Source organism: Enterobacter sp. EC_50 (assembly GCF_019584525.1).
In the GTDB taxonomy this organism is placed as follows: domain Bacteria; phylum Pseudomonadota; class Gammaproteobacteria; order Enterobacterales; family Enterobacteriaceae; genus Enterobacter; species Enterobacter roggenkampii.
On record NZ_VDAF01000011.1, the window covers coordinates 115343 to 163602 of the forward strand.

Below are 48260 nucleotides of genomic sequence, written 5' to 3' on the forward strand. Positions count from 1 at the left end.
GGTTTCTCCTGCGCAGGTGCGTTTTTTTCCATAACCATACCGAGCGCGGAAGCGTTACCAGCAGCGGCATCCCGAACTCTTCCAGTTGTTCTGACGAGGTAATGCCCCGCTTGAAGGCGGAACGCACTAAAACCGTTCCGGCAGAGAGGAGCAGCCCTATCATCATACCAAACAGAATGATGAGGGCTTTGCGCGGTTTGACAGGGGCCGGCTGCGTCACCGCCGGGTCTATGATCCGCACATTCCCGATAGCGCTGGAGCGCGAGATGCTCAGCTCTTGCTGACGCGTCAGCAACTGCATGTATACGGCGCGCCCGGATTCAACATCACGACTCAGGCGTAATATTTCCTGCTGCGTGGATGGCATGGAGGAGACGCGGCTATACAGGCGCGCGCGTTCCCGCTCAAGCGTTTGTTTTTTCTCCAGTAAAGCACGGTAGGTGGGATGGCCCTTTTTGAACAGCTGAGAGACCTCTGCCTCGCGAAACGTCAGCGCGTTAAGCTGATTTTCCACGTTAACCACCTGATCAAGAACCGACTTTGCCTCAAGAGATAAATCGACCGAATCGCTTTGCTCTCGATAGGCATTCAGTCGCGCCTCGGCTTCATCCAGTTCGCGACTGATTTTAGGTAACTGATCCTGTAAGAACGTGAGGCTACGGGAATCTTTAGCTTCCTGGCGCGCAATGTTCTGGCTGAGAAAATTTTCGGCAATCGTATTAAGTACCGTAGCGGTCTTGCCGGGATCGTCACCCGTTAACGTTAAGGCGATCATACCACTCTGTTTCGACGACTCCACAACCGTCAGTCTGCTCTGAATGGCGTTGATGGCCTCAAGCCTGGTAACGATGTTGAGGGTAAACTGGGTTCCCGGTGCCGCATTGAGGGAGGTCACCAGAAGAGAGACGCCCTCTTTAAGCAGCGCTTTTCCAACAACGCCTTCTGCCTCAAGCGTTTGTCCCTCAAGACGATATCGCCCTTGCTCGAGAACAGTGAGTAAAAGCGTTTGTGGATCCCCCTCCACAGACGGAATATTCAGCGAGCCAATCGTGATTTCAGCGGGGTTGTGCCCCTGCACGTGCTCCCAGAAAGCCCCTATGACGGGGAACAAGCGCCTATTAACCTCGTAGGTCAGCCCTAACCGATCAACGGTCTGTCCGAGGACCATCCGTGATTTAAGGAGTAAAAGTTCTGGAGCGACATCGGGTGAGAGATCGGATCTGAGCGAGGTCAGGTTCTTGAGCAGCGCGTTGCCCTGCTTCGCTTCGACCTGCACCAGGGCATCAGCCTGATAAACCGGCGTGACGCTGAAGGCGTAGATCCCCGCACATACCGTGAACAGAAGCGTAACACACGCGATCATTACCCGGTGATCGAACATCTCAGCAAGCAACTGAATGAGATCCATTTCGTTATTCTGCGGTGTCGCAGCACTATATTTGTCTGATTTAGAAGACGACATTACGGCTTCATTCCTTGTTAACTCAAACGACGAGCCCATTCCTGACTGGCTTTCCCCAATTGCCCGAAAACATATTCAAAGGCTTCACGGCTTTTGCGATACGGGTCGGGAATGTCCTGGGTTTCCAGCCATTGTCCAAATAGCAGCGATTTTCCCCGATTCTCCGGGGCCATTGTGGCAATAAAACGAAGGTGTTCCGGCTCCATCACCAGAATCAAGTCGGACTGTTGCAACAGACTGCACGTCACCCTGCGGGCAACGTGCCCCTCCAGCGAAAGGCCGTGACGCAAGGCCACAGCCTGCGCACTCGCATCCGCCGGGCGTCCTTCTAGTCCGAAAATACCTGCAGAGGTGACCTGCCTGCCGGGTAATTGCTGACGCAATAGCCGCTCACCAATGGGTGAGCGGCAAATATTGCCGGTGCAGACCACTAAGATCGAATGGAACATGACTACGGCCACGATCGGATGTTACGAACGGTTTCGGTCAGGTCATGTACGCCGCTGATGGTGGGCACCAGTTGGGAGATCACGCGATTCCAGCGCGATAGCGGTGCCGTGGTGACGTAGACAATGTCATACGGCTCAAGCTGGAATTCCGTACCCAGCACCATGGCTGAAGCATCTTCCGCATTCAGCTGATAGATATTGGCGATTTTGTCGGTGTCACCTTTTTTCGATACCTGGCGAATAACAAAAATGCCGGTTGCATCGGCCATATTTTGGTTAAGCCCCCCGGCATTTCCCAGGGCCTCGGCCAACGTCATGCCGCTACGATCCATCTTAAGGGTGCTCTGTTTCACCACCTCGCCCATTACGAACACTTTCAGCGCGTCGTTCCGGGGAACAAACAGGATATCGCCAGGATAAAGCAGCTTATTTTGGGTCAAATCGCCATGCTGCATCAGGGCATAGAGTGAGAGGTGGGCGTCCTGTCCATTGTGTGTGAGCACGACGTTACGCCAGTCGGCATCCGCCGAGAGCCCACCCGCGGCGTTAATCGCATCCATCACCGTCAGCGGAATATTGGTTATCGGCTGTTGACCCGATTTTTCCACCTCTCCGGTGACGTAGGCTTTTTGTGAACGGAAGGAGGCTACGCTGACGTCCACCTGCGGACTCTCAATGACGCTATCCAGTCGAGCCGTAATCTCTTCACGTACCTGTGAAACCGTTTTTCCTGCCACCCGCAGTTTACCGACATAGGGATAAAAGAGCGTACCGTCAGCGTTGACCCAGTTGCCTGTATCGCTCGCGCTACGATATTGTCCTGCGGGCGTTGTTAATTCAGGGTGATCCCAGACGGTGACCGTCAGGATGTCGCCTGCACCAATACGGTATTCCCAGTTTTTGATCTGCTTGTCCAGATTAGGATTTGCCTGAGATTTCGACACGGGCGGGCGCAGTTTTTCAATCCACTCCGGGGTCAGCGGAAAAATTTCCACGCGCTTATCAAGCTGATAATTTGCCTCTTCCGCCGAAATAACTTTCTTACCTGACACACTTAAGTTCTGACCAGGTGAAAAAACACACCCTGTTAACTGACTAATACTGAGAAATAACAGCGAAAATGCAGTTGTACTTTTCATTAATATAAATATTTCTTTTTAACGTTGCGTTTATCGTTAAGCCTGTAAAAAGACCCAATCCAACCCCATGAAATGTAATCAATTATGCTTATGAGAGATGAACTTCCTGTCCTTATAAAACACACCTCACCCGCGTTTTAAAAAACAGATCCTATACTCGATCTGGTTAAAAAAACGGATGTCAGCACGCTTCATCCGGAGGCAATATTAAATGCTCTTCAGAGAGAAAGCATTCGCCTCGCTTTCTAACTTTGATATGGAAAGTTATTTTCAGAATTAATTAATGAAATGATAAATATTAAAAATATAATGCATCGACAATATTCCCGACACTGATAAACATCACGCAATTGGGCTACACAAAATCGTCCACTTTTGTTACATTTTTTTTCAAACATACCCTGCGTGGATACTTAAAATGGACTGTCTGCTTCGCTTTCGACGTCCCGCAGACGAAAAGTATCTGTAACGATATCACTGGAGAAAAAATGGCTAAGCGTAAACTGCTGCTTCTGGGTGTATTACTGTCTCTGGCGGGATCCGCATTCTCTGCCCCGCAAACGGCCGCTGCACCCTCCGGCATCAAGGCCTATGAAGAACAAGAGTTCATCGCTGACTTCACGAAATTCAAGATTGGCGACACGGCGCCGGCGCAGTATCAAACGCCGGAGTACACCATCAAACAGTACCAGCTGCGTAACCTGCCGGCTCCGGATGCCGGGACCCACTGGACCTACATGGGCGAGAACTACGTGCTGATCGGCGATGCGGACGGCAAAATCTACAAAGCCTATAACGGAGATATTTTCTATCACCGCTAAGACCATTCTGATCCGCCCCTGGCAGGAAAGCGATCGTCCTTTCCTGCGCACGCTCTTTCTCCACGCCCGGCGTGAGGCATGGCCATGGCTGGACAGCTCAGACTGGCAGCTTGAAGACTTTGACGCGGCCACCCGTGACGAAGTGATTTGGGTTGCCACGCAGAACGGCCATCGCCTGGGCTTTGCCTCCGTCTGGGCGAACGATAATTTTCTGCACAACCTCTTTGTTGACCCGCAGTATCAAAGCCACGGCGTCGGGAAAATGCTTCTGGAACAGGTGCAGAAGACGTTTACCAGTACGGGTTCGCTTAAGTGTCTGGTGAAGAATGCGCGGGCTGTCGCGTTTTACCAGCGGCACGGCTGGCACATTGAGGCGACGGGGGATTCTCCGGAGGGAGAGTATTATTTGATGCACTATCGGCTTGGGTAAAGTCAGGTGGCGCTTCGCTTACCTGACCTTCAAAACCGTATTTCGTAGGCCGGGTAAGGCGAAGCCGCCACCCGGCACTAAGCGAAGAAGAGGTATTACACCGCGCGGAACGCGATTTCGCCCGGGATGACTTCGCCCTGCCAGTAAAGCTGCGCCGCAACGCGTCCCGCCAGCTGACGATACATCTCTGCAAATTCGCTGTCCGGACGGCTGACCACCGTCGGCTTGCCGCTGTCCAGATCTTCACGCAGGGTAATGTGCAGCGGCATCTGTCCCAGCAGTTGGGTGTGATACTTCGCAGCCAGTTTTTCTGCCCCGCCCGTACCGAAGATAGGTTCATGGTGACCGCAGTTGCTGCAGATGTGCATGCTCATGTTCTCAACGATACCGAGCACCGGCACTTCCACCTTCTCGAACATCACGATGCCTTTTTTGGCGTCGATCAGCGCGATATCCTGCGGCGTGGTCACCACAACGGCACCCGTCACCGGAATGTTCTGCGCCAGCGTGAGCTGAATATCACCGGTGCCCGGCGGCATGTCCAGCACCAGATAATCCAGATCCGGCCACATCGTCTCCTGCAGCATCTGCAGCAGCGCTTTGCTGGCCATCGGGCCGCGCCAGACCATGGCGTTATCGTCAGTCACCAGGTAACCGATGGAGTTGGTCGCCAGACCGTGCGCCATGATCGGCGCCATGTGGGTCCCATCGGGCGAGGTTGGACGCTGGTTTTCCGCGCCCAGCATGTTTGGAATAGACGGGCCGTAGATGTCGGCATCAAGAATACCGACCTTTGCCCCTTCCGCTGCCAGCGCCAGCGCCAGGTTTACGGCAGTAGAGGATTTCCCCACCCCGCCCTTGCCCGAGCTGACGGCAATGATGTTTTTCACGCCGTTGACGCCAGGCTGGTTTTTCACGCGCTTCAGCGTGGCGATGCTGTGGCTCAGCTTCCAGTCGATCGCCTTCGCGCCGGTAATGCGCAGCAGCTCGGCGCTGGTCTGCTCTTTCAGCGCGTCAAAGGCGCTGGTCCAGACGAACGGCATCTGCAGCTCAACGTGCAGCGTGTCGTCCAGCCAGGCAACGTGGTGTAACGCTTTCAGCGTAGTGAGATTGTGCTTCAGGGTTGGATGCTGAAAGTTAGCCAGCGTCCCGGCGACCATTGCTCGTAAGGCTTCCGGTGATTTGGCCTGGGATTGAGAACTCATCCCGACTCCTTTGTTCTTGTGAATAAGACCTTAGATGAACAAGTTTACCTGAAAGGCCGTGGTTTGTGCTTACTTAATAATGCCCCTTTTGGTAATATCAAAAACCCTTTTCACAGTTAAAAGAAGTAATGCCTACTATGACTCAAGTCGCGAAGAAAATTCTGGTAACGTGCGCACTGCCGTACGCCAACGGCTCAATCCACCTCGGCCACATGCTGGAGCATATCCAGGCTGATGTCTGGGTCCGTTACCAGCGAATGCGCGGCCACGAGGTTAACTTCATCTGTGCGGACGATGCCCACGGCACGCCGATCATGCTGAAAGCGCAGCAGCTGGGGATCTCCCCGGAGCAGATGATTGCCGAAATGAGTCAGGAGCATCAGACCGATTTTGCTGGCTTTGACATCAGCTATGACAACTATCACTCCACGCACAGCGACGAAAACCGCGAGCTGTCGGAGCTGATCTACACCCGTCTGAAAGAGAACGGTTTTATCAAAAACCGCACCATCTCTCAGCTGTACGATCCGGAAAAAGGCATGTTCCTGCCGGACCGCTTCGTCAAAGGCACCTGTCCGAAATGTAAATCCCCGGACCAGTACGGCGATAACTGCGAAGTGTGCGGCGCGACCTACAGCCCAACCGAGCTTATCGAGCCGAAATCCGTGGTTTCCGGCGCCACGCCTGTGATGCGTGACTCAGAGCACTTCTTCTTCGACCTGCCGTCCTTCAGCGAAATGCTGCAGGCATGGACCCGCAGCGGCGCGCTGCAGGAGCAGGTAGCGAACAAGATGCAGGAGTGGTTCGAATCCGGCCTGCAGCAGTGGGATATCTCCCGCGATGCGCCGTATTTCGGCTTCGAAATCCCGAATGCACCGGGCAAATACTTCTACGTCTGGCTGGACGCGCCAATCGGCTACATGGGCTCCTTCAAGAACCTGTGCGACAAGCGTGGCGACACCGTCAGCTTCGACGAATACTGGAAGAAAGACTCTACCGCCGAGCTGTACCACTTCATCGGCAAAGACATCGTTTACTTCCACAGCCTGTTCTGGCCGGCCATGCTGGAAGGCAGCAACTTCCGCAAGCCAACCAACCTGTTTGTTCACGGCTACGTGACGGTGAACGGCGCCAAGATGTCCAAGTCCCGCGGGACGTTCATCAAGGCCAGCACCTGGCTGAACCACTTCGACGCGGACAGCCTGCGCTACTACTACACCGCGAAGCTCTCTTCCCGCATCGACGATATCGACCTGAACCTGGAAGATTTCGTGCAGCGCGTGAACGCGGACATCGTGAACAAGGTGGTGAACCTGGCGTCCCGTAACGCGGGCTTTATTGCCAAGCGCTTTGACGGCGTGCTTTCTGCCGAACTGGCCGATCCGGCGCTGTATAAAACCTTCACCGATGCCGCCGCTGCGGTTGGCGAAGCCTGGGAAAGCCGTGAATTCGGTAAAGCGATTCGCGAAATCATGGCGCTGGCCGACGTTGCCAACCGCTATGTGGACGAGCAGGCCCCGTGGGTGGTCGCGAAACAGGAAGGCCGTGACGCCGACCTGCAGGCGATCTGCACCATGGGTCTGAACATGTTCCGCGTGCTGATGACCTGGCTGAAGCCGGTTCTGCCGCAGCTGGCAGCCCGCGCTGAAGCGTTCCTGAACACCGAACTGACCTGGGATGCTATTCAGCAGCCGCTGCTCGGCCACAAGGTCAACACCTTCAAAGCGCTGTACAACCGCATCGAGATGAAGCAGGTTGAAGCCCTGGTGGAAGCCTCTAAAGAAGAGGTGAAGGCAGCTGCGGCACCGGTCACCGGCCCGCTGGCGGACGATCCGATTCAGGAAACCATTACCTTTGACGATTTCGCCAAAGTCGACCTGCGCGTGGCGCTGATCGAGAACGCGGAGTTCGTGGACGGCTCTGACAAGCTGCTGCGCCTGACGCTGGATCTGGGCGGCGAGAAGCGCAACGTCTTCTCCGGGATCCGCTCTGCCTATCCGGATCCGCAGGTGCTGATCGGCCGTCAGACCGTGATGGTGGCGAACCTGGCGCCGCGCAAAATGCGCTTCGGCATCTCTGAGGGGATGGTGATGGCCGCAGGCCCTGGCGGGAAAGATATCTTTCTGTTAAGCCCTGACGAAGGCGCGAAGCCGGGCCAGCAGGTGAAATAACAAAAAAGCCGGAGATTATCTCCGGCTTTTTTTTGCCCGGCGGCGCTACGCCTGCACGGGCCTACGGGTTTTGTAGGCCGGGTAAGGCGAAGCCGCCACCCGGCTAAACATCACGCCTTCGGGTGATGTACCCGGTGGGTCAGCCCGCGCAGGAAATTACGCAGGAACTGGTCGCCGCACTCGCGGTAGTTTTTATGATCCGGTGCGCGCATCATGGCGGTCACTTCCGGCACGGATACGCGGAATTTTTGCTCGGTCATGATCGCCACGATATCGTCCGTTTTCAGCGAGAACGCGATACGCAGCTTTTTCAGCACCGTGTTGTTGTTCACCCGACGCTCCAGCGCCAGCTCTGGCGCGGCCGGATCTTTGCCGCGCTTATCGTAAATCAGGCCGTTCAGGAAGCCCGACAGAATGATATCAGGGCAGCGGACAAACCCCTCTTCGTCTTCTTTGGTCATCCACGTGTCAAAACTGGCAGACGTGGATTCCATGTCGGAAAGCGCAAGAATGCGCACCATGTCGTTATTGTTCGCTTTCAGGGTGTAGCGCAGGCTACGAAGAATATCGTTACTTAGCATAGTGCCTTCGAATGTCGATGATGCAATGGCGCGCAGTGTACCAGCTTTACAGCCCAATCGCCTCTTTCAAACTCTTCAGGTAGCGGCGGCTGACCGGGACGGTTTGCCCGGCGCGCAGCACCAGCTCGGCTTGGCCGTTATCTTCCAGGCGGATCTCCTTCAGATGCGCCATATTCACCAGGTACTGGCGGTGACAGCGAATCAGCGGCGTGCGGCTCTCCAGCGTGCGCAGGGTCAGCTCGGTAAACCCTTCGTTCCCTTCCGCGCTGGTAACAAATACCCCGCTCAGGCGGCTGCTGACAAAGGCCACATCATCCATCTGCAGAAGATAGATCCGGCTGTGCCCGGTGCAGGGGATAAACTTCAGCGGCTGCTGGTTCTCCGCCAGCAGCGTGACGTCCTGCACGGTGCGCTCCTGGCGTAAACGGGTGAGCGTTTTATCCAGACGCTTCTCTTCAATCGGCTTGAGTAAATAATCAAACGCATGCTCCTCAAAGGCCTTAACGGCATATTCGTCGAACGCCGTCAGAAACACGATGTAGGGACGATGGTCCGGGTCAAGCATGCCGACCATCTCCAGCCCGCTGATGCGGGGCATCTGAATATCAAGGAACAGCACGTCCGGGCGCAGCTTGTGCACCGCGCCGATAGCCTCAATGGCGTTGGCGCACTCCCCCACAATCTCAATATCCGGCTGCTCCTGCAGCAGAACGCGCAGGTTTTCCCGTGCCAGCGGCTCGTCATCCACAATCAGCACTTTTAACATGCGTTTTCCTCCAGCGGCAGTCGTAGGGTAATACGGGTAAATCGGTCGGGCTCGCAGGCGACGGTAATGCCACAGTCATCGCCAAAATGGGCGCGCAGGCGTTTATCCACCAGGCTCATCCCTAATCCGCCGGAGGCGGAAGGCTGATAAAGCCCGGCATTATCTTCAATATCCAGCACCAGGTGATGGTTGAATCGGCTGGCGGCAATGGTTATCTCCCCCCTTCCCAGCAGCTGTGATGTACCGTGCTTAATGGCGTTTTCGACAATCGGCTGCAGGGTAAAGGCCGGAAGATGCTGATACGCCAGCTCGTCCGGCACGGAGAGCGACACCTGCAGACGCGACTGGAAACGCGCCTGCTCAATCTGCAGATAGGCATTCACGTGCTCAATCTCATCGGCGAGGGTCACGATCTCCGACGGCCGTTTCAGGTTCTTGCGGAAAAAGGTCGACAGAAACTGCACCAGCTGCGCGGCCTGATCGCTGTCGCGGCGGATCACCGCTTTGAGCGTATTGAGGGCGTTGAACAGGAAATGCGGATTGACCTGCGCATGCAGCAGCTTAATCTCCGACTGCGTCAGCAGGGCTTTCTGCCGCTCATACTGCCCGGCGAGGATTTGCGCGGACAGCAGCTGGGCGATCCCCTCCCCCAGCGTGCGGTTGATGGAGCTGAACAGACGGTTTTTCGCCTCATACAGCTTGATGGTGCCCATCACCCGCTGATTCTCGCCGCGAAGCGGAATCACCAGCGTGGAGCCCAGCTTGCACTGGGGATGCAGCGAACAGCGGTAAGGCACTTCGTTACCGTCGGCATACACCACCTCGCCGGTTTCGATGGCGCGCAGCGTATAGGCTGAGGAGATCGGCTTGCCCGGCAGATGGTGATCGTCGCCCGTACCGGTAAAGGCCAGCAGCTTTTCCCGATCGGTTATCGCCACCGCGCCGATATCCAGCTCCTTGTAGAGCACCTGGGCCACCTTCATGCTGTTCTCTTCGTTGAACCCCTGGCGCAGGATCCCTTCCGTCGAGGCGGCAACCTTCAGCGCCGTGGCGGAAAAGGCCGAGGTGTACTTCTCAAACATGGCGCGCTTGTCGAGCAGGATGCGCATAAACAGCGCCGCGCCCACGGTATTGGTCACCATCATCGGAGCGGCAATGCTGCTGACCAGGTGCAGCGCATCCTCAAACGGACGGGCAATCAGCAGAATGATCGCCATCTGCGCCATTTCGGCCACAAAGGTAATGGCACCGGCGGTGAGCGGACTAAATACCTTGTCCGGGCGACCGCGCTTGATCATATAGCTGTGCACCAGACCGCCGAGAAGCCCTTCAACGATCGTGGAGATCATACAGCTCAGCGCCGTCATCCCGCCCATGGAATAGCGATGCAGCCCCCCGGTTAAACCGACAAGCCCCCCGACGACGGGACCGCCGAGCAGCCCGCCCATCACCGCGCCGATAGCGCGCGTATTGGCAATAGAGTCTTCGATATGAAGACCAAACCAGGTCCCCATAATGCAGAATATGGAAAATACGACGTAGCAGAGGAATTTGTGCGGCAGACGGACGGTGACCTGCATCAGCGGGATAAACAGGCGCGTTTTGCTCATCAGCCAGGCAATGACCAGAAACACGCACATCTGCTGAAGCAACAGCAGCACCAGGTTAAACTCGTACATACTCAAAACCGCACACGCTAAAAAACGCGTAACATACACGGATGCGGCTCAACTTTCTTTGAAGCATCCCAAAAAAGCGCAAAATCGTGCCCGTTATCACACCTTTTTCAGAATATCGCATACGCTTCGCATTATTTGCGTAAAAAACAATCAATTCTTCCTGGTTCGGCAAAGTGGGTCTACAGTTAAGCTGGGGACGCGTAAGCCAGGGGGCGAATATGGCGCTTTACACGATCGGTGAAGTGGCACTCCTTTGTGATATCAATCCCGTTACCCTACGGGCGTGGCAGCGACGGTATGGATTACTCAAACCGCAGAGGACCGACGGTGGGCATCGCCTTTTTAATGATGACGATATCGACCGCATTCGCGAAATCAAAAGCTGGATCGACAACGGCGTGCAGGTTGGGAAAGTGAAGTCCCTGCTGAGCCACGACGACCCGGATACGCAACATCTCTGGCGCGAACAACAGGAAACCCTGCTGCGGCTCCTGCAGGCGGGCAACCTGCAGCGCCTGCGTGGATGGATAAAAGAGCAGGGTCGCGATTATCCGGCGCAGACGCTGATATCCCATCTTTTCATTCCACTCCGGCGACGCCTGCAGTGCCAGCAGTCCACCCTGCAGGCGCTGCTCAGCATGCTCGACGGCGTGCTGATCAACTACATTGCCGTCTGCCTTGCCTCAGCGAAGAACAAAGCCGGAAAAGATGCGCTGGTGGTGGGCTGGAACGTACACGACACCACCCGCCTGTGGCTGGAAGCGTGGATAGCCACCCAAAAGGGCTGGCGCGTGGATGTTCTGGCGCACTCGCTGGCGCAGCTCAGACCTGAGTTTTTCGACGGCCAGACCCTGCTGGTCTGGTGTGGCGAAGTGCCGTCCGCCTCGCAGCAACAGCTGCTGACAGAATGGCGTGAAAATGGTTACCCGGTCTATTCCCTTGGTCCGGATGAGCCATAACGGCATTTAATGGTTCATTAACAGCTGCGCTTCACCGTATAATTGTTCCGTTAACAACAGGAGCACATGATGAAGGCAACCAAACTGGCCATTATTACCCTTTTTGTCCTGATGGCCGTAAGCGGTATCGGCGGCGTGATGCTGGCAGGGTACTCGTTTATTGTTCGCGGCGGTGTCGGCTGAGGTACAGCGCCAGCCGCTCAAAAGCGCGATCGACGACGATTGCCGCCAGCGCAACCAGCAGCGCTCCCTGCACAATATACGCCGTATTAAACCCGCTTAAGCCGATAATGATCGGCGTGCCCAGCGTATTAGCGCCGACCGTCGACGCAATGGTCGCCGTCCCGATGTTAATGATGACCGACGTGCGGATCCCGGCAATGATAACCGGTGCCGCTAGCGGCAGTTCAACCTTGCGTAGCCGCTGACCGCGACTCATCCCCATCCCTTCCGCCACGCTCAGCACGGACGCAGGTACCGCCGCGAGGCCCGCCAGCGTGCCCTGCAGCACCGGCAATACGCCGTACAGAATCAGCGCAATGATGGCAGGCTGTTGGCCAAAGCCCATCACCGGCACCGCTATCGCCAGCACCGCCACCGGGGGAAACGTCTGTCCGATGGCCGCAATCGTCTCCACCAGCGGGCGAAACTCCCGGCCTGCGGGCCGCGTGACCGCGATGCCCGCCCCCACGCCCAGCACAACCGCGATGGCGCTTGAGAGCGCCACCAGCCAGAGATGCGCCAGGGCGAGATTAATGAAGCTCTCCTGCTGATACACCGGCCGCGGCAGCCCGGGAAAGAGACTGTTAAACAGCGCCGCGCTGTGGGGCATCAGAAACAGTAAGCCGACAAAGAGCGCTACCAGCCAGAGAAGCGGATCACGCAGTGCCTTCACGCGTCACCTCCCCGGCCAGCAGATCGCGAAAGTGTAAGGTGCCGCACGGCGCGCCCCGGGCATCAGAAACGGGCAATACTTCGCACTGGCGCGCGACAAACGCGGAGAGCGCATCCCGCAGGCTCATCTGCGCCTGCAGCGGTTCGCCGCTCACCGGCGCCGCCTCCCGACGCATATAGTCGCTCACCGTTCGCAGGGAGAGCAGCCTGACGCCCAATTCGCTGCGGCCAAAAAACTCGCGCACAAAGTCATTCTTCGGCCAGGTTAACAGCTCAAGCGGCGAGCCCTGCTGCACCACTTCGCCATGATCCATCAGCACCAGATGGTCGGCCAGGCGCAGGGCTTCATCAATATCGTGCGTCACGAGTACGATCGTGCGTCCGAGAATGCGGTGAATGCGGGTCATCTCCGCCTGCAGCGCCCCGCGCGTGACCGGATCCAGCGCGCCGAAGGGTTCGTCCATCAGCAGCACCTGCGGGTTGGCCGCCAGCGCGCGCGCCACGCCCACGCGCTGCTGCTGCCCGCCGGAAAGCTGGTGCGGATAGCGGTCGCGCAGCGCGGGCTCTAGCCCCAGCAGAGACATCAGTTCATCAACACGTTCGGCGATTTTCGTCCGTGACCATTTCTCCAGCTGCAGCACGGTGGCGATGTTCTGCGCCACCGTCCAGTGCGGAAACAGGCCGATGGACTGAATGGCATAGCCCATCCGACGGCGCAGCTCCAGCACCGGCAGGCTGCGGATCTCTTCCCCGGCAAAGCGGATCAGCCCGCTGTCATGCTCCACCAGCCGGTTGATCATCTTCAGGGTGGTGGATTTGCCCGACCCGGAGGTGCCTATCAGCACGGAAAACGCCCCCTCGGCAAAGTTCAGGTTCAGGTGGCTCGCCGCCGGGCGACCGGCAAAGGTTTTACTGACATCATGAAATTCAATCATTGGCTCTTCTCCCGAGCAGCGCGAGCCATAAGGCAAACAGTGCGTCGACGACCACCGCCAGCGCAATCGTGGGCACCACGCCCAATAACACCAGATCCAGGGCACTGCTCAGCAGCCCCTGGAAGACCAGCGCGCCAAAGCCGCCCGCGCCAATCAGCGCCGCAATCACCGCCATGCCGACGGTCTGGACCGCCACCACCCGCAGGCTACGCAGCAGCAGGGGCAGCGCCAGCGGCAGCTGAATTTTCCAGAAACACTGCCGCGCGCTCATTCCCATCGCATGGGCGCTTTCCAGCACGTCAGGTGCGACCTGGCCTAAGCCTGCGACCACGCCGCGTACCAGCGGCAGCAGGGCATACAGCACCAGCGCGATAAGCGCGGGCGTTAATCCCGTTCCGGCTATTCCCAGCATTCCCAGCGCCGGAAACGACTTCACCAGCCCGGCCAGCGGCGCAATCAGCAGGCCAAACAGCGCGACGGAAGGAATAGTCTGGATAACGTTGAGCACGGTAAAAACCCCGCCCTGGCGTGAAGGATGGCGATAGCACCACATGCCAAGGGGGATCCCAACCAGAAGCGCCGGAAAGAGCGTACCGAAGAGGATCGTCAGGTGCTGCGCGAGGGCATCATCAAACACCTCCTGACGGTTGGCGTACTCTTTTAACAGCGAGAGGTTGTTCAGCTCCCCGCTGAACAGCAGGAGTAAAGGAATACACCATATCTGCGCGTTGAGCACCCATCGCCAGACGGCGCTGGGGATGAGTCGACGAATCGCATCGCTGCAGGCCAGCAGGCAGAGCGCCAGCCACAGCCACAGGCCGCTGCCGATAGTGGTTCTCGCCAGCGGACTTTCCGCCGAGGCCATATGCGTCGCCGCCAGCCCGGCGCTCCAGAACAGGAGGATAAACAGCCCTTCAGAGAGAAGCAGCGTCAGCCACTGGGCCAGGCGTCCCTGCCAGAGCGACAGGATCACCCACGCGCCCAGCGCCGCCGCCAGCCACCCCGGCGTAAACGACCAGACCTGCCAGAGCGCTTTTCCCTCCCCCGACATCAGGCGGTTTGGGGCAACGTTGACAAACGGTAACGCGACCGCCGCGATGGCCACGCAGGCCAGCAGCAGCAGGACGCGGTTATGACATTTTATTGGCACAGCCTTTTCCCGTTACTTCACAAGCCCTTGTTGTTTCAGGAAGTCGGCGGCCACTTTTTTGGCATCCAGCCCCTCGACGGCAATGCTGGCATTCAGCTGCTGCAGCGTTTTTTCATCCAGCTTTTCGAAGACCGGTTTGAGCCATTCTGCAATGTCCGGGTACGCATTCAGCACCGCCTCACGCACCACCGGGGTCGGCGCGTAAATTGGCTGTACACCTTTTGGATCGGTCAGGGTCTGCAGGCCAAGCGCCGCCACCGGGCCGTCGGTGCCGTAGGCCATGGCCGCGTTAACGCCGGAAGTTTGCTGTGCCGCCGCTTTGATGGTCACCGCGGTATCCCCGCCCGCCAGCGAGAGCAGCTGCGCCTGGTCGAGCTTGAAGTCGTAGGCTTTTTCAAACGCGGGCAGCGCGTCAGGACGCTCGATGAACTCCGCCGACGCCGCAAGCTTAAAGTCGCCCTTCTCTTTCAGGTAGCGGCTGAGATCCGCCAGGGTAGTCAGCTTCCCTTTCTCCGCCACGTCCTTGCGCACGGCGATAGTCCAGGTATTGTTGGCCGGTGCCGGGGTCAGCCAGACCAGTTTGTTCTGTTCCGCGTCCAGCTTTTTGACTTTCTCATACCCGGCTTTGGCGTTTTTCCATGCCGGATCGTTTTCATCTTTGAAGAAGAATGCGCCGTTGCCGGTGTATTCCGGGTAGATATCCAGCTCGCCGGAGGTAATCGCGCCGCGCACGACGGGCGTGGTGCCGAGCTGAACTTTATTGACCGTTTTCACGCCGTGGCTTTCCAGCACCTGCAAAATAATATTGCCGAGCAGCGCGCCTTCGGTATCGATCTTCGAACCCACTTTTACCGGCTCCGCCGCCTGTAACGGCAGGCTCAGCGCCGCCAGTAACACCGCAGATCCCAACATCCCCTTTGCAATCGTCATTCCGCTATCCTCATTTTTTTGCTGCCTTTTTCAGAGGCTTGAGAGAAAAGCGTAGCTTAAAACGGCGGAATTAACCGTCAAAATGCCTTTTTAGCATAAGGTAAGACGCCTCCCCCGCAGGACGGGGGGAGGCAAAGGAGGGAAAGGTTACAGCAGCTCGAACTCGCCTTTATTCACGCGGGCGGAGTCCACGCCGATAAAGACGTTAAATTTGCCCGGTTCCGCATCGTATTTCATCTGCTGGTTCCAGAACTTCAGCGCATCCACGTCGATCGGGAAGCTGATGGTTTTGGTTTCCCCCGGCTTCAGCGTGACCTTCTCGAAGCCGCGCAGCTGTTTCACCGGACGGCTCATCGACGCGGTGACATCCTGCACGTACATCTGGATCACCGTAGCCCCTTCGCGCTTGCCGGTGTTGGTCACCTCAACGCTGGCGGTGACGTTGCCGTCACGCTTCAGGGTCGGCGCCGACATTTTCACGTCGGAGACCTTGAAGGTGGTGTAGCTCAGGCCGTAACCAAACGGATAGAGCGGGCCGTTAGCTTCGTCGAAGTAGCGAGAGGTGTACTTGTTCGGCTTGTCGGCGTTATACGGGCGACCGGTATTCAGGTGGCTGTAGTAAACCGGGATCTGCCCGACGGAGCGCGGGAAGGACATCGGCAGCTTGCCCGACGGGTTGTAATCGCCAAACAGCACGTCGGCGATGGCGTTACCGCCTTCGGTACCGGCGAACCAGGTTTCCAGAATGGCGTCAGCCTGCTGGTCCTCTTTCACCAGCGCCAGCGGACGACCGTTCATCAGCACCAGCACCAGCGGCTTGCCGGTAGCTTTCAGGGCGGCGATCAGATCGCGCTGGCTCTGTGGAATGGTGATATCGGTACGGCTGGAGGCTTCGTGCGCCATACCCTGCGCTTCACCCACGACCGCAACAACGACGTCAGACTGCTTCGCGGCGTTCACCGCTTCGTCAATCATCTCCTTCGGCGTGCGCGGATCGACCTTCACCGCTTCCTCGTACTGGTTGAGGAAGGTCACGATGTCTTTATCGTTGGTGACGTTCGCCCCTTTGGCGTAAATCACTTTGGCGTTTTCACCGACGGCACTCTTGATACCGGTCAGCACGGTCACGGACTGGTCAGCCACGCCCGCGGCAGACCAGCTGCCCATGACGTCGCGCTTGCTGTCGGCCAGCGGACCCACCACGGCAATGGTGCCGGATTTTTTCAGCGGCAGCGTGTCGAGGCGGTTCTTCAGCAGCACCAGGCTTTCGCGCGCGACGTCACGCGCCTCTTTGCGGTGCAGGCGGCTTTCAGCGTTGGTATCTGCCGGGTCGGAGTCTTTCGGACCCAGGTGGCTGTAAGGATCGTTAAACAGCCCCATGTCGTATTTCACGTTCAGCACGTGACGGGTGGCATCGTCCAGCTCCGCCATCGTCACCTTGCCGCTCTTCACCAGCCCCGGCAGGTACTTGCTGTAATACTCGTCGCTCATGCTCATGTTGATGCCGGACTTGAGCGCGACGCGCACCGCGTCTTCCGGATCGGAGGCGGTCCCGTGTTTGATCAACTCTTTAATCGCGCCGTGGTCGGAAACGGTGATGCCCTTAAAGCCCCACTGGTCGCGCAGCACGTCTTTCAGCAGCCAGGAATCAGATGTTGCAGGCGTGCCGTTCAGCGAGTTCAGCGCCACCATCACCGCGCCGCTGCCCGCATCCAGCCCTGCCTTGTACGGCGGCATGTAGTCGTTGAACAGGCGCTGCGGGCTCATGTCGACGGTGTTGTACTCTTTACCGCCCTCCACCGCGCCGTAGGCCGCAAAGTGCTTGACGCTGGTCATTACCGAGTAGCGGTCCGCCGGGCTTTTGCCCTGCATCGCTTCCACCATGGTTTTACCCATCGTGGAGGTTAAATACGTATCTTCACCAAAGCCTTCCGAGCCGCGGCCCCAGCGCGGATCGCGCGAGACGTCCACCATGGGCGCCCAGGTCATGTTCAGCCCGTCGTCCGCCGCTTCATAAGCCGACACGCGCCCGACGGTTTTCACCGCGTCGAGGTTAAAGGAAGACGCTAAGCCGAGGCTGATGGGGAAGACGGTACGCTGGCCGTGCACCACGTCATAGGCAAAGAACAGGGGAATTTTCAGGCGGCTGAGATCCATCACCTGGTCCTGCATCTTGCGGATGTCCTGGCGGGTGACGGTATTAAAGATGGCCCCTACCTGCCCGTCTTTGATCATCTCGCGGATGGCCTCTTTCGGGTTATCCGGGCCGACGCTGATCAGACGCAGCTGGCCGATTTTCTCATCGACCGTCATTTTCTTGAGCAATTCCGTGACAAACGCGTCCCGCGCTTCAGGCGTGAGCGGGTGATTGCCAAACAAATCCTCTGCCTGCGCAGGTTGCAGCGCCAGGCTGACGGCGACACCTACAGAACATAGCCATTTCATGTCGTTTTACTCTCTCATCAATAACCGCCGGACGATCTCGGCCATACCGTGCGAAAAGCGCAGTGTGCCACAAACCCTCCGATCGTTGCAGGGTTATTCTCTGATTTTTCTCGTGAATACTCGACCGCTTAACAGTTAATCGCGCTATGCTTTACAGCGAGAAATTTGCCCCACCACAAGGAGTGGAAGATGTCTTCTGTTCGAACTGACGATAACAAAACCTTTATTAACGAACTGTCGCGCCTGGTTGGCTCCTCTCACCTGCTTACCGACCCGGCTAAAACCGCCCGCTACCGCAAGGGCTTCCGCTCCGGTCAGGGCGAGGCGCTGGCGGTGGTTTTCCCCGGCACGCTGCTGGAGCTGTGGCGCGTCCTGAGCGCCTGCGTCGCCGCCGACAAGATTATTTTAATGCAGGCGGCCAACACCGGCCTGACCGAAGGCTCCACGCCGAACGGCAACGATTACGATCGTGACATCGTGATTATCAGCACCCTGCGCCTCGACAAGCTGCACCTGCTGGACAAGGGCGAGCAGGTGCTCGCGTTCCCGGGCACCACGCTCTACTCCCTCGAGAAAGCGCTTAAGCCGCTGGGCCGCGAACCGCACTCGGTGATCGGCTCCTCCTGCATTGGCGCCTCGGTGGTCGGTGGGATCTGCAATAACTCTGGCGGCTCGCTGGTGCAGCGCGGCCCCGCCTATACCGAGATGTCCCTGTTTGCCCGTATTGACGAAAACGGCAAGCTGACGCTGGTGAACCACCTGGGAATCGATCTCGGCGTCACGCCAGAACAGATCCTCAGCAAGCTCGACGACGATCGCGTGAAGGACGAAGACGTTCAGCACGACGGTCGCCATGCGCACGATCATGACTACGTGACCCGCGTGCGGGATATCAATGCCGATACGCCGGCGCGCTATAACGCCGACCCGGATCGCCTGTTTGAATCCTCCGGCTGCGCGGGCAAGCTGGCCGTTTTTGCGGTGCGTCTCGACACCTTCCCGGCCGAGAAAAAGCAGCAGGTATTCTACATCGGCACCAACCAGCCTGAGGTTCTGACGGAGATCCGTCGCCATATTCTGGGCGAATTCACCCACCTGCCGGTGGCGGGCGAATACATGCACCGGGACATTTACGACATCGCCGAGCGCTACGGCAAAGACACGTTCCTGATGATCGACAAGCTCGGCACCGACAAAATGCCGTTCTTCTTCACCATGAAGGGCCGTACCGACGCGATGCTGGAGAAAGTGTCGCTGTTCAAACCCCACTTCACCGACCGCTTTATGCAGAAGCTGGGCAACGTTTTCCCGGCGCATCTGCCGGAGAGGATGAAAACCTGGCGCGACAGGTACGAACATCACCTGCTGCTGAAAATGGCCGGAGACGGGATCGCCGAAGCGCAGGCCTGGCTGACCGAATTCTTTAAAACCGCCGAAGGGGATTTCTTTGCCTGTACGCCTGAAGAGGGCAGCAAAGCCTTCCTGCACCGCTTTGCCGCCGCAGGGGCCGCCATCCGATATCAGGCGGTACATTCCGAAGAGGTGGAAGATATTCTGGCGCTCGATATCGCCCTGCGGCGTAACGACACCGAGTGGTTTGAACACCTGCCGCCGGAAATCGACAGCAAGCTGGTGCACAAGCTCTATTACGGCCACTTTATGTGCTATGTCTTCCATCAGGATTACATCGTCAAGAAAGGGGTCGATGCACATGAACTGAAGGAGCAGATGCTCGCCCTTCTGCGTGAACGCGGCGCACAATATCCTGCGGAACACAACGTCGGACATCTTTATAAAGCCCCTGACGCACTTAAGCAGTTTTATCGCGAGAATGACCCTACAAACAGCATGAATCCCGGCATCGGTAAAACAACGCGGAAGAAATACTGGAAAGAGAGCGCAGACGCGGAGCAGCACATAACGCAAACGTCTGATTAATTCCTACAGCCAAATTTGAGAGATTGTTAAGCGCTCCTTAATCGTAATAGAGTAACGGCTTATCGCCGGAGAAACGTTTCTCCGGCCTTCGATAACGAGGAGCAGGCACATCATGTCGGCTATTGATGTTTTATCCGAGACCGAGCTGGAAGTGCGCGACGCCCGTCCCGATGATGTGCATGCCATTGCCGCGATCTATGCCTGGCATGTGCTTCACGGGCGCGCGTCATTTGAAGAAGTCCCCCCGACTATTGACGAAATGCGTCATCGCATGAAAAGCGTGGCGGAGAACGGTTTACCGTGGCTTATCGCGCTGTATCGCGGCATTGTGGTGGGCTACTGCTATGCCACCCCTTACCGACCGCGACACGCCTACCGCTATACCCTGGAAGAGTCGATTTACGTGGATGCCAGCATCACCGGGCGCGGTTTTGGCACGGCACTGATGGATGCGCTGATCGCACGCTGCGAGCAAGGGCCGTGGCGGCAGATGATTGCCGTGGTAGGAGATGGCAATAACAATGCCGGCTCGTTACGCCTGCATAAAAAACATGGCTTTGTGATTGTCGGTCAGCTGCGCAGCGTAGGCTACAAGAAAGGCGACTGGCGGGATACGGTGATTATGCAGCGCCCGCTCAACGATGGTGACTGGACGCTGCCGGAATAAACGCAAAACGGTAACCTGGGTTACCGTTTTTAGTGTTTGTAGGCCGGGTAAGGCAAAGCCGCCACCCGGCGCTGACAGACGGCTCAGTCGTTCTGCGCCGTCGCCATCTGCTCCGCTTTTTGCTTTTTATACGTCAATGCCGCGGCCGGGACAGGCTGCACTTTTCCTGTTTCAATCCAGGTACGCAGGCGGCTCGCGTCGGCGAAGTGCGTATATTTGCCGAAGGCATCCATCACTACCAGCGCCACCGGCTTACCGTTAAATACGGTGCGCATCACCAGACAGTGTCCCGCCGCGTTGGTAAAGCCGGTTTTGGTTAGCTGAATATTCCAGTTATCCCGGTATACCAGATGGTTAGTATTGCGGAACGGCAGCGTATAGGCCGGGTTCGCAAAGGTCGCCATCTCTTCACGGGTGGTACTGAGCTGACCAATCAGCGGGTACTGTTTGCTGGCAATCAGCAGTTTCGTCAGATCGCGCGCCGTGGAGACGTTGTTGATCGACAGACCCGTCGGTTCAACATAGTGCGTATTGTTCATCCCCAGCGCTTTGGCTTTCGCGTTCATCGCGCGGATAAACGCGTCGTAGCCGCCCGGATAGTGGTGCGCCAGGCTCGCCGCCGCGCGGTTTTCAGACGACATCAGCGCCAGCAGCAGCATATTTTTACGGCTGATCTCACTGTTCAGCCGCACGCGGGAGTAGATCCCTTTCATCTCCGGCGTGTGGCTAATATCCACTTTCAGTTTTTCGTCCAGCGGCAGATGGGCATCAAGCACCACCATCGCGGTCATTAATTTGGTAATTGACGCGATCGGTCGCACCAGGTCCGGATGGCTGGCGTAAATCACCTTATTGGTGTTGAGATCGACAATCATCGCGCTGCCGGACGCAATTTGCGGCTGAGCAGCAGCGGTGGTCACCGCGGGCGTTTTGGCGACGGCCGGTACGACTGCGGACGCACCCAGCAACAGCGCCAGGCTAAGTAAAGAGACTCGGAATTTCAGCATGGTGAGACTTCTGATAATTATTCACGCACGTTATGACGTACACCGCCTGGGTTGTTAGATAAACACAGGCTGGCCTCGGCATCATAGCCGTCAGCGGGCGTTGTCGCCAGAGGATAATCGTGAACGGATGCTGCATTGCTGGCATTTACGCCAGCAATGCAGTGAACTCAGAAGAGACGGTATCCATAACCCCAAAGAATCACCGTCAGTGCCAGTAACGCCTCCAGCACCAGCACCCCGATGGCGAGCGTTGAGCTCGAGAAGCTCAGCCCCTCTTCTTTATTGATATTCAGGAAGGTAGGAACCCCCAGATACAGCAGATAACCGGTGTAAAAGAGGGCAATGGTACCGATCAGCGCGCACAGCCAGACCAGTGGATAGAGCGCAACAATACCGCTTAAGAACAGCGGGGTCGCGACATACCCGGCAAAGACCATACAGTGCGCCAGCGATGGACGCTGCGGATAGTTACGCGCCATCCAGTGAATGACGCGCCCCATGACCGCCACCCCCGCCAGCATCAGGCCATAAAAGATGATGGCAAGATAGAGTCCGGTAAACCAGGAAAGCTGAACCACGGTGCCGTCACCGAAGTTCCAGCCGATTTGTGTCGTTCCGATAAAAGCGCATATTACCGGCACAGCGGCCATCAGCAGCACGTGGTGCGTGTAATGATGCGAGACCGTTTCGTTCTCACTTTTAATGACATGCATTTCACGATCGGGATGGGAGAAAAGTCCCCAGACATGGTTCATAGCGTCCCCTTGTTGTCGGCCCGTCAGCGATACCTTAAGTATAATGCAGGCTTTAGATTATTTTATGTACAGTGGGAAATTTCCGTTGATTTCCCCGCCGTTGATTCAAGGGGTATATGATTAAACGAGGCACGCAGAGGGAGAAAACCGTTACGTAATGGATATTAACGCACTCATTGAGCAATATGGCTATGCCGCGCTGGTCATCGGTAGCGTGGCAGAAGGTGAAACCATCACGCTGTTAGGGGGCGTCGCCGCGCATCAGGGGTTACTGAAGTTCCCGCTGGTCGTTGCCGCGGTCGCGCTGGGCGGGATGATAGGCGATCAGCTGCTCTACTTTCTGGGGCTGCGCTTTGGGCCCACGCTGCTCAAGCGTTTCGCAAAGCATCAGAAGAAAATCCGCCGCGCTCAGCGGCTCATTCAACGTCATCCCTATCTGTTCGTCATTGGCACGCGCTTTATGTATGGCTTTCGCATTATCGGGCCGATACTGATTGGCGCCAGCCATCTGCCGCCCAAAATTTTTCTGCCGCTCAATATTGTGGGCGCGATTGCCTGGGCGCTGATCTTTACGACGCTCGGTTATGTAGGGGGCGAAGTGATTGCGCCCTGGCTGCATAATCTCGACCAGCACCTGAAGCACTGGGCGTGGTTGATTCTGGTGGTTGTGGCGGTGATTGCGGTACGACTGTGGCTGAAGCATCGGGAAAAGACGCGGGATGACGAGTGAGTGCGGCCTGATGCCCTCACCCTAACCCTCTCCCACAGGGAGAGGGAACTAAAAATACCCTCTCTCACAGGGAGAGGGGAATCTATCCCTCCGGCTTAAACTGCGGGTTCGCCAGCATAAAGCCCCCGTCGACGATAAACGATTGCCCTGTTGTATAGCTGGCGTCGCTGTCACACAGCCACGCCACCAGGCTGGCAATCTCTTTCGTGTGGCCCGGCCTTGCCAGCGGGATTTCCGGCATGGAGCCTTCCTTCACTTCGCTGTCGTCCATGTCGTTCATCGGCGTGGCAATCGCACCCGGCGCGACGGCGTTCACCAGAATGTTGTGCTTCACCAGCTCCATCGCCATGGATTTGGTTAACCCGCCGAGCGCGTGTTTAGCCGCCGTGTAGGCACTCGCTTGCGGCAGAGGCGTGTGTTCATGCACCGAGGTGATGTTCACAATCCGTCCCCCTTCCCCCTGCTTCACCATCTGCCTTGCGGCTATCTGTGAACAGAGAAACGCCCCGTCCACGTCGACGGTGAAAATATTCCGCCAGTCGTCAAACGGCATCTCGAGGAACGGCGCTTTGGTCATCGCCCCTGCATTATTGACCAGCACGTCCAGCCGGCCAAAGCGCGCAATCAGCGTCTCTATGGCCTCAGCGCCTTCCGGCAGGGTGCTTAAATCAAGGTGGACAGCCTCCGCGCGCTGCCCCTGCGCTTCGACTTCACGGCAGGTTTCCAGCGCCCCTTTCTCATCCGAGTGCCAGGTGACGCCAATATCAAACCCGCGCTCTGCCAGCATCAGGGCCGTGGTTTTACCGATCCCGGAATCCGATGCGGTCACAATCGCTACTCTGGTCATACTCACCTCCTGAAAAACTGCAAAGAGGTAAGTATAGTTAATGACCTTTTTTAGCCATGATGATAGCCACCGCCCAGCGCGGAGGTCAGCTGCAGCGTGGCGTCCACATACTGCCCCTTCAGCAGCAGTCCTTCGAGGTGCTCTTTAAGGGCCGGTATTCTGGCTTCACTGACCCGGGAGCCCGCAACGATCCCCGCGTTGAAACGCGCCTGCGCCAGCGCTACAACCCGTGCCGCATCTTTTTCAACCTGCTGCTGCTAGCTGTTTTTCGCCATCAGCGTTTCGACTTCACTGGCCGTGTGTGCCACCTGATTGACGGCCTCTACCACCGCTTTGTTGTAGTTGGCTACTGAAAGGTTGTTCTGCGCCTGAGCGATATCCAGCCCGGCGTTAAGCCTGCCGCTGTCGAAAATCGGCAGCGTCAGCCCGGCGGTCACGCCCATCTGCTGCGCGGACGAACGGAACAGATCGCTCAGATGGAGGGCATCCTGCTGTAAGAACGCCATCAGGTTCACGTCAGGATAAAACGCCGCTCGGGCGGCCTCCACTTCGCTCATGGAGGCTTCGATATACCAGTGCGCCTCCTGCAGATCCGGACGGCGTGCCAGCAGTTCATAGCCGAGCGTCGACGGTAGCGAGGCTTCCACCGTTGGCAAAGCGTGCCGCGTCAGCTTCACGGAGGAGGCGTTCGTCAGCGCAACCAGACGCGCCTCAATGGCTTTCATTTTCCCGTTGACTTCGGCCAGCTGCTCTTCGGTTTTGCTGGCGTTGATATCCGTTTCAACGCCCTCCACGGAGGAGGTGATGCCGTGTTGATACAGCTCGCGGTCGGCGCCGATAATATTGTCCTGCTCATGTTTGATCTGCGCGAGGACCTCCCCCACGGCGGCCTGCGTTTGCCACTCCCAGTAGAGCCGCGCCACGCTGCTGGCCAGCAGCTGACGGGTCTGCTCCAGCTCCGCTTTTTGCGCATTCACTTTGCCAATCCGGGCTTCGACCTGCGCGCGATTTTTTCCCCACAGATCGAGATCCCAGCCTGCCGTCAGGCCAAAGGTGCCGTTGGTGTACCACGGCACGGTTGTCCCTGCCGCCGGGTCGGTAATGGCAAAGGGCCCCATCAGCCCCTCGGCGGACATTTTCTGACGTTCGGCATCCGCTGAAAAATCAATCTGCTGACCGTCGGCAGCCATAGCCGCTTTGGCCTGGGCTTCCGCAAGCGTAATGCGCTGACGGGCAATCTGCATATCCGGCGCATCGCTTAATGCTTTCGCAATAAGCCCGTTAAGTTCCGGATCGTTATATGCTTTCCACCACTCATTTTTCGGCCAGTCCTGATGATTCAGAACCGTATTCACCGACGCCGCCGTGGTTTGCGTTTTAATGGGGGATACCGTGGCATGTTCAGGCGCACAGGCAGCCAGAATAAAAACGAAGGGAGCACTCAGAGATAAAATAAGAGAACGTTTCATGACGCCATAAACTCAAAAAATAAAGGCGCAAATTACGCTCGATTCTCTTTATTTTTTTAGTAATGCGTGGCAATGCGTAAATTGTCATAGATTTAAATATACGGAAAAGTATTCACCAAAATTATTATTTAAATTGAATTATGCAAATGAAAAATAATCAACCCGACAGGGTGAACATCCCCTGTCAGGTTGATCGCTTTATTAAACTTTCAGCGAAGCGCCTTTTGTCGCAATAACCTCTTTATACCAGTAGAAACTTTTCTTACGGCTGCGCGCCAGCGTGCCTTTCCCGCTGTCATCGCGATCGACGTAAATAAAGCCGTAGCGCTTAGAGAGTTCAGCTTTTGATGCGCTTACCAGATCGATGGGCCCCCAGCTGGTGTAGCCCATCACCTCAACGCCGTCTTCAATGGCTTCCCGCACCTGCACCAGGTGATCGTTGAGATAGCTGATGCGGTAGTCGTCCTGCACCGTGCCGTCTGCGTCCGGTTTATCCTTCGCCCCGAGGCCATTTTCCACGATAAACAGCGGCTTCTGATAGCGATCCCAGAGCACGTTTAGCAGAGTACGCAGGCCGATGGGGTCAATCTGCCAGCCCCATTCGGAACTGGCCAGATGCGGGTTTGGCACCATGCTCAGGATATTGCCGCGCGCCTGCTGGTTGAGGGCGTCATCCGCGGTGACGCAGCCCGTCATGTAGTAGCTGAAGGAGATAAAATCGACGGTAGATTTCAGCGCCTCGCGGTCGGCGTCCGTGACCTCTAGCTGAATGCCGTTGTCGCGGAAGAAGCGCTGCATATAGCCCGGGTAGGCGCCGCGGCACTGCACGTCGCCAAAGAATTGCCACGCGCGGTTTTCCTGCAGCGTTTCCAGAACATCTTCCGGCTTGCAGGTCAGCGGATACATCAGGCCGCCCAGCAGCATGTTGCCGATTCTGGCATCCGGGATAATCTCATGGCAGGCCTTCACCGCCAGCGCGCTGGCCACCAGCTGGTGGTGGATCGCCTGGTACACCTCCCCTTTGCTGCTGGTTTCCGGCAGACCGACGCCGGTCATCGGCGCGTGCAGAGACATATTGATCTCGTTGAAGGTCAGCCACAGCTTGACCTTCTCTTTGTAGCGCGCAAACACGGTACGGGCATAGCGCTCAAAGAAGCCGATAGTCTGACGGCTGCCCCACCCGCCGTACTGCTTCACCAGCCCCCACGGCATTTCATAGTGCGACAGCGTCACCAGCGGCGTGATGTTGTGCGCGGCCAGCTCGTCAAACAACCGGTCGTAAAACGCCAGCCCCGCCTCGTTCGGCTGCTGCTCGTCACCGTTCGGAAAAATGCGGGTCCAGGCAATGGAGACGCGCAGGCAGCTAAAGCCCATCTCGGCGAACAGCTTGATGTCTTCCGGGTAGCGATGATAGAAGTCGATGGCGACATCCTTGATGCCGCTGTCCCCAGGGACGCGCTCAACTACCGGGCCGAAGACACCCTGCGGCTGAACGTCAGAGGTGGACAGCCCTTTCCCCTCCTCCAGATACGCACCCTCTACCTGATTCGCGGCAACCGCGCCACCCCATAAAAAATCGTCCGGGAAAGTTTTCATCACGTTCTCCTGTTATTGATAACTGACGCTGAGTAACGGCGCACCGGCATTGACGGACGTTGCCGCCACGGTCGCCACCTCGCGATACTCGTCGCTGTTACTGATAATAATCGGGGTCGCCAGGTCGTATCCGGCATCGATAATCGCCTGTCGGTCAAACTCCAGCAGCAGATCGCCGGGCTGCACCTTGTCACCGACCTTCACATGGGCGGTAAACGGCCTGCCGTCGAGCTTCACGGTGTCGATACCCACGTGGATCAACACTTCAATCCCGCTGTTACTGAGCAGGCCGATGGCGTGTTTGGTCTGGAACAGCGAAGCCACCACACCGGCAAACGGGGCAACCACTTTGTTATCGGAGGGAATAATCGCGGCGCCGCTGCCCAGCAGGCCGCTGGCAAACGTGGTATCCGGCACCTGGTCGAGAGCAAGAACGGTACCGGTCATCGGCGATAGCACATCGTTTTCGCCCGCGGAGACCACATTCTCTGGCGCGGTGTTTCCTGGCATACCGGCGAGCAGCGTCAGGCCGCAGCTCAGTACCAGCGCCACCACCGTGCCGATAATGCCTCCCCACAGCGTGGCGTCCACGCCGCCCGGCGGAATCATCTGGGCGATGGTAAAGATATTGGCGAAGCCGAAGGAGTAAACGTGGGTGTCACTGAAGCCGACAATCGCCCCGCCGATAGCGCCAGCCACGCAGCCAAAGATAAACGGACGGCGCAGCGGCAGGTTTACGCCATACACTGCGGGTTCGGTGATACCAAAAATACCTGCCGTCACGGATGAACCGGCCAGCATTTTCTGACGCGCATCGCGGGTACGCAGGAAAATGCCCAGCGCCGCCCCCACCTGGCCAAACACCGCAGGCAAAAGCATGGGCAGCATGGAGTCATGCCCCAGCACCGCCAGGTTGTTGATCATCAGCGGCACCAGCCCCCAGTGCAGGCCAAAAATAACGCAGACCTGCCACAGCGCGCCCATCGCCGCGCCCGCCAGCCACGGTGCCAGAACGTAAATAGTCTGATAGCCGTTCGCCAGCATCTGGCTCAGCCAGGTCGCCAGCGGCCCGATAACGAGGAAAGTCAGCGGCACGGTCACGGCAAGACAGATCAGCGGCGCGAAGAAGTTTTTCATCGAGGAAGGCAGCAGCCTGGTGCTCTGCTTTTCCAGCCAGCAGCTCACCCACGCGGCGAGAATAATCGGGATCACCGACGAGCTGTAGTTGAACCACGTGACGGGGATGCCCAAAAAGGCTTCCGATACCGCGCCCGGCTGCTGGCTGGCGTTGAACGCCGCAATCATCACCGGATGGGTGAGCGCCCCGCCGATCACCATGGTAATAAACGGGTTGCCGCCGAACTTTTTCCCGGCGGTATAGCCCAGCACCAGCGGGAAGAAGAAAAACAGCGCATCGCTGGCGGCAAACCAGATTTTATACGTGCCGCTCTCGGTCGTGAGCCAGCCGCAGACCACGGCCAGCGCCAGCAGCCCCTTCAAAATACCGGACGCGGCCAGAATGCCGATAAACGGGGTAAAGATCCCGGAGACGATATCAATCAGGCGGCCCAGCAGGTTCCCCTTTTCGCCCTTCTCTTCCACGACAGGGGCGTCGTCGGTCAGGCCTGCTTCATTGCGGACAGCCTGCCAGACGTCGTGAACGTGGTTGCCAATCACCACCTGAAACTGGCCGCCGCTTTCGACCACCATGATCACGCCCGGATTTTTCTTGAGCCCTTCCGCATCCGCCTGTTGATTCTCTTTCAGTTTGAAGCGAAGCCGGGTCGCGCAGTGCACAAGACTGACGATGTTCTCTTTTCCGCCAACGTGGCCGAGAATATCCTTCGCTAACGCCTGGTATTCCATCTCGATTTCCTTACATCCGATGCCCGCAGGCACCTGTTGACTGAGTACAAAAATAAAAAAACCCGAGAACGACCTTCTGACGAAGGCCGCGCTCAGGTTTTGCCTGCGTGATGCAGTAACAATCCTGTTTTGAGGCTTAACGCCCCTCTTTTCTCACCCGCTCGATATGAATGGCGAGGAACATAATTTCTTCGGTTGTCAGCTCACGCTGATAGCTTTTGTTCAGGTGCTGTGCGATTTTCTCGGCGCATTTCCACGCTTTCGCGTAGTTGTCTTTGACTGCCGTATGCAGCGAGACATCGTCATCTTCCACCACGGTGCGGGTGAGCATCCGCTGGGCAAAAAACTTCAGGTGGGTGACAAAACGCTGATAGCTGAGCGACTCTTCGTCATACTCAAGCTGCAGCTGATACTTCACCAGCTGCAGGATCTCCTGCATCACCCGCGTCACGTGCATCACCTCCGGCATTTCGCTGTTCAGCTGCGCGGTAACCAGATGCAGCGCGATAAAACCGGCCTCATCCTCCTCCAGTTCGACGTTAAGGCGTCTGGCGATAATGGCCCGCGCCTCCTGCCCTAACTCAAACTCCTTCGGATACAGCCGTTTAATATCCCACAGCAGCACGTTTTTGATGGCCAACCCGTTCTTCTGCCGCTCAATCGCAAAGTAGCAGTGATCGGTGAGGGTGATATACAAGCTCTCCTGCAGCTTGCCCAGCCGCTGCGCCGCCAGCCCGATGATGCGGTCGCAGGTGGTCATCACCTCCAGCGGAATTTGACTCAGCAGTTCTCCAAGCCGACGCACCAGTTCATCGCTTTGTAACGCAAACACCTTTTCAACCCGCGCGGTATCCAGCGCTTCACCGACGCGCTTCTGAAAGGCCAGCCCACGGCCCATCACCACCTGTTCGCGCCCGCGCTCATCCTGAACAACCACCACGTTATTATTGAGTATCTTGGCGATTTTCATCTGAACCCCAGAAACAAAAAAACCTGACCTCCGGCAGATGCCAGAAAATCAGGTTTTGCCTGCCTAAGCAGTAACAATCCAGTCCTGGCACTCTAACAGTTTCATTCGTAGCCTCAATGCGTCACGCGTCAGAAACGTGACGCGGATCGAACTTGCTACGGTGATATCAGAAGGTCACCACCGTTTTCAGCTCGGTGACCCAGGCATCCTGGGTGCGACTGACCCCGCCGGGATGGTGCCAGTACTGAATGCCCGGCTGCAGTTCAAGCCATGACACCGGACGAAAGCGGTAGTAAAACTCGCCGTTCAGGGAATGGCCCGGCACCGGGTGCCAGGCCGGATTGTTGTAGTCGCTCACGCCGCTCAGGCTGTTCAGGTAACGCTGGTTGCGGGCGTACTGGCTGCTCATATCAATCCAGGTTAAGCCAAAGCCAATCCAGTCTTCCGGTCGCGCATCAAACAGCCCGCGGTAGCGCAGCGAGGCGGCATAAACCTGATGCATGTAGTTAGTGCTCTGATCCGCAAGGCTCATGCTGAACGAGGTGCTCAACCCGCGATTCGGGTCATCCTGATGCTGCGTAAGCTGCTGGTTCAGCCCGGCGTACATGAACCAGGTCCGGTTGTGGGTATCGAATCCGTCCGGGTCCGTCGCGCCCGCCCCGCCGGATTTGCCGCGATAGAGATCGGTTTGCGGCGCGTTGGTAAACACCACGCCCAGGTTGTACGCGCCCGGCAGGCCGTTAATCAGCGGACGCGCTTCGATTTCAACCGGCAGTAAGACCCCTTTGCTGCCCTTCGTCGACCAGCTCCAGGCATGGCTGCGGCTGGCGGCCTGCGGATTCTGCTCCATCACGCCGCCTTTTAAGGTCAGCGTCGGCGTTAATTTATACGCAAGCGTGGTTCCCCAGGTGTGGACGTTCCAGTTGTTCCAGGTGAGCGAGTTGGCTGACTTTCCGCCGCACTGGGACAGCAGCTGAAAATCACAGGGGATAATTTGATCGAAGGTCTGCACCTTGTTCATCATCCCGATGCGCCAGGTCAGACGCCGGTCGTCAAAGCTGCGGGCAAAGGTCAGCCAGCCCAGACGGGTAATCGACTGCCCGCCCCAGCTCTCCTGGGTCAGATCGTTGAAGTTGACGCGCGGGTCCTGCACGCGTTTGGTGGTGAGATCGTCATTGTGGTTGCGGTTGACGATGTTCCCCTCGATACGCGCGTCCGGGATACCGGTCCAGCGCTCCAGGTCCTGGTTGAAGGTCAGCGCGAACTGGTCAATATAGGCCACGTGGGAGTCGTGGTTATATCCGCCACCGCCGTTCCAGCCAATTTCATTCAGGTATCCGAGGTTATAGGTAAAACCGTTATCGTTAAGGATTTTACGTATGCCGAGCATTTCGCCCAGCACAGGCTCCGGCGGAGCTTCAAACCCTAATACCGTACCGTTCCAGTCTTGCGCCATCGACAGCGGGGATATCGCCAATAAGGCGAACGCATAGAGTTTATTTTTATATGCCATGATAACAACCTGTGATTGAGTATTGAGTGCGTAACCGGCCGCAGGAAATTTTTCTATTTCCTGTCGCTATTTATTTTTTTAAAAATCATTAAAAAGCGCTAAGCCAAATATCTCTCCTGCGTAAATGACAGGCAAAAAAAAACCTAAGCGCCCCACAGCGAAAATGCTGTGGAACGCTTAGGTTTTGCCTGTTAACCAGTCACAATCCTGCGTTGAAAACAGTGGCACCTTAACACCGTCGCGCCACGTTGAAAACCTGAACTGTTTTCTGTTTTAAAAAAGTGTGAGCAATTTAACGCTTATTATTTGGCCTGAATCACCCGCGCAATATCAGCCGACGTCTGTAAAGTACGAATCTCCTGAAATAATTCCAGCGCTTCCTCGTACTCTTTGCGTAAATAACTCAGCCACTGCTTAATACGCGCGACGTGATACAAACCGGTGTCGCCCTGCTTTTCCAGACGGCTGTATTTTTGCAGCAGCGTGACGACATCTGCCCAGGGCATACGCGGTTCGTTATATTTCACCACCCGGCTGAGGTTGGGCACATTCAGCGCGCCGCGGCCGATCATTACCGCATCGCAGCCGGTGGCCTGCAGACAGGCCTGCGCGCTCTCGTAATCCCATATTTCGCCGTTGGCGATCACCGGAATGGAGAGGCGTTTGCGGATCTCACCGATCGCCTGCCAGTTTATGCGATCGGCTTTGTAGCCATCTTCTTTAGTGCGGCCATGCACCACCAGCTCGGTGGCCCCGGCCTGCTGCACCGCATCGGCGATCTCGAACTGTCGGGCATCGCTGTCCCATCCCAGCCGCACCTTTACCGTCACCGGCAAATGCGCGGGCACGGCCTCGCGCATGGCTTTCGCGCCGCGGTAAATCAGCTCAGGATCTTTCAGCAACGTCGCCCCGCCGCCGCTGCCGTTCACCAGCTTCGACGGACAGCCGCAGTTGAGATCCACCCCGTAAGAGCCCAGCTCAACCGCGCGGGCGGCGTTTTCCGCCAGCCATTCCGGATACTGGCCGAGGAGCTGAATCCGCACCAGCGTGCCGGAAGAGGTCCGGCTCTGGTTGTGCAGCTCGGGGCAAAGCCGGAAGAAGGATTTTACCGGCAACAGCATATCGACCACGCGCAAAAACTCCGTCACGCAGAGATCGTAGTCGTTCACCTCGGTCAGAAGCTCGCGCACGAGGGAGTCGAGCACGCCTTCCATTGGGGCCAGTAAAACACGCATAGCAGTACCTGTGAAAAAAGACGCGCTATAGTAGCCGCTCTCTATATCGCTGGGAAGCGCTTCTGTTCAGGCAGAAAGTCACCCGGCGTTGCCCCAACAATGGCGCGAAACGCCGCCGCAAATGCCGCCGGGCCGGAAAACCCCAGCATCCAGGCCACCTGCTTAACCGGGTATCCGTTGGCGAGGAGATCCAGCGAGGCACAAATCCTTGCGCGCTGTCGCCAGGCCCGGAAGCTAAAGCCGGTATCGTTGATAAACGCACGTGAAAATGTGCGTTCTGACATCGCGGCCCGTTCCGCCAGCCTTTCCAGAGAGAGATCCCAGAGATTGTTGGCAATGAGGTCACAGGCCACGCGATGTAAGCGCTCATCCACGGGCATCGGCAGTTCGGCCGAAATCTGCTGCGTCTCGCTGAGGATATCGAGCAGCAAAACGGCCATGCTGCGCTGGCTTGCCGGGCGGTATTCCGCGCTGAACAGCCCGGCAATCAGCTCTTTGAACAACGCTGTGGCCATAATCACGTGAACCTCGTCTTTCCGCTTAAAAGGCTCGCATTGCGATATCAGCGTCGGGCTAAACCAGACCGCGCGGAGCTCCGTTGTGGATAGCACGCTGTAGGTGTGTTCCTGAAAGGGAGGGATCCACAGCGCGCGCTGCGGCGGTATGACCCAGCGTTTGCTGCCGGTTTCGACCAGCATGACTCCTTTGATGGCAAACAAAAGTTGTCCCTGCGAATGCTGGTGAGGCGGATCGACTTCGCCGCGCGTATAGCGAATTGCCCCTCTTGACCATCCGATGGCATCGTCGTGAATTGGCGTTTTATCGATAACGGTTGGCATTTCACATTCCCCCCTTCCTCTTATGATGCTGCTTGTACACGTAACCGGAGAGAGACGCAATGCACATCCATTTTATTATTCATGAACATTTCGAGGCGCCAGGCGCCTATGAAATCTGGGGGAAAAGTCGCGGCTGCAGTCTGAGCTACACCAGAGTGTATCAGGGCGATTCATTACCTGAGGAACTGGGGCACACAGACCTGCTTATCATCATGGGAGGCCCGCAGTCCCCCGCCACCACGCGTGAGGAATGCCCCTGGTTTGATGCGCAGGCGGAAAAGGCACTCATCAGCCGCGCGATAGAGGCAGGTAAAACGGTGATAGGCGTTTGTCTGGGCTCACAGCTTATCGGCGAAGCGCTGGGCGCCGCGTTTTGCCACAGCCCGGAAAAAGAGATCGGCAAATTTCCCGTCAGGCTCACAGATGCAGGCAAGGCGAACCCGCTGTTTGAAGACTTTGGCAGCGTGCTGAACGTCGGTCACTGGCATAACGACATGCCTGGGTTGACGCCGCAGGCTAAGGTTCTGGCTTACAGCGAGGGCTGTCCCCGCCAGATCGTGCAATACAGCGAACGGGTTTACGGTTTCCAGTGCCATATGGAGCTAACGCCGGAGGTGGTAGAGTTGCTGATTGAGCATTCGCAGAATGACCTTCGCCGCGCGGGTGAATTCCGTTTTGTCGAAACGGCGGAAAAACTCCGTTCGCATGATTATCGCGAAATGAACGAGGTGCTGTTTTCTTTTCTCGATAAGCTGACCGCCTGACGCTGATGCCTTCTCTGGCGCGTTACTTCGCCAGCGCAACCCCTTTCCTCTAAACTCTAGCCTGCACCAGTAAGGTGATACCGGACGTTCCATTCCGGAATGTCTGGTATGCTCAAAATTCATGATGTGATCCGTGGCACATTTTTAGGTTTAATTGTATGATGAATGCGTTTCAGCAAGGACTATCACCATGAGCAAATCATTGAACATTATCTGGCAATATCTGCGCGCATTCGTCCTGATTTACGCCTGCCTGTATGCCGGGATTTTCATCGCGTCGCTGCTGCCCATCACCATTCCCGGCAGCATTATCGGCATGCTGATCCTCTTCGTGTTGCTGGCGCTGCAAATCCTGCCTGCAAAGTGGGTCAATCCCGGCTGCTTCGTCCTCATTCGCTATATGGCGCTGCTTTTCGTGCCTATCGGCGTCGGGGTCATGCAGTATTTTGATTTGCTCAAAGCCCAGTTCGGCCCGATTGTTGTTTCCTGCGCGGTGAGTACGCTGGTGGTTTTCCTGGTGGTGAGCTGGAGTTCACATCTGGTGCATGGCGAACGTAACGTGATTGGGGAGAAAACAAAAAAATGATGGACAATATCTGGTGGTCCCTGCCGCTCACCCTTGCAGTCTTTTTCGCCGCACGTAAGCTTGCCGCGCGTTTCAAAATGCCCTTGCTGAACCCCCTGCTGGTGGCGATGGTGGTGATAATTCCGTTCCTGCTGCTCACCGGCATTCCTTACGAACGCTACTTTGCCGGCAGCAAAATCTTAAACGACCTGCTGCAGCCCGCCGTCGTGGCGCTGGCGTTCCCTTTATATGAGCAGCTGCACCAGATCCGCGCCCGCTGGAAATCCATCATTACCATCTGTTTTGTGGGTAGCCTGGTGGCGATGATCACCGGCACGTCGGTGGCGCTGCTGATGGGCGCTTCCCCACAGATTGCGGCGTCAATCCTGCCTAAATCGGTGACCACGCCTATCGCGATGGCGGTTGGGGGCAGCCTCGGCGGCATTCCGGCCATCAGCGCGATGTGCGTCATTTTCGTCGGTATTCTCGGCGCGGTGTTTGGCCACACCCTGCTGAACGCGATGCGTATTCATACTAAGGCGGCACGGGGGCTCTCGATGGGCACCGCCTCGCACGCGCTGGGCACTGCCCGCTGCGCGGAGCTGGATTATCAGGAAGGGGCGTTTAGCTCCCTGGCGCTGGTGATCTGCGGGATTATTACCTCCCTGCTGGCCCCGTTCATTTTCCCGCTGATTCTGGCAGTGATGGGCTAAAATTTGCGATGCGTCGCGCAAATTTCATTTTGATTTCATAAGTTGCATACATAATGAGAAGTGGATCACATATAAAGCCCTGACGGCTCCGTAAACTACCGATCCATTAACCTTTATGAGGCAAACGCCATGCACCCACGTTTTCAAGCTGCTTTCGCCCAGCTTGCAGAGAATTTGCAGTCAGCCCTTGCTCCCGTTCTGGCAGATGCGCACTTCCCCGCCCTGCTGACCGCGGAGCAGGTCACGATGCTGAAACAGGCAACGGGACTGGACGAAGACGCGCTGGCTTTCGCACTGCTTCCTCTGGCTGCCGCCTGCGCGCGGGCCGATCTCTCCCACTTCAACGTCGGGGCCATTGCGCGCGGCGTCAGCGGCACCTGGTACTTCGGCGGCAACATGGAGTTCCTGGGCGCAACCATGCAGCAAACCGTTCACGCCGAGCAGAGCGCCATCAGCCACGCCTGGCTGCGCGGTGAAAAAACGCTGAGCGCCATTACCGTGAACTACACCCCCTGCGGCCACTGCCGTCAGTTTATGAACGAGTTGAACAGCGGGCTGCAGCTGCGCATCAACCTGCCGGGCCGCGCGCCGCACACGCTGGCGGATTACCTGCCTGACGCGTTTGGCCCGAAAGATCTGGAGATCAAAACCCTGCTGATGGACGAGCAGGACCACGGTTTCGCCCTGTCCGGCGATGACCTGAGCCAGGCGGCGATTACCGCCGCCAACAAGAGCCACACGCCGTACAGCACGTCCCCGAGCGGCGTGGCGCTGCAGTGTCGCGATGGCCGAATCTTCACCGGCAGCTATGCGGAAAACGCCGCGTTTAACCCAACGCTGCCGCCGCTGCAGGGCGCACTCAACCTGCTGAGCCTGAACGGCTATGATTATCCTGACATTCAGCGCGCTATTCTGGCAGAAATTGCTGATGCGCCGCTGATTCAGTGGGATGCCACTGCCGCAACGCTTAAAGCGCTGGGCTGTACGACGATTGACCGCGTACTGCTGGCGTAACCCTTCCGGCGGGCAGAAATGCCCGCCAGTTTGTTGAAAAACCCCTCAGTTGAGTCGCTGTTTCTTGCGCTAACCAGGCGGGTAAAGTAGCCTGAGTTAAATTTCACCTTCGGTACGAGCCATCTGCATGTTAAAGCGCGTTTTTTACAGCCTGTCTGTCCTGGTCGGCATACTGCTGTTGATCGTGCTCGGCCTCGACCGCTGGATGAGCTGGAAAACCGCCCCCTATATCTTTGACGACCTGCAGGACCTGCCCTATCGTCAGGTTGGCGTGGTGCTCGGCACCGCCAAGTACTACCGCACCGGCGTCATCAACCAGTATTACCGTTACCGCATTCAGGGCGCGCTGAACGCCTACAACAGCGGCAAGGTGAACTACCTGCTGCTGAGCGGCGATAACGCCCTGCAAAGCTATAACGAACCGGTGACGATGCGTAAGGACCTGATTGCCGCGGGCGTGGATCCTGCCGATATCGTGCTCGACTACGCGGGCTTCCGCACCCTGGACTCCATCGTCCGTACGCGCAAAGTCTTCGACACCAACGACTTCATCATCATCACCCAGCGCTTCCACTGCGAGCGCGCGCTGTTTATCGCCCTGCACATGGGCATTCAGGCGCAGTGCTACGCGGTGCCGTCGCCAAAAGATATGCTGAGCGTGCGCGTCCGCGAGTTCGGCGCCCGCTTTGGTGCCCTGGCCGATCTGTATATCTTTAAGCGCGAACCGCGCTTTTTAGGCCCGCTGGTGCCGATTCCGGCGATGCACGAAGTGCCGGAAGACGCGCAGGGTTATCCGGCCGTCACGCCCGAGCAGCTGCTGGATATGCAGAAAAAAGAGAAATAACAGAGCCGCCTTTATACTTTATTTACGCCGGGCCTGACGCTTTTTATCTCCCCTTTACGTCGGCTCTTTTAAGCTGAGTTCACTGCCGCTACGGCTTCATTGAAGAATGACTATGAACTCGATAATGAATGCGTTTTTCCTCAAAAGTCTCCGCCCGTACTTTAACTTTCCCGGCTTATCACTCCCTGGCGCACTTAATTCTGGCCTCTGGCTGGATGAAAAAATTGACGCCCTGCAGCACAACGTTGCCGTGGAAGTGGCCGATTATCTGGAACGTTACCCGCAGACGAAACATGTAGACGTTTACCTGAACGATATTAACGGCACGATGCGCGGCAAGCGCCTCTCGGTAGAGAGCATGCTGAGCCTGGAAAAAGGCTGTTATTTTCCGCTTTCCGTCTACTCCATGGACCAGAAGGGAAACATCGCCGCCCCGCTTTATGATGAACCCGATCGGCTGTGCGTCCCGGTCGCCGGCTCTTTGCGCCCCTGTCCGCAGGATCCAGAGCACACCGCGCAGATCCTGCTGACGATGAAGGACAGCGACGGTAACCCCTGCCCGCTTGAGCCGCGCGCGATACTGCAGAACGTCGTGGCCCGCTTCCACCAGCACGGCCTCTTCCCGGTTATTGCCCCGGAAATCGAGTTCTATCTGACGGGACAGGGCGATCGCGATCCGCAAAATCAGGGCTGTTTTCACATGGATACCTCGTCGGCGCATGCGGCGCTGTTTGACGAGCTGGAACAGCTGGCGCACCTGCAGCGCATCCCGCTGTCAGGGGTGGTAGCGGAAGCCGAGTCCGGACAGTACGAATTAAACCTGAAGCACAGCCAGCGCGTCATAGAGGTCTGTGATAACGTGCTGGCCCTGCGCCGCCTGACCCGCTATGTCGCTGAAAAGCACGGCCTTCAGGCCAACTTTATGGCTAAGCCGTTCAGCGAGCTTTCCGGCAGCGGTTTGCACATCCATTTCAGCCTGAACGATAGCCGTGGCGAAAACGTTTTTGCCTCGCCGGTGAACGCGCTGAGCAGCATGATGCGCTTGTGCATCGCGGGCCAGCTGGCGCTCATGCCCGCCTCCGTCGCCATTCTTGCGCCGGGGGTCAACGCGTTTCGTCGCCTGCGTAAAAACCTGACGGAACCCGTCTTTAACTCCTGGGGCTATAACACCCGCTCCGCCGCCTTGCGTATTCCCTGCTCGGATGAGAGCAACCGTCGTATCGAGTACCGGCTGGCCGGGGCCGATGCGAATCCGTATCTGGTCACAGCCACTATCCTGACAGGCATGCTGTACGGGCTGGAACATATCGACGAGGGGGATCTCCCTGAGCCGCAGCACGACCAACCCGAGCTGCCGCTGTTCCAGCAGGAGGCGATTGAGGCCTTTGCCCGCTGTCAGTATCTCACCGACAGCCTGGGCGACGCCTTTTCCGAACAGTGGGTCGCCTGCAAGCTTTGTGAACTCGACTGGTTTGAGCGGATTGTGACGCAGGAGGAGTCAAATCTGGCATAGGGCATAAAAAAGCCCGCTCGGTGAGCGGGCCGGGTATGGCGAGGGACGATTACTTCTTACGGGCGTACTTCAGTGAATCCAGCGCAACCGCGAAGATAATGATGGCGCCCTTGATGATGTACTGCCAGTACGGGTTCACGCCGATGTAGGTCAACCCGTAGTTGATGACGGTGAAGATGATCACACCGGTCACCACGCCGAGTACGGTACCCACGCCGCCGCTGAAGGAGACGCCGCCCACCACGCAGGCTGCAATCGCATCCAGTTCGTACATGAAGCCAAGGTTGTTCGTTGCAGAGCCGATGCGGCCCGCTTCCAGCATCCCGCCGAAGGCGTAGAACACCCCGGACAGGGCATAGATGATGAGCAGGTTCAGGGCAACGTTTACGCCGGAGACTTTCGCCGCTTCCGGGTTACCGCCGATAGCGAAGATGTTTTTGCCAAAGCGCGTTTTGTTCCACAGGATCCAGACGAAGGCGACCGCAATCAGCGCATAGAAGGTGATATACGACAGGCGGAAGCTGCCCAGCGCGATAAACCCTTGCGTAAAGGTCGAGAAGCCGCTGTCAAAGCCCGAGATGGGCGAAGCACCGACGAAGTCGTAGTACAGGGAGTTGATACCGTAAACGATGATCATCGTACCCAGGGTGGTGATGAATGGCGTCACGTTCAGGTAGGCGATGATAATACCGTTGATCAGACCAATCACCGCGCCGATGGCGCAGACAATCAGGATCACCACGAAAATCGGCATGGTGGCCATTTCCGGGAAGACCTTGTTGGCGTTTTCCATCGACTGCAGTAGGGTTGCCGCGATAACCGCCGCCAGACCCACCTGGCGACCGGCTGAAAGGTCCGTCCCCTGGGTCACGATCAGACCCGCCACGCCCAGCGCAATGATAATACGCACGGAGGACTGGGTCAGAATGTTACTCAGGTTGAGCAGGCTTAAGAACGTAGGGTCCTGGAAAATGATGATTGCCAGCAAGACTAAAAGAACAACGTAAATACCGCCTTCTTTCAGGTAAGTGAGAAAACTTTTTTTATTTAACGCACTCATGAGGAGCCCCTGATCTTAAAGGTGCAAAGACGCAAGACGCAAAATTTCGTTTTGCGTTGTCGTTTTGGTGTCAACAATACCGGCGACGAGACCATTGCTCATAACCAGAATACGGTCTGTGATCCCTAACAGTTCCGGCATTTCGGAAGAAATGATAATGATCCCTTTATTCTTTTTCGCCAGCTCGGCAATCAGCTGATAAATTTCAAACTTCGCGCCGACGTCAATACCGCGGGTCGGCTCATCCAGCATCAGGATTTCGGGCTGCGTTAATAACCAACGGCCAATAATCACTTTCTGCTGGTTACCGCCTGACAGCGAACCAATCTGGGTGCGGTGGCCTGGCGTTTTCACGCGCATGGAGTCAATCACCCACTGGGTATCGCTTTTCATGCGGGAATTATCCAGCAGCCCGACTTTGTTTTTGTAATTGCGAATGTTAGAAATTAACGAGTTAAAGTTAATATCCAGATAAGCATAAATACCGGTCGAACGACGCTCTTCCGTCACCAGCGCAAAACCATTATTAATGGCTTCGTTGGCGTTGTGGTTATTGATTTTCTTACCGTGCAGCGTAATGGTGCCTTCGGCTTTCTCACGAATGCCAAACAGGGTTTCCACGATGTCGGTACGCTTTGCCCCCACCAGCCCGGCAATTCCCAGGATTTCACCCTTATGCAGGTCGAAGGAGACATCGCGGATAGACGGCTGACGTAACGAGGTCAGATTGCGCACTTCCAGAATCACTTCACCCGGCTTGTTTTCTTTGTCCGGGAAGCGCTGGTTCAGGGAACGACCGACCATCATGGCGATGATCTTGTCCATGTCCAGCCCTTCCAGCGGCTGCGTGGCGATCCACTGGCCGTCACGCAGGATGGTGATCTCATCGCACAGCTGGAAGATCTCTTCCATTTTGTGGGAGATGTACACAATGCCGCAGCCGCGATCTTTCAGCTTACGAATAATGGTAAAAAGGTGGTTAACCTCTTTTTCCGTTAATGACGATGTCGGTTCGTCCATGATGACAATTTTCGCATCATAGGAGAACGCTTTGGCAATTTCGATCATCTGCATCTGGGAGACGGATAATGTTCCCACGCGGGCGCGCGGATCGATATCAATATCCAGCTCGTCGAAAATCGCCTTGGTGTCGCGATACATTTTGTCCTGATCGACAAAAACACCTTTGGTGGGATAACGCCCCAACCACATGTTATCCATGACTGAACGCTGCAGCACCAGGTTTAATTCCTGGTGAACCATCGAGATACCGTTTTCCAGTGCTTCTTTCGCTGAATGGAAATCGATCTCTTTCCCCTGAAAAAGAATGCTGCCAGAATCTTTTTGATAGATCCCAAAAAGACATTTTAATAATGTTGATTTACCCGCACCGTTCTCCCCCATTAAGGCATGAATAGAGTGAGGACGCACTTTTAAATTAACATTATCGAGTGCCTTAACGCCGGGAAATGACTTGTTGATACCGCTCATTTCCAACAGGTATTCACCGGATGACTGAGTTGTTGTGCTGACCATAATTATACCTTGTTGGCCTCGCATATCGCGTTATAAAAGGGCGCAACTCGTTGCGCCCAGTGAAGACAAGTTAACTCTTTTATTTACCGATAAACTCAGCCAGGTTGGACTGGTCTACGCCCACGTAAGGTACGCGAACGATTTTGTTGTCAATTTTCCAGTTGGTGCCATCTGCCGCACCTTTGCCATCGGCCAGGTTTTTCGCCAGATCGAAGGTGGCTTTCGCCTGGTTGTTGGCATCGTTCAGCACGGTACCGGCCATCGCACCGGATTTAACCAGCGCCAGCGCTTCTGGCAGCGCATCTACGCCGAATACCGGGATAGAGGATTTGTTGTGTGCTTTCAGCGCTTCTACCGCACCCATTGCCATCGCATCGTTGTTGGCGATAACCACTTCGATTTTGTTGGCGTTAGGGCCGGACAGCCACGCGTCCATCTTATCTTTCGCCTGAGCGGTATCCCACATCGCGGTATCTAACGCCAGCTGCTGGGTTTTCAGGCCCTTGTCGTTCAGCTCTTTGATAACGTAGGTGGTACGCGCTTCAGCATCCGGGTGGCCAGGTTCGCCTTTCAGCAGCACGAACTGAATCTGACCGTCTTTGTTCAGGTCCCAGTTCGGGTTCGCCGCCCAGTGTTTCGCGATCAGATCGCCCTGAATAATACCGGACTCTTTGGAGTCGGTACCGACGTAATACGCTTTGTCGTAGCTATCCAGCGCCTTACGGGAAGGTTCTTTGTTGAAGAAGACGATCGGCACGTTCTGGCCGCGCGCTTTTTCAATAACCGTGCCTGCTGCAGCCGGGTCAACCAGGTTGATGGCCAGGGCTTTCACGCCTTTCGCCAGCAGAACGTCGATCTGGTCGTTCTGTTTGGACTGGTCATTCTGGGAGTCGTTCATCAGCAGCTGAACGTCTGGCGCTGCTTTCGCATCTTTCTCAATCGCTTTACGCACAACAGACATGAAGTTGTCGTCGTATTTATAGATGGTCACACCAATACGGGTATCCGCAGCGTGCGCTGCTGCACCAAAAAGCATGCTTGCCATTACAGCAGACAGGGTCAACACCTTCTTATTCATGGTATCTCCGGTTTTTTTTATGCAGGGTAGTTCTTGTGAATAACGAGCGGCGGGCAGATGTTAATAAAACGTTACTGACAGCCGAGGTTCACTTATAAAATTTCTCTCTTCCGTGTTCGGTAACGCTCCAGAAATGCGTTTTATTCGTTGTTTGCGGCACATTGGCTATAGTGAAAGTGAATAATCACTGTTACATAGCGTTTCAGCCCCTAAAACGCTGACATCATAGTCAGCGCCTTGTTAAGATACTGTGAATTTACTCACAGATTGAAAACGGTTACATCACCACATGTAATCAGTTAGTGATCGGAACCACAATTTGCCGGGCCGCGACGGAGTGGCGACGCACTAAAGTCGGCATGAAACAGTGTGTTGCCCCCGGATCTAGCACGCCTGCGGCCCCCTGTAACGCCAGCTCAGTCGCCAGTTTCGCCATAGAGGCAATCGGGTAGCGCACGGTTGTCAGCTGCGGGTCGGTGTAACGGGCAATCGGAATATCATCGAAACCAATGAGTGACAAATGCTGTGGCACCGCAATGCCGTTATCTTTCAGCGCCGTCAGGGCGCCTGCCGCCATGCTATCGTTATAGGCAAACACCGCTGACAACTGCAGATTGCGGCCCAGCAGTTCCACCATCGCCGCTTCACCGCCCTGCATGTCCGGCGTGCCGGTTCCCACCCAGCTCTCGGATGGCGTAATGCCATGCTCTTTCAGGGCGTTTTGCCACCCCTCGCGCCGCAGTTCGTCATCTTCAATCGCGTGGCTGGAGGCCAGATAACCGATCCGCTGATGCCCGTTGTTGATGAGCATTTTCGTGGCCATCATGGCGCCGCTGACGTTATCCAGCCCGACGCAGCGGTGGGCATAGCCGGGGACGATGCGGTTGATCAGCACCATGCCCGGGATCTGCTCCATCAATCCGGTTAGCTCTTCATCGCTCAAGGCTTTTGAATGGACAATCAAGGCGTTACAGCGCTGGCGGATCAGCACTTCAATGGCATGGCGTTCTTTTTCCGCCTCATGATAGCTATTGCCGATCAGGACATATTTCTCATGCTGCTGGGCGACCATATCGACCGCTTTCACCAGTGCGCCGAAAAAGGCATCCGAGACATCCATCACCACCACGCCGATGGTGTCGCTGACCTGCGTCGCAAGCGCCTGGGCATTGGCATTTGGCCGGTACCCGAGCTGGGTCACGGCTTTCATTACGCTTTCTCGGGTTTCAGGGCTGACCAGCGCGCTATTGTTCAGCACGCGTGAGACGGTAGCCACAGAAACGCCCGCCTGACGGGCGACGTCACGAATGGTGATCATATTCACCATCCTTCAAAGGATTGCAGCAACTCACAGACACCCCCTGTGTTTAGCAAGGTGGCTATTTTGGCAGCGAGAGAAAGGGGACTACGTGAAGAAGCTCACAGTCATGAAAACGCTTACATCCGTTTTGTTAATGATTGTGATCCAGATCGTTATCTGGATGTATTTTTCAATGATATCCCTGAAGCACGTGCGGTTAACTGACGCCATACCCACTCCAGCGGTCCCTGGCGGAAATAGCGTAGCCAGAGAACAGAAAACGCCAGGTTTACTGCCCAGACCGGAATAACAAACGCCAGCAGCGTAAGGCGGTCGAATTTCATAAACAGGCCAAAGCGATAGAAAAGCGTGGTGCAGATTAGCGTTTGCAGGAGGTAATTGCTCAACGCCATGCGGCCCACGCAGGCGATAGCGCTGACCATCCACAGACGAGAAAGCGAGGGCCAGAAGCCGTAGATCAGCGCCGCGTAGCCGATGGTCTGGAACGGCGCGCTCAGTTCACGCGGCACCTGGAGCAGGAACGCGCACCAGCGGTAATCCCAGTGGATATGCCACTGCGCTATCACCGCCGGGAGGTTAATCAGCACGCCGAGCAGCACCAGACCGGCGCCTGTGCGACGATAGTGACGCAGGCTGAATTCCCCTTTCAGCCAGCCGGTGCGCATCAGTGACGCGCCCATCAGCATCATGCCCGCCAGCTGCCAGCCGTATTGCGCGCCCAGCGCGAGGAGGTTATCCCCCAGCATATCCGCGCGGTTGCTTATCGCTTCCGTACCGCCCTTCAGCTTCCAGAACTGTTCGTACTGCAGGTTAGCGGCATCCGGGATCCAGGCACGATTCGTCGTCTCCCCGGAGATCATCCCCAGCAGCAGCAGTACCCCAAGCCCCATGACATAGAGCATCACGCCGGTGTTGAACAGGCTTTTAACGCTGTGCGCATCGCGAATGAGGCGCCAGCAGATGAGCCCGACTAACCCATACGCGAGAAGAATATCGCCGTCCCAGAAGAACAGGCCATGGATAAAACCGAGGATAACCAGCAGCGTCAGGCGCGACTGGATCCAGCGCGTACCGCGTTTGAGGAGAAGCTGCAGGCCTGCGCCAAACAGCAGGGCGAAGAGCGTAAGGAATTTGACCTGCGCAAAGAGATCGAGGATTGCCCAGGTCCAGGCATCACTGCGGGTGATGTCGCCATACCACGCGGGATTGAGATAAGCCGCCTTCGGCAAACCGAAGGCGGTGATATTAAGCAGCAGGATACCGAGAATGGCGACGCCGCGAACAAAATCGAGCGTGACGTTTCGCTCCATGGTCCCTGCCCTGTCAGACTTAGTTGTGGTGACGTACGGCGCGCAGGAACTCCTGGCGGGTATTCTGGCTCGATTTAAACAGACCGCCCAGCGAGGTTGTGGTGGTCGCACTGGTGGCATCGCGCACGCCGCGCGCTTTCACGCAGTAGTGAACCGCGTCGATAGAGACGGCCACGTTATTGGTGCCCAGCAGCGTTTGCAGCGCGGTCAGGATCTGCTGGGTCAGGCGCTCCTGCACCTGCGGACGCTGAGCGAAGAACTGCACGATGCGGTTGATCTTCGACAGGCCAATCACCGTATCTTTGGGGATATACGCCACGGTCGCTTTACCGTCGATGGTCACGAAATGGTGTTCGCAGGTGCTGGTCAGCGTGATATCGCGGACCGTCACCATCTCATCCACTTTCATCTTGTTTTCAATGACGGTGATTTTCGGGAAGTTGGCGTAATCCAGGCCGGAGAAAATTTCGTCGACGTACATTTTCGCGATGCGGTGCGGCGTCTCCATCAGACTGTCGTCACTCAGATCGAGATTCAGCAGCTCCATGATGTCGGTCATGTGACCGGCAATCAGACGCTTGCGGGTTTCATTGTCCAAATCCTGTACGGGCGGACGCAGTGGCGTTTCAAGACCGCGCGCAACCAGGGCTTCGTGGACCAGGGCAGCTTCTTTACTGAGTGATGACATTTTGTTCTCCTGCAGGTGTGGCGTCTTTTGCCCTCGTTGTGGCAAAAGTATGCGTTCATTGTGCGTGAGGCGGCGCACATAATCCAGTATTCACGACGATAATTATTGCGATTGCTGTTGCCTTTCAGCGTGACGATTCCAGACAAGCGCTCCTCCAACAAACAGCGCAATGCCCGCCAGCCCCAGCGCGGGCTCCAGCCGGTGGGTAAGCCAGGTTGATAACGCCGAGGTGACCGGACCAATCAACTGCCCAATCGCATACCCGGTGGTGAGCAGGCCTGCCATATAACGCGTGTGGTTTGGCGCCAGCTCGCGGCCGTATAAAAGAGAGAGCTGCACGGCACACAAAAAGCCGCCGCCCACCAGCAGCCCGCCCGTCAGCAAACCGCCAATCCCCGGCAGCAGCCAGGCCGCCAGCACGCCTGCGCCCTGTAACCACAGTACGATAGCCAGCCTGCGGTTAGCCGTTGAGGTATGGCGTAACAGAATACTGAGCGCAATCCCCACCACGGCGGCGAGACCAAAAATCGGCCAGACAAACTGGGCAAACAGGCTGCCGGGAAAACGCACGGCCGCCATTTGCGACAGGAAGGTCGCCGGGAGGATATAGCCAAACCCGGCCAGGCTGTAGCTCCAGACCAGACGCGTTAAATCCGCCGTCAGCACCAGCGGCTCCGGCGCGGTGCCGGGTCGATGGAGCTGCCCGGATCGCGGCAGGTAGCGCGCCACCAGGGCAATCAGCACCAGCGCCAGTACGCCGTAGATTTGCCATGCCGCCCCGGCCGACAGGGACTTCGCCTGAATATAGACGGCGAGCAGCCCGCTCAGGGCAATGCCCGCCCCCGGTCCGGCAAACACCGCAGCGCTCAGGCCCGGTTTACCCAGCTGCCCCAGCCGTTCGTTGGTCCAGGCGGCAATGAGTACCATCGACCAGCCGCTCATGCAGCCAATCACGAAGCGCAGCAGGCCGTGCACGACGGCGTTATCCGCCGCCGCGGAGAGCAGCGTCAGCGCCACCGCGCCGGTGATGCCCAGCCAGAGGCGCGTTTCAACGAAGCGGTGCGCACGCATCGCATCCCACGCACCCACCAGATAGCCCAGATAATTCATCGCCGCCACCAGACCCGCGCTGGTCAGCGTAAGCTGTCCGGCAGCAATCATCAGCGGCACCTGAGGCGTAAAGGCAAAGCGCCCTATCCCCATCGCCACCACCAGAACGACAAACCCACTGAGCGCAATACGCAGCGCCATGACCGCTCCAATTGTTAAAGAAAAGTAAATTTATGATGCAGCATCTCGCCGTCTGGCGAAAGTGAAAGTTACTCACAGGTCAATGAAAAGGCTGTATTATGGGTTTTATGAATACGCATTCTCATTAAGGAGCCCTGCATGGAACTGCTCGAAGAGCACCGTTGTTTTGAAGGTCGACAGCAGCGCTGGCGGCACGACTCCACCTCTCTGAACTGTGCAATGACGTTCAGCATTTTCCTGCCGCCGACGGATAACCCGCCGGTTTTGTTCTGGCTTTCCGGCCTGACCTGTAACGACGAAAACTTCACCACCAAAGCCGGCGCGCAGCGTATTGCCGCCGAGCTGGGCATTGCGCTGGTGATGCCAGACACCAGCCCGCGTGGCGACGATGTGGCCGACGATGCCGGATACGACCTGGGCAAAGGCGCCGGGTTTTATCTCAATGCGACCGAGCAGCCCTGGGCGCGCCACTACCGCATGTATGATTACCTTCGCGATGAACTTCCTGCGCTGGTGCAGTCGCAGTTTGCGGTTGGCGAGCGCTGCGCGATCAGCGGCCACTCGATGGGCGGGCACGGGGCGCTCATCATGGCGCTGAAAAATCCGGGGAAATACGTCAGCGTGTCGGCATTTGCGCCAATTGTGAACCCAACACAGGTGCCGTGGGGGCAGAAAGCCTTCACACACTATCTGGGTGAGGATGCGGAAAAATGGCAGGCATGGGACAGCTGCGCGCTGATGCTGGCCAGCAAAGCTGAAGAAGCCATTCCTACCCTTATCGATCAGGGTGATGCGGACCAGTTCCTCGCCGGTCAGCTGCAGCCTGCGGTGCTGGCAGAAGCGGCACGCCAGAAAGACTGGCCGCTGACGCTGCGCATTCAGCCGGGATACGATCACAGCTATTATTTCATCGCGTCCTTTATTGAGGATCATCTCCGCTTCCATGCGGAGCATTTGTTCGGGTAAATGCGGCCGATTGCCGGGTGGCGGCTTCGCCTTACCCGGCCTACATTCGTGGATTTTGTAGGCCCGGTAAGCGAAGGGTATGAACCGGAAACATGGGTAACACTTTAGACCGGATACATGGGTAACAGTTATAACTGGCATAGAAGAGGAGACTCGCTATGCCCTGGACTGAGACCCGACCTATGCAAC

42 protein-coding genes and 2 pseudogenes (1 of these 44 cut by a window edge) are annotated in these 48260 nt (G+C 56.9%); 15 read left to right on the forward strand and 29 right to left on the reverse strand.

Annotated features, from left to right (window positions below; genetic code table 11):
- The 3 genes in view from FHC48_RS11220 to FHC48_RS11230 are tightly spaced (at most 17 nt apart) and all read right to left on the reverse strand, a layout consistent with a single transcriptional unit that may run on beyond the window.
- Nucleotides 1–1462: the 5' portion of a polysaccharide biosynthesis tyrosine autokinase gene (locus FHC48_RS11220; protein ID WP_059363943.1), read on the reverse strand. Its footprint begins 719 nt before the window's first position; only the first 1462 of its 2181 coding nucleotides appear in the window; its start codon is at nt 1460–1462; its stop codon lies beyond the left edge, outside the window.
- A gap of 17 nt (nt 1463–1479) precedes the next feature.
- Nucleotides 1480–1911 (reverse strand): protein-tyrosine-phosphatase, encoded by a 432-nt coding sequence (locus FHC48_RS11225; RefSeq protein WP_021241484.1) that lies wholly within the window; start codon nt 1909–1911, stop codon nt 1480–1482.
- A gap of 2 nt (nt 1912–1913) precedes the next feature.
- The gene (locus FHC48_RS11230; protein ID WP_008500886.1) at nt 1914–3050 is read right to left on the reverse strand and encodes a polysaccharide export protein; all 1137 of its coding nucleotides are present in this window, start codon (nt 3048–3050) and stop codon (nt 1914–1916) included.
- Between the two features lie 488 nt (nt 3051–3538).
- Here FHC48_RS11230 and FHC48_RS11235 point away from each other — a divergent pair, with 488 nt between their 5' ends.
- Nucleotides 3539–3871, forward strand: a complete 333-nt coding sequence (locus FHC48_RS11235) for an RcnB family protein (RefSeq protein WP_008500887.1) — start codon at nt 3539–3541, stop codon at nt 3869–3871.
- Entirely contained in the window at nt 3816–4301 is a 486-nt protein-coding gene (locus tag FHC48_RS11240) for a GNAT family N-acetyltransferase (RefSeq protein ID WP_008500888.1), read from the forward strand. The genes FHC48_RS11235 and FHC48_RS11240 overlap by 56 nt, the downstream gene beginning before the upstream one ends.
- Nucleotides 4302–4396: 95 nt before the next feature.
- Here FHC48_RS11240 and apbC read toward each other — a convergent pair whose 3' ends face one another.
- Nucleotides 4397–5506: an iron-sulfur cluster carrier protein ApbC gene (gene apbC / locus FHC48_RS11245; protein ID WP_008500889.1), complete on the reverse strand. Its 1110-nt coding sequence runs from the start codon at nt 5504–5506 to the stop codon at nt 4397–4399.
- Between the two features lie 137 nt (nt 5507–5643).
- Between apbC and metG the strand changes: the two genes are divergently transcribed.
- The gene (gene metG, locus FHC48_RS11250) at nt 5644–7677 is read left to right on the forward strand and encodes a methionine--tRNA ligase (protein ID WP_008500890.1); all 2034 of its coding nucleotides are present in this window, start codon (nt 5644–5646) and stop codon (nt 7675–7677) included.
- A 110-nt stretch (nt 7678–7787) separates the two neighbouring features.
- Here metG and FHC48_RS11255 read toward each other — a convergent pair whose 3' ends face one another.
- Genes FHC48_RS11255 through FHC48_RS11265 form a run of 3 tightly spaced genes read right to left on the reverse strand, consistent with a single transcriptional unit; the run spans nt 7788 to nt 10703 of the window.
- Complete coding sequence (locus FHC48_RS11255) at nt 7788–8258, reverse strand: DUF1456 family protein (RefSeq protein WP_008500891.1); 471 nt, start codon at nt 8256–8258, stop codon at nt 7788–7790.
- 46 nt (nt 8259–8304) lie between these two features.
- Complete coding sequence (gene btsR / locus FHC48_RS11260; protein ID WP_008500892.1) at nt 8305–9024, reverse strand: two-component system response regulator BtsR; 720 nt, start codon at nt 9022–9024, stop codon at nt 8305–8307.
- Nucleotides 9018–10703: a sensor histidine kinase gene (locus FHC48_RS11265; protein WP_032622865.1), complete on the reverse strand. Its 1686-nt coding sequence runs from the start codon at nt 10701–10703 to the stop codon at nt 9018–9020. The genes btsR and FHC48_RS11265 overlap by 7 nt, the downstream gene beginning before the upstream one ends.
- A 218-nt stretch (nt 10704–10921) precedes the next feature.
- Here FHC48_RS11265 and mlrA point away from each other — a divergent pair, with 218 nt between their 5' ends.
- Both mlrA and FHC48_RS11275 read left to right on the forward strand, forming a co-directional pair.
- A complete protein-coding gene (mlrA, locus tag FHC48_RS11270; RefSeq protein ID WP_008500894.1) occupies nt 10922–11662 on the forward strand; it encodes an HTH-type transcriptional regulator MlrA in 741 nt (246 codons plus the stop codon).
- A gap of 69 nt (nt 11663–11731) precedes the next feature.
- Nucleotides 11732–11845 (forward strand): protein YohO, encoded by a 114-nt coding sequence (locus FHC48_RS11275; protein WP_008500895.1) that lies wholly within the window; start codon nt 11732–11734, stop codon nt 11843–11845.
- Here the strand turns inward: FHC48_RS11275 and FHC48_RS11280 are convergent.
- The 5 genes from FHC48_RS11280 to bglX form a co-directional block, all read right to left on the reverse strand.
- Nucleotides 11820–12557 carry an ABC transporter permease gene (locus FHC48_RS11280; RefSeq protein ID WP_008500896.1) on the reverse strand — a complete coding sequence of 246 codons (738 nt, stop codon included), beginning with the start codon at nt 12555–12557 and terminating at the stop codon, nt 11820–11822. The two genes, FHC48_RS11275 and FHC48_RS11280, sit on opposite strands and share 26 nt — an antisense overlap.
- On the reverse strand, nt 12541–13491 hold the full coding sequence (locus FHC48_RS11285) for an ABC transporter ATP-binding protein (RefSeq protein ID WP_021241488.1): 951 nt from the start codon (nt 13489–13491) through the stop codon (nt 12541–12543). Before FHC48_RS11285 ends, FHC48_RS11280 begins: the two co-directional genes overlap by 17 nt.
- Complete coding sequence (locus tag FHC48_RS11290) at nt 13484–14641, reverse strand: ABC transporter permease (RefSeq protein ID WP_023293823.1); 1158 nt, start codon at nt 14639–14641, stop codon at nt 13484–13486. Before FHC48_RS11290 ends, FHC48_RS11285 begins: the two co-directional genes overlap by 8 nt.
- Nucleotides 14642–14653: 12 nt before the next feature.
- The gene (locus tag FHC48_RS11295; protein WP_059363944.1) at nt 14654–15571 is read right to left on the reverse strand and encodes an ABC transporter substrate-binding protein; all 918 of its coding nucleotides are present in this window, start codon (nt 15569–15571) and stop codon (nt 14654–14656) included.
- Nucleotides 15572–15718: 147 nt separating this feature from the next.
- On the reverse strand, nt 15719–18016 hold the full coding sequence (gene bglX, locus FHC48_RS11300) for a beta-glucosidase BglX (protein WP_059363945.1): 2298 nt from the start codon (nt 18014–18016) through the stop codon (nt 15719–15721).
- Nucleotides 18017–18205: 189 nt separating this feature from the next.
- On the opposite strand from bglX, the gene dld reads away from it, so the two are divergent.
- Nucleotides 18206–19954 carry a D-lactate dehydrogenase gene (gene dld, locus FHC48_RS11305; RefSeq protein WP_039025043.1) on the forward strand — a complete coding sequence of 583 codons (1749 nt, stop codon included), beginning with the start codon at nt 18206–18208 and terminating at the stop codon, nt 19952–19954.
- Between the two features lie 112 nt (nt 19955–20066).
- Nucleotides 20067–20621, forward strand: coding sequence for a GNAT family N-acetyltransferase (locus FHC48_RS11310; RefSeq protein WP_008500902.1), 555 nt, complete (start codon nt 20067–20069; stop codon nt 20619–20621).
- A gap of 83 nt (nt 20622–20704) precedes the next feature.
- Here FHC48_RS11310 and pbpG read toward each other — a convergent pair whose 3' ends face one another.
- Nucleotides 20705–21628 (reverse strand): D-alanyl-D-alanine endopeptidase, encoded by a 924-nt coding sequence (gene pbpG, locus FHC48_RS11315; RefSeq protein WP_023293820.1) that lies wholly within the window; start codon nt 21626–21628, stop codon nt 20705–20707.
- Between the two features lie 167 nt (nt 21629–21795).
- Nucleotides 21796–22383 (reverse strand): Yip1 family protein, encoded by a 588-nt coding sequence (locus tag FHC48_RS11320; protein ID WP_008500904.1) that lies wholly within the window; start codon nt 22381–22383, stop codon nt 21796–21798.
- Between the two features lie 157 nt (nt 22384–22540).
- Here FHC48_RS11320 and FHC48_RS11325 point away from each other — a divergent pair, with 157 nt between their 5' ends.
- Entirely contained in the window at nt 22541–23113 is a 573-nt protein-coding gene (locus tag FHC48_RS11325; protein ID WP_059363947.1) for a DedA family protein, read from the forward strand.
- Nucleotides 23114–23195: 82 nt separating this feature from the next.
- Here FHC48_RS11325 and FHC48_RS11330 read toward each other — a convergent pair whose 3' ends face one another.
- The 8 genes and pseudogenes from FHC48_RS11330 to FHC48_RS11365 all read right to left on the reverse strand — a co-directional run bounded on the left by FHC48_RS11330 (nt 23196) and on the right by FHC48_RS11365 (nt 33448).
- On the reverse strand, nt 23196–23960 hold the full coding sequence (locus FHC48_RS11330; RefSeq protein WP_008500906.1) for an SDR family oxidoreductase: 765 nt from the start codon (nt 23958–23960) through the stop codon (nt 23196–23198).
- Between the two features lie 50 nt (nt 23961–24010).
- A pseudogene (gene mdtQ / locus FHC48_RS11335) lies at nt 24011–25429 on the reverse strand (multidrug resistance outer membrane protein MdtQ).
- Between the two features lie 201 nt (nt 25430–25630).
- Complete coding sequence (locus FHC48_RS11340) at nt 25631–27025, reverse strand: glycoside hydrolase family 1 protein (protein WP_059363949.1); 1395 nt, start codon at nt 27023–27025, stop codon at nt 25631–25633.
- 12 nt (nt 27026–27037) lie between these two features.
- Nucleotides 27038–29003: pseudogene (gene bglF / locus FHC48_RS11345) on the reverse strand (PTS beta-glucoside transporter subunit IIABC).
- 24 nt (nt 29004–29027) lie between these two features.
- Nucleotides 29028–29861: a BglG family transcription antiterminator LicT gene (licT, locus tag FHC48_RS11350; RefSeq protein WP_023293816.1), complete on the reverse strand. Its 834-nt coding sequence runs from the start codon at nt 29859–29861 to the stop codon at nt 29028–29030.
- A gap of 166 nt (nt 29862–30027) precedes the next feature.
- A complete protein-coding gene (locus tag FHC48_RS11355; protein WP_229020423.1) occupies nt 30028–31317 on the reverse strand; it encodes a carbohydrate porin in 1290 nt (429 codons plus the stop codon).
- A gap of 359 nt (nt 31318–31676) precedes the next feature.
- Nucleotides 31677–32609, reverse strand: a complete 933-nt coding sequence (gene dusC, locus FHC48_RS11360; RefSeq protein ID WP_021241499.1) for a tRNA dihydrouridine(16) synthase DusC — start codon at nt 32607–32609, stop codon at nt 31677–31679.
- A 41-nt stretch (nt 32610–32650) separates the two neighbouring features.
- Complete coding sequence (locus FHC48_RS11365) at nt 32651–33448, reverse strand: helix-turn-helix domain-containing protein (protein WP_059362182.1); 798 nt, start codon at nt 33446–33448, stop codon at nt 32651–32653.
- Between the two features lie 59 nt (nt 33449–33507).
- Here FHC48_RS11365 and FHC48_RS11370 point away from each other — a divergent pair, with 59 nt between their 5' ends.
- The 6 genes from FHC48_RS11370 to FHC48_RS11395 all read left to right on the forward strand — a co-directional run bounded on the left by FHC48_RS11370 (nt 33508) and on the right by FHC48_RS11395 (nt 38861).
- Nucleotides 33508–34212 carry a type 1 glutamine amidotransferase gene (locus tag FHC48_RS11370; RefSeq protein ID WP_039266754.1) on the forward strand — a complete coding sequence of 235 codons (705 nt, stop codon included), beginning with the start codon at nt 33508–33510 and terminating at the stop codon, nt 34210–34212.
- Nucleotides 34213–34402: 190 nt separating this feature from the next.
- On the forward strand, nt 34403–34798 hold the full coding sequence (locus FHC48_RS11375; protein WP_014884558.1) for a CidA/LrgA family protein: 396 nt from the start codon (nt 34403–34405) through the stop codon (nt 34796–34798).
- Nucleotides 34795–35490 (forward strand): CidB/LrgB family autolysis modulator, encoded by a 696-nt coding sequence (locus FHC48_RS11380; protein WP_008500916.1) that lies wholly within the window; start codon nt 34795–34797, stop codon nt 35488–35490. The genes FHC48_RS11375 and FHC48_RS11380 overlap by 4 nt, the downstream gene beginning before the upstream one ends.
- Nucleotides 35491–35619: 129 nt before the next feature.
- Nucleotides 35620–36504 (forward strand): cytidine deaminase, encoded by an 885-nt coding sequence (cdd, locus tag FHC48_RS11385; RefSeq protein WP_059362184.1) that lies wholly within the window; start codon nt 35620–35622, stop codon nt 36502–36504.
- A 127-nt stretch (nt 36505–36631) separates the two neighbouring features.
- The gene (gene sanA / locus FHC48_RS11390) at nt 36632–37348 is read left to right on the forward strand and encodes an outer membrane permeability protein SanA (protein ID WP_008500918.1); all 717 of its coding nucleotides are present in this window, start codon (nt 36632–36634) and stop codon (nt 37346–37348) included.
- A gap of 124 nt (nt 37349–37472) precedes the next feature.
- On the forward strand, nt 37473–38861 hold the full coding sequence (locus tag FHC48_RS11395) for a glutamine synthetase family protein (RefSeq protein WP_059362187.1): 1389 nt from the start codon (nt 37473–37475) through the stop codon (nt 38859–38861).
- Between the two features lie 49 nt (nt 38862–38910).
- Here the strand turns inward: FHC48_RS11395 and mglC are convergent, their stop codons facing one another.
- The 7 genes from mglC to FHC48_RS11430 all read right to left on the reverse strand — a co-directional run bounded on the left by mglC (nt 38911) and on the right by FHC48_RS11430 (nt 47105).
- On the reverse strand, nt 38911–39921 hold the full coding sequence (gene mglC, locus FHC48_RS11400) for a galactose/methyl galactoside ABC transporter permease MglC (RefSeq protein ID WP_008500921.1): 1011 nt from the start codon (nt 39919–39921) through the stop codon (nt 38911–38913).
- Nucleotides 39922–39936: 15 nt separating this feature from the next.
- Nucleotides 39937–41457, reverse strand: coding sequence for a galactose/methyl galactoside ABC transporter ATP-binding protein MglA (gene mglA / locus FHC48_RS11405; RefSeq protein WP_008500922.1), 1521 nt, complete (start codon nt 41455–41457; stop codon nt 39937–39939).
- Between the two features lie 79 nt (nt 41458–41536).
- Nucleotides 41537–42535 (reverse strand): galactose/glucose ABC transporter substrate-binding protein MglB, encoded by a 999-nt coding sequence (mglB, locus tag FHC48_RS11410; RefSeq protein ID WP_008500923.1) that lies wholly within the window; start codon nt 42533–42535, stop codon nt 41537–41539.
- A gap of 295 nt (nt 42536–42830) precedes the next feature.
- Nucleotides 42831–43853 (reverse strand): HTH-type transcriptional regulator GalS, encoded by a 1023-nt coding sequence (galS, locus tag FHC48_RS11415; protein ID WP_059362190.1) that lies wholly within the window; start codon nt 43851–43853, stop codon nt 42831–42833.
- Between the two features lie 155 nt (nt 43854–44008).
- The gene (gene yeiB / locus FHC48_RS11420) at nt 44009–45166 is read right to left on the reverse strand and encodes a DUF418 domain-containing protein YeiB (RefSeq protein WP_023344548.1); all 1158 of its coding nucleotides are present in this window, start codon (nt 45164–45166) and stop codon (nt 44009–44011) included.
- 19 nt (nt 45167–45185) lie between these two features.
- Entirely contained in the window at nt 45186–45854 is a 669-nt protein-coding gene (gene folE / locus FHC48_RS11425) for a GTP cyclohydrolase I FolE (RefSeq protein WP_008500927.1), read from the reverse strand.
- Nucleotides 45855–45956: 102 nt separating this feature from the next.
- A complete protein-coding gene (locus tag FHC48_RS11430; protein ID WP_055321900.1) occupies nt 45957–47105 on the reverse strand; it encodes a YbfB/YjiJ family MFS transporter in 1149 nt (382 codons plus the stop codon).
- Between the two features lie 138 nt (nt 47106–47243).
- Between FHC48_RS11430 and fghA the strand changes: the two genes are divergently transcribed.
- On the forward strand, nt 47244–48071 hold the full coding sequence (gene fghA, locus FHC48_RS11435) for an S-formylglutathione hydrolase (RefSeq protein WP_059362193.1): 828 nt from the start codon (nt 47244–47246) through the stop codon (nt 48069–48071).
- Nucleotides 48072–48260: the final 189 nt, after the last annotated feature.

Bases quoted from the DNA above. Each gene is read 5' to 3' on its own strand.
- FHC48_RS11235 (WP_008500887.1), top strand. From the start codon at position 3,539: ATGGCTAAGCGTAAACTGCTGCTTCTGGGTGTATTACTGTCTCTGGCG.
- FHC48_RS11330 (WP_008500906.1), bottom strand. From the start codon at position 23,960: ATGACCAGAGTAGCGATTGTGACCGCATCGGATTCCGGGATCGGTAAA.
- sanA (WP_008500918.1), top strand. From the start codon at position 36,632: ATGTTAAAGCGCGTTTTTTACAGCCTGTCTGTCCTGGTCGGCATACTG.
- pbpG (WP_023293820.1), bottom strand. From the start codon at position 21,628: ATGCTGAAATTCCGAGTCTCTTTACTTAGCCTGGCGCTGTTGCTGGGT.
- FHC48_RS11285 (WP_021241488.1), bottom strand. From the start codon at position 13,491: ATGATTGAATTTCATGATGTCAGTAAAACCTTTGCCGGTCGCCCGGCG.
- FHC48_RS11375 (WP_014884558.1), top strand. From the start codon at position 34,403: ATGAGCAAATCATTGAACATTATCTGGCAATATCTGCGCGCATTCGTC.
- yeiB (WP_023344548.1), bottom strand. From the start codon at position 45,166: ATGGAGCGAAACGTCACGCTCGATTTTGTTCGCGGCGTCGCCATTCTC.
- folE (WP_008500927.1), bottom strand. From the start codon at position 45,854: ATGTCATCACTCAGTAAAGAAGCTGCCCTGGTCCACGAAGCCCTGGTT.
- bglX (WP_059363945.1), bottom strand. From the start codon at position 18,016: ATGAAATGGCTATGTTCTGTAGGTGTCGCCGTCAGCCTGGCGCTGCAA.
- FHC48_RS11355 (WP_229020423.1), bottom strand. From the start codon at position 31,317: ATGGCGCAAGACTGGAACGGTACGGTATTAGGGTTTGAAGCTCCGCCG.
- licT (WP_023293816.1), bottom strand. From the start codon at position 29,861: ATGAAAATCGCCAAGATACTCAATAATAACGTGGTGGTTGTTCAGGAT.
- FHC48_RS11295 (WP_059363944.1), bottom strand. From the start codon at position 15,571: ATGACGATTGCAAAGGGGATGTTGGGATCTGCGGTGTTACTGGCGGCG.
- FHC48_RS11325 (WP_059363947.1), top strand. From the start codon at position 22,541: ATGGATATTAACGCACTCATTGAGCAATATGGCTATGCCGCGCTGGTC.
- FHC48_RS11310 (WP_008500902.1), top strand. From the start codon at position 20,067: ATGTCGGCTATTGATGTTTTATCCGAGACCGAGCTGGAAGTGCGCGAC.
- mglC (WP_008500921.1), bottom strand. From the start codon at position 39,921: ATGAGTGCGTTAAATAAAAAAAGTTTTCTCACTTACCTGAAAGAAGGC.
- FHC48_RS11240 (WP_008500888.1), top strand. From the start codon at position 3,816: ATGCGGACGGCAAAATCTACAAAGCCTATAACGGAGATATTTTCTATC.
- FHC48_RS11340 (WP_059363949.1), bottom strand. From the start codon at position 27,025: ATGAAAACTTTCCCGGACGATTTTTTATGGGGTGGCGCGGTTGCCGCG.
- dusC (WP_021241499.1), bottom strand. From the start codon at position 32,609: ATGCGTGTTTTACTGGCCCCAATGGAAGGCGTGCTCGACTCCCTCGTG.
- FHC48_RS11395 (WP_059362187.1), top strand. From the start codon at position 37,473: ATGAATGCGTTTTTCCTCAAAAGTCTCCGCCCGTACTTTAACTTTCCC.
- cdd (WP_059362184.1), top strand. From the start codon at position 35,620: ATGCACCCACGTTTTCAAGCTGCTTTCGCCCAGCTTGCAGAGAATTTG.
- FHC48_RS11430 (WP_055321900.1), bottom strand. From the start codon at position 47,105: ATGGCGCTGCGTATTGCGCTCAGTGGGTTTGTCGTTCTGGTGGTGGCG.
- btsR (WP_008500892.1), bottom strand. From the start codon at position 9,024: ATGTTAAAAGTGCTGATTGTGGATGACGAGCCGCTGGCACGGGAAAAC.
- FHC48_RS11230 (WP_008500886.1), bottom strand. From the start codon at position 3,050: ATGAAAAGTACAACTGCATTTTCGCTGTTATTTCTCAGTATTAGTCAG.
- mglB (WP_008500923.1), bottom strand. From the start codon at position 42,535: ATGAATAAGAAGGTGTTGACCCTGTCTGCTGTAATGGCAAGCATGCTT.
- FHC48_RS11275 (WP_008500895.1), top strand. From the start codon at position 11,732: ATGAAGGCAACCAAACTGGCCATTATTACCCTTTTTGTCCTGATGGCC.
- mlrA (WP_008500894.1), top strand. From the start codon at position 10,922: ATGGCGCTTTACACGATCGGTGAAGTGGCACTCCTTTGTGATATCAAT.
- dld (WP_039025043.1), top strand. From the start codon at position 18,206: ATGTCTTCTGTTCGAACTGACGATAACAAAACCTTTATTAACGAACTG.
- FHC48_RS11320 (WP_008500904.1), bottom strand. From the start codon at position 22,383: ATGAACCATGTCTGGGGACTTTTCTCCCATCCCGATCGTGAAATGCAT.
- FHC48_RS11380 (WP_008500916.1), top strand. From the start codon at position 34,795: ATGATGGACAATATCTGGTGGTCCCTGCCGCTCACCCTTGCAGTCTTT.
- FHC48_RS11370 (WP_039266754.1), top strand. From the start codon at position 33,508: ATGCACATCCATTTTATTATTCATGAACATTTCGAGGCGCCAGGCGCC.
- mglA (WP_008500922.1), bottom strand. From the start codon at position 41,457: ATGGTCAGCACAACAACTCAGTCATCCGGTGAATACCTGTTGGAAATG.
- FHC48_RS11365 (WP_059362182.1), bottom strand. From the start codon at position 33,448: ATGCCAACCGTTATCGATAAAACGCCAATTCACGACGATGCCATCGGA.
- FHC48_RS11255 (WP_008500891.1), bottom strand. From the start codon at position 8,258: ATGCTAAGTAACGATATTCTTCGTAGCCTGCGCTACACCCTGAAAGCG.
- metG (WP_008500890.1), top strand. From the start codon at position 5,644: ATGACTCAAGTCGCGAAGAAAATTCTGGTAACGTGCGCACTGCCGTAC.
- apbC (WP_008500889.1), bottom strand. From the start codon at position 5,506: ATGAGTTCTCAATCCCAGGCCAAATCACCGGAAGCCTTACGAGCAATG.
- FHC48_RS11225 (WP_021241484.1), bottom strand. From the start codon at position 1,911: ATGTTCCATTCGATCTTAGTGGTCTGCACCGGCAATATTTGCCGCTCA.
- fghA (WP_059362193.1), top strand. From the start codon at position 47,244: ATGGAACTGCTCGAAGAGCACCGTTGTTTTGAAGGTCGACAGCAGCGC.
- galS (WP_059362190.1), bottom strand. From the start codon at position 43,853: ATGATCACCATTCGTGACGTCGCCCGTCAGGCGGGCGTTTCTGTGGCT.
- FHC48_RS11265 (WP_032622865.1), bottom strand. From the start codon at position 10,703: ATGTACGAGTTTAACCTGGTGCTGCTGTTGCTTCAGCAGATGTGCGTG.